Source organism: Snodgrassella gandavensis, assembly GCF_914768025.1.
GTDB lineage: Bacteria > Pseudomonadota > Gammaproteobacteria > Burkholderiales > Neisseriaceae > Snodgrassella > Snodgrassella gandavensis.
This window is the reverse complement of sequence record NZ_CAJZCE010000003.1, coordinates 1-57,671: the sequence shown is the minus strand read 5'-3', so window position 1 is coordinate 57,671 and position 57,671 is coordinate 1. Positions and strand designations below refer to the sequence as shown.

The 57,671-nt window shown below is 42.5% G+C and carries 52 protein-coding genes (1 of these 52 running past the window's edge); 21 read left to right on the top strand and 31 right to left on the bottom strand.

All coding sequences use genetic code 11. From position 1 onward, the window contains the following. On the bottom strand, positions 1-1,277 hold the 5' portion of the coding sequence (gene glnA, locus MJ764_RS03465) for a type I glutamate--ammonia ligase (RefSeq protein ID WP_239324657.1). The gene continues 142 nt to the left of window position 1, outside the view; only the first 1,277 of its 1,419 coding nucleotides appear in the window; its start codon is at positions 1,275-1,277; its stop codon lies off the left edge, out of view. Positions 1,278-1,591: 314 nt separating this feature from the next. Then, positions 1,592-3,064: an MFS transporter gene (locus tag MJ764_RS03460; protein ID WP_239324656.1), complete on the bottom strand. Its 1,473-nt coding sequence runs from the start codon at positions 3,062-3,064 to the stop codon at positions 1,592-1,594. A gap of 534 nt (positions 3,065-3,598) precedes the next feature. On the opposite strand from MJ764_RS03460, the gene aroE reads away from it, so the two are divergent. Both aroE and mtgA read left to right on the top strand, forming a co-directional pair. After that, the gene (gene aroE, locus MJ764_RS03455) at positions 3,599-4,402 is read left to right on the top strand and encodes a shikimate dehydrogenase (protein ID WP_239324654.1); all 804 of its coding nucleotides are present in this window, start codon (positions 3,599-3,601) and stop codon (positions 4,400-4,402) included. Then, the gene (gene mtgA, locus MJ764_RS03450) at positions 4,399-5,094 is read left to right on the top strand and encodes a monofunctional biosynthetic peptidoglycan transglycosylase (protein ID WP_239324653.1); all 696 of its coding nucleotides are present in this window, start codon (positions 4,399-4,401) and stop codon (positions 5,092-5,094) included. The genes aroE and mtgA overlap by 4 nt, the downstream gene beginning before the upstream one ends. Before the next feature lie 34 nt (positions 5,095-5,128). Here the strand turns inward: mtgA and MJ764_RS03445 are convergent, their stop codons facing one another. After that, on the bottom strand, positions 5,129-5,395 hold the full coding sequence (locus tag MJ764_RS03445; protein ID WP_239324652.1) for a chaperone modulator CbpM: 267 nt from the start codon (positions 5,393-5,395) through the stop codon (positions 5,129-5,131). A 15-nt stretch (positions 5,396-5,410) separates the two neighbouring features. Further along, positions 5,411-6,379, bottom strand: coding sequence for a DnaJ C-terminal domain-containing protein (locus MJ764_RS03440; RefSeq protein WP_239324650.1), 969 nt, complete (start codon positions 6,377-6,379; stop codon positions 5,411-5,413). Positions 6,380-7,289: 910 nt separating this feature from the next. On the opposite strand from MJ764_RS03440, the gene aceE reads away from it, so the two are divergent. From aceE to panS, 6 genes are all read left to right on the top strand, one after another. Beyond that, positions 7,290-9,998 (top strand): pyruvate dehydrogenase (acetyl-transferring), homodimeric type, encoded by a 2,709-nt coding sequence (gene aceE / locus MJ764_RS03435; protein WP_420853918.1) that lies wholly within the window; start codon positions 7,290-7,292, stop codon positions 9,996-9,998. A 108-nt stretch (positions 9,999-10,106) separates the two neighbouring features. Further along, positions 10,107-11,741, top strand: a complete 1,635-nt coding sequence (gene aceF, locus MJ764_RS03430) for a dihydrolipoyllysine-residue acetyltransferase (protein WP_239324648.1) — start codon at positions 10,107-10,109, stop codon at positions 11,739-11,741. A 111-nt stretch (positions 11,742-11,852) separates the two neighbouring features. Beyond that, entirely contained in the window at positions 11,853-13,607 is a 1,755-nt protein-coding gene (gene lpdA, locus MJ764_RS03425) for a dihydrolipoyl dehydrogenase (RefSeq protein ID WP_239324647.1), read from the top strand. Positions 13,608-13,879: 272 nt separating this feature from the next. After that, positions 13,880-14,998 (top strand): AI-2E family transporter, encoded by a 1,119-nt coding sequence (locus MJ764_RS03420; RefSeq protein ID WP_420853922.1) that lies wholly within the window; start codon positions 13,880-13,882, stop codon positions 14,996-14,998. Positions 14,999-15,127: 129 nt separating this feature from the next. Beyond that, positions 15,128-15,394 carry a 30S ribosomal protein S20 gene (gene rpsT / locus MJ764_RS03415; protein WP_025330392.1) on the top strand — a complete coding sequence of 89 codons (267 nt, stop codon included), beginning with the start codon at positions 15,128-15,130 and terminating at the stop codon, positions 15,392-15,394. Between the two features lie 32 nt (positions 15,395-15,426). Further along, positions 15,427-16,380, top strand: a complete 954-nt coding sequence (gene panS / locus MJ764_RS03410; RefSeq protein WP_239324638.1) for a ketopantoate/pantoate/pantothenate transporter PanS — start codon at positions 15,427-15,429, stop codon at positions 16,378-16,380. A 138-nt stretch (positions 16,381-16,518) separates the two neighbouring features. Here panS and recX read toward each other — a convergent pair whose 3' ends face one another. The 4 genes from recX to MJ764_RS03390 all read right to left on the bottom strand — a co-directional run bounded on the left by recX (position 16,519) and on the right by MJ764_RS03390 (position 20,225). Then, entirely contained in the window at positions 16,519-16,995 is a 477-nt protein-coding gene (gene recX, locus MJ764_RS03405; RefSeq protein WP_239324636.1) for a recombination regulator RecX, read from the bottom strand. Further along, positions 16,992-17,699, bottom strand: a complete 708-nt coding sequence (locus MJ764_RS03400; protein ID WP_239324634.1) for a phosphoglycolate phosphatase — start codon at positions 17,697-17,699, stop codon at positions 16,992-16,994. The genes recX and MJ764_RS03400 overlap by 4 nt, the downstream gene beginning before the upstream one ends. A 149-nt stretch (positions 17,700-17,848) precedes the next feature. Continuing rightward, positions 17,849-18,925, bottom strand: coding sequence for an aldose epimerase family protein (locus MJ764_RS03395; protein WP_239324632.1), 1,077 nt, complete (start codon positions 18,923-18,925; stop codon positions 17,849-17,851). Then, the gene (locus tag MJ764_RS03390; RefSeq protein ID WP_239324630.1) at positions 18,912-20,225 is read right to left on the bottom strand and encodes a replication-associated recombination protein A; all 1,314 of its coding nucleotides are present in this window, start codon (positions 20,223-20,225) and stop codon (positions 18,912-18,914) included. Before MJ764_RS03390 ends, MJ764_RS03395 begins: the two co-directional genes overlap by 14 nt. Positions 20,226-20,779: 554 nt before the next feature. Here MJ764_RS03390 and thrC point away from each other — a divergent pair. Beyond that, positions 20,780-22,192 carry a threonine synthase gene (gene thrC, locus MJ764_RS03385; protein WP_239324628.1) on the top strand — a complete coding sequence of 471 codons (1,413 nt, stop codon included), beginning with the start codon at positions 20,780-20,782 and terminating at the stop codon, positions 22,190-22,192. A gap of 85 nt (positions 22,193-22,277) precedes the next feature. Here thrC and MJ764_RS03380 read toward each other — a convergent pair whose 3' ends face one another. Both MJ764_RS03380 and MJ764_RS03375 read right to left on the bottom strand, forming a co-directional pair. Next, a complete protein-coding gene (locus tag MJ764_RS03380; protein WP_239324626.1) occupies positions 22,278-23,780 on the bottom strand; it encodes a cation:proton antiporter in 1,503 nt (500 codons plus the stop codon). 108 nt (positions 23,781-23,888) lie between these two features. After that, on the bottom strand, positions 23,889-24,827 hold the full coding sequence (locus MJ764_RS03375; RefSeq protein ID WP_239324624.1) for a Dyp-type peroxidase: 939 nt from the start codon (positions 24,825-24,827) through the stop codon (positions 23,889-23,891). Between the two features lie 336 nt (positions 24,828-25,163). Between MJ764_RS03375 and MJ764_RS03370 the strand changes: the two genes are divergently transcribed. Then, on the top strand, positions 25,164-26,903 hold the full coding sequence (locus MJ764_RS03370; protein ID WP_239324622.1) for a cation:proton antiporter domain-containing protein: 1,740 nt from the start codon (positions 25,164-25,166) through the stop codon (positions 26,901-26,903). 194 nt (positions 26,904-27,097) lie between these two features. Here the strand turns inward: MJ764_RS03370 and MJ764_RS03365 are convergent, their stop codons facing one another. The 12 genes from MJ764_RS03365 to MJ764_RS03310 all read right to left on the bottom strand — a co-directional run bounded on the left by MJ764_RS03365 (position 27,098) and on the right by MJ764_RS03310 (position 40,779). Continuing rightward, positions 27,098-28,483 carry an MFS transporter gene (locus MJ764_RS03365; RefSeq protein ID WP_239324618.1) on the bottom strand — a complete coding sequence of 462 codons (1,386 nt, stop codon included), beginning with the start codon at positions 28,481-28,483 and terminating at the stop codon, positions 27,098-27,100. 95 nt (positions 28,484-28,578) lie between these two features. Then, positions 28,579-29,469, bottom strand: a complete 891-nt coding sequence (gene cyoE, locus MJ764_RS03360) for a heme o synthase (RefSeq protein ID WP_239324616.1) — start codon at positions 29,467-29,469, stop codon at positions 28,579-28,581. Positions 29,470-29,478: 9 nt separating this feature from the next. Continuing rightward, positions 29,479-29,811 (bottom strand): cytochrome o ubiquinol oxidase subunit IV, encoded by a 333-nt coding sequence (gene cyoD / locus MJ764_RS03355; RefSeq protein ID WP_239324614.1) that lies wholly within the window; start codon positions 29,809-29,811, stop codon positions 29,479-29,481. Further along, positions 29,808-30,419: a cytochrome o ubiquinol oxidase subunit III gene (gene cyoC, locus MJ764_RS03350; protein WP_239324612.1), complete on the bottom strand. Its 612-nt coding sequence runs from the start codon at positions 30,417-30,419 to the stop codon at positions 29,808-29,810. Before cyoC ends, cyoD begins: the two co-directional genes overlap by 4 nt. Continuing rightward, positions 30,419-32,404: a cytochrome o ubiquinol oxidase subunit I gene (gene cyoB, locus MJ764_RS03345; protein ID WP_239324611.1), complete on the bottom strand. Its 1,986-nt coding sequence runs from the start codon at positions 32,402-32,404 to the stop codon at positions 30,419-30,421. Before cyoB ends, cyoC begins: the two co-directional genes overlap by 1 nt. 19 nt (positions 32,405-32,423) lie before the next feature. Then, the gene (cyoA, locus tag MJ764_RS03340; RefSeq protein ID WP_239324917.1) at positions 32,424-33,278 is read right to left on the bottom strand and encodes a ubiquinol oxidase subunit II; all 855 of its coding nucleotides are present in this window, start codon (positions 33,276-33,278) and stop codon (positions 32,424-32,426) included. A gap of 1,332 nt (positions 33,279-34,610) precedes the next feature. Beyond that, complete coding sequence (locus MJ764_RS03335; protein ID WP_239324609.1) at positions 34,611-35,975, bottom strand: MFS transporter; 1,365 nt, start codon at positions 35,973-35,975, stop codon at positions 34,611-34,613. A gap of 84 nt (positions 35,976-36,059) precedes the next feature. After that, the gene (gene hemB, locus MJ764_RS03330; RefSeq protein ID WP_239324607.1) at positions 36,060-37,061 is read right to left on the bottom strand and encodes a porphobilinogen synthase; all 1,002 of its coding nucleotides are present in this window, start codon (positions 37,059-37,061) and stop codon (positions 36,060-36,062) included. A gap of 310 nt (positions 37,062-37,371) precedes the next feature. After that, positions 37,372-37,971 carry a LysE/ArgO family amino acid transporter gene (locus MJ764_RS03325; RefSeq protein WP_239324599.1) on the bottom strand — a complete coding sequence of 200 codons (600 nt, stop codon included), beginning with the start codon at positions 37,969-37,971 and terminating at the stop codon, positions 37,372-37,374. Positions 37,972-38,123: 152 nt separating this feature from the next. After that, the gene (locus MJ764_RS03320; protein ID WP_420853917.1) at positions 38,124-38,882 is read right to left on the bottom strand and encodes an endonuclease/exonuclease/phosphatase family protein; all 759 of its coding nucleotides are present in this window, start codon (positions 38,880-38,882) and stop codon (positions 38,124-38,126) included. Positions 38,883-38,903: 21 nt separating this feature from the next. After that, the gene (gene nudB / locus MJ764_RS03315; protein WP_239324597.1) at positions 38,904-39,386 is read right to left on the bottom strand and encodes a dihydroneopterin triphosphate diphosphatase; all 483 of its coding nucleotides are present in this window, start codon (positions 39,384-39,386) and stop codon (positions 38,904-38,906) included. Continuing rightward, positions 39,337-40,779 carry a mechanosensitive ion channel family protein gene (locus MJ764_RS03310; RefSeq protein WP_239324595.1) on the bottom strand — a complete coding sequence of 481 codons (1,443 nt, stop codon included), beginning with the start codon at positions 40,777-40,779 and terminating at the stop codon, positions 39,337-39,339. Before MJ764_RS03310 ends, nudB begins: the two co-directional genes overlap by 50 nt. A 338-nt stretch (positions 40,780-41,117) precedes the next feature. Between MJ764_RS03310 and rpsF the strand changes: the two genes are divergently transcribed. The 9 genes from rpsF (at position 41,118) to MJ764_RS03265 (ending at position 50,729) form a co-directional block, all read left to right on the top strand. Continuing rightward, positions 41,118-41,498 carry a 30S ribosomal protein S6 gene (gene rpsF / locus MJ764_RS03305; protein ID WP_239324593.1) on the top strand — a complete coding sequence of 127 codons (381 nt, stop codon included), beginning with the start codon at positions 41,118-41,120 and terminating at the stop codon, positions 41,496-41,498. Between the two features lie 19 nt (positions 41,499-41,517). Continuing rightward, positions 41,518-41,814 carry a primosomal replication protein N gene (gene priB, locus MJ764_RS03300; RefSeq protein WP_239324591.1) on the top strand — a complete coding sequence of 99 codons (297 nt, stop codon included), beginning with the start codon at positions 41,518-41,520 and terminating at the stop codon, positions 41,812-41,814. A 5-nt stretch (positions 41,815-41,819) separates the two neighbouring features. Beyond that, a complete protein-coding gene (rpsR, locus tag MJ764_RS03295) occupies positions 41,820-42,050 on the top strand; it encodes a 30S ribosomal protein S18 (RefSeq protein ID WP_025330416.1) in 231 nt (76 codons plus the stop codon). Positions 42,051-42,065: 15 nt separating this feature from the next. Then, complete coding sequence (rplI, locus tag MJ764_RS03290) at positions 42,066-42,521, top strand: 50S ribosomal protein L9 (RefSeq protein WP_239324589.1); 456 nt, start codon at positions 42,066-42,068, stop codon at positions 42,519-42,521. 119 nt (positions 42,522-42,640) lie between these two features. After that, positions 42,641-43,717 (top strand): lytic murein transglycosylase B, encoded by a 1,077-nt coding sequence (mltB, locus tag MJ764_RS03285; protein ID WP_239324587.1) that lies wholly within the window; start codon positions 42,641-42,643, stop codon positions 43,715-43,717. Positions 43,718-44,294: 577 nt separating this feature from the next. Further along, positions 44,295-46,277, top strand: coding sequence for a DNA polymerase III subunit gamma/tau (gene dnaX / locus MJ764_RS03280; RefSeq protein ID WP_239324585.1), 1,983 nt, complete (start codon positions 44,295-44,297; stop codon positions 46,275-46,277). Positions 46,278-46,332: 55 nt separating this feature from the next. Then, positions 46,333-46,674, top strand: coding sequence for a YbaB/EbfC family nucleoid-associated protein (locus tag MJ764_RS03275; RefSeq protein ID WP_239324583.1), 342 nt, complete (start codon positions 46,333-46,335; stop codon positions 46,672-46,674). A 254-nt stretch (positions 46,675-46,928) separates the two neighbouring features. Then, a complete protein-coding gene (recR, locus tag MJ764_RS03270) occupies positions 46,929-47,534 on the top strand; it encodes a recombination mediator RecR (protein ID WP_239324581.1) in 606 nt (201 codons plus the stop codon). 1,299 nt (positions 47,535-48,833) lie between these two features. Next, entirely contained in the window at positions 48,834-50,729 is a 1,896-nt protein-coding gene (locus MJ764_RS03265) for an ATP-binding protein (protein ID WP_239324579.1), read from the top strand. Between the two features lie 40 nt (positions 50,730-50,769). Here the strand turns inward: MJ764_RS03265 and MJ764_RS03260 are convergent, their stop codons facing one another. Beyond that, positions 50,770-51,222 carry a hypothetical protein gene (locus MJ764_RS03260; protein ID WP_239324578.1) on the bottom strand — a complete coding sequence of 151 codons (453 nt, stop codon included), beginning with the start codon at positions 51,220-51,222 and terminating at the stop codon, positions 50,770-50,772. A gap of 21 nt (positions 51,223-51,243) precedes the next feature. Here MJ764_RS03260 and MJ764_RS11420 point away from each other — a divergent pair, with 21 nt between their 5' ends. Next, the gene (locus tag MJ764_RS11420) at positions 51,244-51,366 is read left to right on the top strand and encodes a hypothetical protein (protein ID WP_275415233.1); all 123 of its coding nucleotides are present in this window, start codon (positions 51,244-51,246) and stop codon (positions 51,364-51,366) included. A 189-nt stretch (positions 51,367-51,555) separates the two neighbouring features. On the opposite strand, the gene MJ764_RS03255 is transcribed toward MJ764_RS11420, so the two are convergent. From MJ764_RS03255 to MJ764_RS03245, 3 genes are all read right to left on the bottom strand, one after another. Next, entirely contained in the window at positions 51,556-52,077 is a 522-nt protein-coding gene (locus MJ764_RS03255) for a hypothetical protein (RefSeq protein WP_239324576.1), read from the bottom strand. Next, positions 52,077-52,235 (bottom strand): hypothetical protein, encoded by a 159-nt coding sequence (locus tag MJ764_RS03250; protein WP_239324574.1) that lies wholly within the window; start codon positions 52,233-52,235, stop codon positions 52,077-52,079. Before MJ764_RS03250 ends, MJ764_RS03255 begins: the two co-directional genes overlap by 1 nt. Positions 52,236-52,388: 153 nt before the next feature. Further along, positions 52,389-53,618 carry a VENN motif pre-toxin domain-containing protein gene (locus MJ764_RS03245; protein WP_239324572.1) on the bottom strand — a complete coding sequence of 410 codons (1,230 nt, stop codon included), beginning with the start codon at positions 53,616-53,618 and terminating at the stop codon, positions 52,389-52,391. Here MJ764_RS03245 and MJ764_RS03240 point away from each other — a divergent pair. Beyond that, positions 53,589-53,834 (top strand): hypothetical protein, encoded by a 246-nt coding sequence (locus MJ764_RS03240; protein ID WP_239324570.1) that lies wholly within the window; start codon positions 53,589-53,591, stop codon positions 53,832-53,834. The two genes, MJ764_RS03245 and MJ764_RS03240, sit on opposite strands and share 30 nt — an antisense overlap. Positions 53,835-53,878: 44 nt before the next feature. Here the strand turns inward: MJ764_RS03240 and MJ764_RS03235 are convergent, their stop codons facing one another. The 5 genes from MJ764_RS03235 to MJ764_RS03215 all read right to left on the bottom strand — a co-directional run. Then, positions 53,879-54,331, bottom strand: coding sequence for a hypothetical protein (locus MJ764_RS03235; RefSeq protein ID WP_239324568.1), 453 nt, complete (start codon positions 54,329-54,331; stop codon positions 53,879-53,881). Next, a complete protein-coding gene (locus MJ764_RS03230) occupies positions 54,331-55,386 on the bottom strand; it encodes a VENN motif pre-toxin domain-containing protein (protein ID WP_275415242.1) in 1,056 nt (351 codons plus the stop codon). Before MJ764_RS03230 ends, MJ764_RS03235 begins: the two co-directional genes overlap by 1 nt. Positions 55,387-55,491: 105 nt before the next feature. Beyond that, complete coding sequence (locus MJ764_RS03225; RefSeq protein ID WP_239324564.1) at positions 55,492-56,175, bottom strand: hypothetical protein; 684 nt, start codon at positions 56,173-56,175, stop codon at positions 55,492-55,494. Positions 56,176-56,573: 398 nt separating this feature from the next. Then, on the bottom strand, positions 56,574-57,044 hold the full coding sequence (locus MJ764_RS03220; RefSeq protein WP_174829293.1) for a hypothetical protein: 471 nt from the start codon (positions 57,042-57,044) through the stop codon (positions 56,574-56,576). An 8-nt stretch (positions 57,045-57,052) separates the two neighbouring features. Further along, the coding region (locus MJ764_RS03215) for a hypothetical protein (RefSeq protein ID WP_239324562.1) at positions 57,053-57,671 on the bottom strand (619 nt) is incomplete at its 5' end.

The window sequence follows — 57,671 nt, the reverse complement described above, 5'->3', positions numbered from 1 at the left end:
TTCAGGGCTTCCAGTGCTTCCTCCAGAGATGCGCACACGGTTGGTACTAATGCATCTTCTTCTGGTGGCAGGTCGTACAGGTTTTTGTCGGATGGATCACCCGGATGAATTTTGTTCTGAATACCATCTAGGCCGGCCATTAACAATGCGGCGAAAGCCAGATAAGGGTTGGCGGTAGGGTCTGGGAAGCGTGCTTCGATGCGGCGTGCTTTGGCGCTGGCTACATACGGAATGCGAATTGAAGCTGAACGGTTTTTGGCAGAGTAGGCCAGTTTGGTAGGTGCTTCAAAATGCGGTACCAGACGTTTGTAAGAGTTGGTTGACGGATTGGTTAATGCATTCAGTGCTTTGGCATGTTTGATGATGCCACCGATGTAATACAATGCTAAGTCAGACAGGCCGGCATAGCCATCGCCGGAAAACAGGTTTTGACCATCTTTCCAGATAGACTGATGCACGTGCATACCGGAACCATTGTCACCAAGAATCGGTTTCGGCATAAAGGTAGCGGTTTTGCCAAAGTTGTGCGCTACATTCTGAATCACGTATTTCATGTCCTGTGTCCAGTCTGCGCGACGAACCAAGGTGTTGAAACGGGTGCCGATTTCCATCTGGCCGGCAGTAGCCACTTCATGATGATGTACTTCAACCGGAATACCAATGGCTTCTAAAGTCTGGGTGCAGGCTGAACGTAAATCCTGACCGGAATCAACTGGCGCAACCGGGAAGTAGCCACCTTTAACGCCCGGACGGTGGCCGGTATTCTGACCGTCATAAGATTCGCCACTAGACCATGCTGCTTCTTCAGAATGAATTTTGTAACGGGTGCCGCTCATGTCGGTTTGCCATTCTACGCCGTCAAACACGAAAAATTCTGGTTCTGGACCAAAGAAGGCGGTGTCACCGATGCCGGTGGATTTGAGATAAGCTTCGGCACGCTTGGCGATGGAGCGAGGGTCGCGATCGTAACCCTGCCCATTGGCTGGGTCGATGACATCACAGGTTAAAACTACGGTAGTGTCATCGTAAAAAGGATCAATAAATGCTGTAGACGCATCTGGTTTCAGGGTCATATCAGAAGCCTGAATCCCTTTCCAGCCACCGATGGATGAACCATCAAAAGCCTGTCCATTTTCAAACCATTCTTCAGGGTCTTCCAGCACAATTCGGGCTGGTACGGATACATGCTGCTGTTTGCCTTTTGTATCGGTAAAACGCAAATCTATGAATTTGGCTTCGTTTTCTTCAATCAGGTTAACTACATCTTTTACTGACATTTCAGGGCTCCCATTAAGGTCTGGAGAGTAGGGTACTCTCTTTAAGTTAGCTTGATTCTGCCACAATCGCTTTGTAAAAAAAATGTACTGATGTAAAAAAAGGCCGGTTTTAGGATGGTTTTTAAATTAATTTATTTAAAAACATCTTGTTATGAATATTTATTCCAGTTTATATCAGATTTTGTGAACTATTAACTGATGTGATTAGGAGGAGGGCTATTTGTCCGGTTTCAAGCAGATATGGAAAACAGTAGGTATAGTTGAGTTTCATAGTTTGTTGATGGTTTTATTGTATGGCGGTTTTATGATGATACTTATAACAATTGTTTGAAATCGCTGGTGGTATAGGATTGTTGTTCTTTTTTTGCCTGTAGGGCGGTGAGTAATGCCTGATAACGGCTGCGAGTCAGAGGATAGCCAATGGCAAAAAGTGCGGCCAGCAATCCTGCTAGTGCATGAATCCAAGTATTCAGCTCCAGAATAGCGTGCAAAGCTTGTGGTGGCTGAGTCATGGCTTGCTGCCCGCTAGAAGAAATATAGCCATGTTTGTCTATATAAAGACCGATAAACCAGATGGACAGTGCACTACCGAATTTTTGTAGAAACGACATTAAGGCAGTAATGGCACCTTCCCGCCGTTTGCTATTGATAAAATCATCCAGTTCACATATGTCGTACATCATTGAATAATAAACCGTCCAGAAATAGCTGTTGCCAAGCTGTAGTAAGATTAAATAGATAAGCAGCATGTTTCTGTTGGGAAAACCGCAAAAATAAAATAGCCCTGTGCCTATGGAGCTGATGAGCATGGACAGATAATAGACATTTTTCTTATCAAATTTTTGGGCGGTGTAATTCACTATTGGCAGCCAAGCCAGAGCCAGCAGGCTAAAAATCAGAAAACTGATTGCAGCGTCCTGTTCACTGTAAGCCATATTGTTCAGGAATAAATAATAAAGTGCGCCGGTACTAAGGGCGTAGGCTGCTGACCAGAAAAAAACCGAAGCACCAAGAAATTTGCTGGATGAAAGGCGAGCAATTTCAAACATATTGTTGAAAACTTCACCGATAAAAGCCAGAGGATGATATGTGCTATCTGTATTTGATTGTCTTTCACGGGCAGGCAGTTCATAACCCTGGGTAAGATACCAGCAGGCGAGGCCGCTGATCAGGGTTAGGATGGCAAATATCAGGCTGACTCCAAACCAGCTAGTGCTCACGCTACAACCAGCGTTCACCATCCCTTTAACAATCAGTGGCGGAGCGGAAGATGAAACAAGTACCGCCAGATTAAGGGCATAGCCAGCCCATACCCGCAGAGAAGTACGTTCATCAAAGTCGTTAGTCATTTCCGCGCCGAGGGTGTAGAAAGGAATCACGTAGATTTTGTAAGCAGACCAGAACAGAATGGCGATTATGGTGAAATATACCGTTTTTTGATTCACACTGAAGGTTGAAATATCTGTATATAAAAGGAGCATTAACAGGGTGTATGGCAGGATAGCAGCGAGCATTAATGGTCTGCGTCGTCCTCTGTGCGAGCTGATGGTATCTGAAAACTGACCCACCAGGGGATCTGCAACTGCATCCCAGATAACGGCAATCAGGATAATTGTGCCAGCCTGTCCGGCGGGGATGTTGGCAACGTTTGTTAGGAAAAACAGATAAAAGACATAAAAGAGATTATAGGCCAGTGAGTCTGCCATCTGCCCAATGGCGTAGCCCAGTTTAACGTGGAGTGGTAATTTATTTGATGCTTGAAGAACGACAATCTGGCGAGTATGCATGATTCATCCCGGATAAATACTGTATCAATTGCTTTGCACTATGCTGGCGCAAAACCTATAAATTGAGGGTTTAGATGCTGGCTAGTTATCAGGTTATTTTTTTGAACTAGCAGGTTGATTAAAGCCAGCGAATTGATAAGTAGTTATGTGTTTACCTAGATGTAATCAGGCTGTATTTTGGTGTTGATGGATAATGAAAATGTAAAATAGTAAGTAATTTATGGATAATATAGCAAATTTAGGTTAAATATAAAGAAATTTTTTGATTGTTGCTAAATTGGCTACTTTACGGGATAACTATCAGCAGATACGTCTTGCAGGGTGCTGTTAGATAAAGGATAAAACTATGGCCGATACGCTAGTTTGTGCTTAATCGATATATCAAAATAATTGATATTTTGTGGTGGTGCCGGTTTTTATATGCTGAAGAGGAGGCAATAAATTGCTTTCTGAATCTGGTTGCCATTTTGCTATTCGTGCGCGTAGTCTGGATAATAGTAATAATTATTTACATAGCAGGGGGAGGAAAAGGGTATGTTTGCCGTGTTTGGAAATCCGATAGCGCATAGCCGTTCTCCACAAATACATCAGGCTTTTGCGGTTCAGGAAGGACGTAAATTAATCTACGAACGGCGTCTGGTTTCACTTGATGATTTTGCAAAAACTGCGCGCGAATTTTTTGCTACAGGCGGCACGGGAGCGAATGTGACTGTGCCTTTCAAACATGAGGCTTTCAGGCTGGCTGATGTGTTAACTGCGCGGGCAGAGGCTGCAAAAGCGGTCAATACGCTGTTCTGGCGCGACGGGCATTTGCTGGGGGACAATACTGACGGTATCGGGCTGGTGCGGGCAATTGAAGAGTTACTGTCCTTTTCATTGCATAACAAGCATATATTATTGCTGGGTGCGGGTGGAGCAGCCCGTGGCGTGATTCTGCCACTTTTGCAGCAACAGCCAGCGTCATTGATGATTGCCAACCGCTCTGTAGATAAAGCACAGATATTGGCGCAGGAGCATGCGGTGAACTGGTGTGAGTTAACTCAGATTGAGCCGCATTATGATGTGATAATTAATGCAACCTCTGGCAGTTTACATGGGCTGGAGTTACCTGTGCCGTCAATTGTACTGGCTCGGGCACAACTGGTATACGATATGATGTATGCGCAAAAGCTGACTCCTTTTTTGCTTCAGGCACAGGCGGCCGGATGTACAAAGCTGGCTGATGGTCTCGGTATGCTGGTCGCTCAGGCGGCAGCTTCGTATGAGTTATGGCATGGGTTCAGGCCGGATATTCGGGCGGTAAGCAGACAGATACGCGAGGAAATGGAGCAGTCATGAGCCTAGTGCGCAATTTGTTAATCATGCTGGTGACGATATTTTTGCTGTTTAATGCTTATGTGTATGGCAGTCTGTTAACTTATCGTGCTGTAGCGCCACACCGCACTATGTTTATGCTATTGCGCATGCATGAGCTGGCCACGACCCATCCAGATACCCAACTAAATTATCAGTGGGTAGCTTATAATCGGATTTCGCCCAATCTGAAAAAGGCTCTGATTGCTTCGGAAGATGCCCGCTTTGCCGAGCATGACGGCTTCGACTGGAATGGCATTCGCACGGCAATTAAAAAAAATCAGCATCAGGGCAGGATAAAGGCAGGTGGTTCAACTATTAGCCAGCAATTGGCCAAAAATCTGTTCTTGTCTGAAAGCCGCCATTACTGGCGCAAGGCTGAAGAGGCGGTGATTACGTCTTTGCTTGAGGCTACGACCAATAAGGACCGGATTTTTGCTTTATATCTGAATGTAATTGAATGGGGCTATGGAGTATTCGGGGCAGAGGCTGCAAGTGAAACGATATATGGGCGTACGGCGATGCAACTGTCCGCGCAACAGGCGGCGAAACTGGCTGTTCGTGTGCCCAGACCGCTTTATTATATCGACCATCCGCATGATCAGGAAATCCACCGTAAAGCCAATGTGATTTTACGGCGGATGGGTTCAGCGCAATTGCCGGATAACGACCGGTAATGGCGCAGGATATTTGATAATAATTTAAGCTGGACTAGCTGCGTCGGCGCAGGTCTTCCACTTCGTCGAGTAGTTGCAAAATAAGGGCTGTTGCACTGGCACTGGCATCGAAATCACGATGGATGCGCCATGCACGGCGGGCTATAGCCATGTGGTAGCCGGTATAACGTGTCAATTGTGGTTCCTGTTCAACGGGAATAACGCTTTCGGCAATCAAACTTAATATCCAGTTACTTTGATTGTCGCAGGCGCGAACCAGATCATCAAAGCTTAATTCTACATCTTGTTGGTTGTTATTCATTTTGCGCTCCTGCTATCAAACGTGGTTCTGGGGCTGAAAAGCGGCATAATGTGAGGCTAGTGCCTGCCATGCGGCACGATCGGCTTCGGTACTGGTTTGTGGCAGCACAATATTAATCAGCAGATATAAGTCGCCGGCTTCTTTTGCTGGTATTCCTTTACCTTTCAGGCGCATTTTCTGACCGTTATGACTATTGGCTGGAATATTCACGCTTAACGCTCCGGCTGGGGTGGTGATATCGGTTTTGCCGCCCAGAGCTGCTGTCCATGGTGCAACATTGATGCGCTGGTAAACATCTTTGCGATTCTGGACATACAGAGTTTCTTCATTACGGAAGCTGATTTTCAGGTATAAATCCCCGGGGACACCGCCGTTAAAACCCGGTAGTCCCTGACCACCAAGCCGAATCTGCTGTCCTTCGGTAATGCCTGCAGGAATTTTTACATTCAGGGTTTTGCGCTCGTATGTCATTTGCCCATGAGCAGTTAATGTGGGCATATCCAGTGACAGGTTGCGCAGAGCACCCTGATAGGCGGCGGCAATATCAATCACCAGCTCGGCATGCTGGTCTTCCCCGCGCAGCGGGTCGGTTCGATTCTGCTGAAAGCCATGCCGGCCACTGCTGCCAAAAGCAGAAAACAGGTCATCAAAGCGAAAATCTCCGCTACCAAAAGCTCCGTTCTGTCCAAAATGGCTTGGATCAAAGTCGTATTGCTGATAGCCATAGCCACCACGGTCGCCAGTATTTTGCTGGTTGCCATGCCGGAAAGGGTTAGCCAGCATATCATCGTACTCTGCGCGTTTCTCTTTATTGTGCAGGGTTTCATAGGCGATGTTGATTTCGCTGGTTTTGGCGACGGCATCGGGGGCTTTGCTGACATCCGGATGATATTTACGTACCAGTTTGCGATAGGCTTTTTTTATATCGTCATCACTGGCTTTACGGTCTACACCCAGAATTTCATAATAGTTGCGTTCAGCCATGTTTTATCCTTTGCGGAAATTTCTTTAAATTTTCAAATAACTTATTGTATTTAAATTGGGGGCATACGGCTAAAGTTTAAAGGGGATGTGCTGTGCCGGTGGCGAATGAATCATGTAATTTTGGTTGCTGTCTTTTAATTTTTGTTAATATATAACTGAATTTATTTTGCCAAGAATTATCGAAGGCTGTTTAGCACTCCTGTGCACAATGTGGCAGGCTAAACAGATAGAGTACAGCATTAGGTTTTGGTCTAACCGAAAGCAGATGTATAAATTTTAGTTAAATAAATCAGGATGATTTGAAAATTATACCCTATTATTGGTTAAGAATTTGCAGATTAAGCTTGTATGGTTAAAAAAATACAAATTATTTTATTGGAATTATGCTATTTGTAATTATATGGCGAGAAAGCCTGATTAGTCATAGTTATAATATCTGTATGGAGAATGTTTTTTTACAGTTAGCACATGTGAATCATTGTATTGAAATGCAGAGTAGATTTTTTTTCTTGAAAAATTACAATCAATAATAGTTTATGTTAATGATAATTATGTATTATTACGGCTTTGACTATTTATATTTACTTTTTTTTTATCTAATTACCGAATTTTGGCCTAAAAAGGTCTATTAAGCCACTGATATATATTAATTTGTGATGATTTGTTTGTTTGCTTTAAATCAGAAAATTGGTGTAAAAAGACATTGCTGTTTACGCATTACACTGGTACGATTTAGGCGAAAATACAGTATGTTGCACCACAATAATATATGCTTTTGTTGAATTAAGATTATGCAGATTTATTGTAAGTTGTTTGAATTTATATGTATTTCTTCTAATCAATTTGGTAAAGCAATTGGTTAAAAAAGGAAATAATAGATGAAATAGCAACAACATAAAGTGTTTTGTTCATGACTCAATCCCATATGAAAGAGGATATTGCTATGTCTGCTGACTTCCATGATCAAGATATCGATCCGATTGAAACCCAGGAATGGTTGGACTCGCTCAGTTCGGTGCTGAAAGAAGAGGGACCTGAGCGCGCTCATTATTTGATGGAAAACCTGGTGCGCTATATTCGCCGCCGAGGTATTTATATGCCGTTCAGTGCTACTACAGCCTATCTGAATACTATTCCTGTTGGTAAAGAAAAGAAATCACCGGGTAATCATGAATTAGAACATCGCATTCGTTCACTGGTGCGCTGGAATGCAGCAGCACTGGTGTTAAATGCAAGCAAGAAGAATCTTGAGCTGGGTGGTCATATTGCCAGCTTTCAGTCTTGCGCCACTTTATACGATGTTGGTTTTAATCATTTCTGGCACGGTAAAACAGACAGTCAGGAAGGCGATCTGGTATTCTTTCAGGGGCATAGTGCACCTGGTTTCTATGCCCGTGCCTTTGTTGAAGGCCGCCTGACCGAAGAACAGATGCGTAATTTCCGTCAGGAAGTTGATGGTAATGGTCTGTCTTCCTATCCTCATCCGTGGCTGATGCCTGATTTCTGGCAGTTTCCAACGGTATCCATGGGTTTGGGACCAATACAGGGTATTTATCAGGCACGTTTGCTGAAATATCTGGAATCCCGTGGTCTGGCCAAAACTCAGGGTCGTAAGGTATGGGTGTTCTGTGGCGATGGCGAAATGGACGAACCGGAAAGTCAGGGTGCTATTGCGCTGGCTGCACGTGATGGTCTGGACAACCTGATTTTTGTCGTGAACTGTAATTTACAGCGTCTGGACGGTCCGGTACGTGGTAACGGCAAAATCATTCAGGAACTGGAAGGTAACTTCCGTGGCGCAGGCTGGAATGTACTGAAAGTGATCTGGGGTAGCAAATGGGATGCCCTGCTGGCACAGGACAAGGATAATCTGCTGAAAAAACGTATGGAAGAATGTGTTGATGGCGATTATCAGATGTATAAATCACAAAATGGTGCCTATGTACGTGAACACTTCTTCAATACGCCTGAACTGAAAGCCATGGTGGCAAATATGTCAGACGATGAAATCTGGTCACTAAACCGTGGTGGTCATGATCCGCACAAGGTGTACGCGGCTTACCACGAAGCAGTGAATAATCCAGATGGCCGTCCGACAGTAATTCTGGCTAAAACTATTAAAGGCTATGGTATGGGCGCTTCCGGTGAAGCCCAGAATACTGCCCATCAGGCCAAGAAAATGGACATGAAATCTTTGAAACAGTTCCGTGATCGTTTCCAGATTCCGGTAACTGATGAAGAGATGGAGCATACTCTGCCGTTCTTCCGTCTGCCTGAAGACAGTGAAGAAATGAAATATATGAAAGAGCGTCGTGCTCAGCTTGGTGGCTTCCTGCCATATCGTCATCCAGATTCCGAACAGTTGACAGTTCCAGCGCTAAGTGAGTTTGCTCCGCAGTTGCAGGACAGTGGTGACCGTGAGTTCTCTACCACAATGGCGTTTGTACGTATTCTGAGTACGCTGCTGAAAGATAAAAATATCGGTAAACGTGTGGTACCGATTGTGCCGGATGAAAGCCGCACTTTTGGGATGGAAGGCTTGTTCCGCCAGTATGGTATCTGGAATCCGAAAGGCCAGATTTATACGCCTCAGGATCATGACCAGCTAATGTTCTATAAAGAATCAAAAAATGGTCAGATTTTCCAAGAAGGTATTAACGAACCGGGTGCCATGAGCTCGTGGATTGCTGCAGCTACTAGCTATTCCAATAATGATTATCCATTGATTCCGTTCTATATTTACTATTCAATGTTTGGTTTCCAGCGTATTGGCGATCTGGCTTGGGCTGCTGGTGATCAGCGAGCCCGCGGCTTTATGCTGGGTGGCACCTCTGGCCGTACGACACTGAATGGTGAAGGTTTGCAGCATCAGGACGGCCATAGCCATATTCAGGCCGAGCTGATTCCAAACTGTATTTCTTATGACCCGTCTTTCTCTTATGAAGTGGCTGTGATTATTCAGCACGGTATGCACCGTATGTATGTAGAGCGCGAGGATGTGTTCTATTACATTACCTTGATGAACCAGAATTACAAACATCCGGCCTTGCCGCAGCGTGAAGGTATCGAGCAACAGATTCTGAAAGGGATGTATCTGTTGCAGGAGGGAACTGGCGGCAAGCTGAAAGTACAGCTGATGGGTTGTGGTGTGATTTTGCAGGAAGTGATTGCTGCTGCAGAATTGCTGAAGCAGGATTTTGATGTAGATGCGAATATCTGGAGTGTAACTTCATTTAACGAACTGTATCGTGATGGTATTAATATCGAACGCTACAACCGTCTGCATCCGACTGATACGCAGAAAGTGTCTTATGTGACTGAGCTGTTGTCTGGTCACGAAGGCCCGGTTGTGGCTTCAACTGATTATGTACGCCACTTTGCTGACCGTATCCGTGCCTATGTACCACAGGATATATTTACTGTGCTGGGTACTGATGGCTTTGGTCGCAGTGATTCTCGTGACAATTTGCGTGAGTTCTTTGAAATCAACCGTTACCACGTGGCGGTGGCTGCCCTGAATGGCCTGGCTGATGAAGGTAAGATCAGCAAACAGGTGGTACAGGATGCCATCAATAAATATGGTATCAAGGCTGATGTAGAACCGAGCTGGACACGCTAATGAACCGACTGCCTGAATGCATATGGCTTTCAGGCAGGCTTTGTTGGCTGTAAAAGCTAACGATTGTCGGACGCAGGCGTAAGCCTGCTGTCACCAAAGGACATAATGATGAGTCAGATTGTAGAAATAAAAGTGCCAGATATCGGTAATTATACTGGTGTCGATGTTATTGATGTGGCGGTCAAGGTTGGCGATAGCATTGCGGTAGATGATACCCTGATTACGCTCGAAACCGATAAAGCCACTATGGATGTACCCGCTGACCATGCTGGTGTGGTTAAAGAAGTACTGGTTAAGGTGGGTGATAAAGTTTCTGAAGGCAGTGTAATTGTAAAAGTGGAAGCGGCCAATGCTGCAACTGCTCCTTCAGCAGCAACTGATGCACCAGCCAAGGCAGCTACCACTGAAACAACTAGCGCAGCTGCACAGGCTGTTGCTGTGAATGTGCCTGATATTGGTAACTTCTCAAATGTAGATGTGATTGAGGTGGACATTAAAGTCGGTGATGAAGTGGCAGTTGATCAGACACTGGTTACACTTGAAACCGATAAAGCCACCATGGATGTACCGTCTACAGTTGCCGGCAAGGTAACTGCGGTACATGTGAAAGTGGGGGACAAGGTTTCTGAAGGCAGTGCCTTGATTGAAGTGGCTGCAGCATCTGCCAGTGCTGATGCGGCTGTACCAGCAACGCCGGCACAAAAAGAAGCTGCAGAAATTAAAAAACAGGTGGCCGCAACTCCTACGGCTGAAAACAATGATTTGCGTGCCGAAATTAAGAGCCAAATTCCACAGGCCTTTGGTAGCTCTGATATTGATGAAAAAGGTTTTGCGAAAGCACATGCCAGCCCGTCTGTACGCAAACTGGCTCGTGAACTGGGTGTAGACCTGGGACGGGTAACTGGCAGTGGCCGTAAAGGACGTATTACACCGGTAGACCTGCGTAGCTTTGTTAAAGCTGTGATGCAGAAAGTTGAACAGGGTAGTGCAGGTGCTTCTCTTGGCGGTGGACTGGATTTATTGCCGTGGCCAAAAGTAGATTTCAGCAAATTTGGTGAAATCGAAGTTAAAGAGCTGTCACGTATCAAGAAAATATCCGGTCAAAATCTGGCGCGTAACTGGGTAATGATTCCTCATGTTACTTTGCATGAAGATGCAGACATGACTGATCTGGAGGCATTCCGCAAGCAGTTGAACAAAGAATGGGAACGTGCCGGTATTAAAGTATCTCCCTTGGCTTTCATTATCTTGGCTTGCGTGAAAGCTTTACAGGAATTTCCAGAATTCAACTCTTCGCTCGATGGCGATAACCTGATTCTGAAAAAATACATCCATATTGGCTTTGCTGCGGATACGCCGAATGGTTTAGTGGTGCCGGTTATCAAGAATGCCGACCAGAAAGGCCTGAAGGAAATCACGCAGGAACTGGCCGACATGAGTAAACGTGCTCGTGAAGGCAAGCTCAAACCACAGGAAATGCAGGGCGCCTCCTTTACCATTTCCTCTCTGGGCGGCATTGGTGGCACTGGCTTTACGCCGATTGTTAATGCACCGGAAGTGGCTATTCTGGGGGTGTGCAAATCCCAGATTAAACCGAGTTGGAATGGTAAGGAATTTGAACCACGCTTACAATGCCCGCTGTCATTGTCTTTTGATCACCGTGTGATTGATGGTGCAGCTGGTATGCGTTTTCTAGTATTCATCAGCCAGTTACTGGCTGATTTCCGCCGCGTATCTCTGTAAGTCTTTAATTAGAGGCTGCCTGAAAACAATTGGGTTTCTGGCAGCCTACATGCATGAAATACAGGTAAATTCTGTTGTGTTAATTGCAACAGCTAGGCAAAAGGTTAGACCATGAGCTTAATTGAATTAAAAGTACCGGATATTGGCAATTATCAGAATGTCGATATTATTGCGGTAGAAATCAAACCGGGCGATACCGTTGCGGTAGATGATACGCTGATTACGCTAGAAACTGACAAGGCTACTATGGATGTACCGGCAGAGACTGCTGGGGTGGTGAAGGAAGTTAAGGTTAAAGTTGGTGATAAAATTTCTGAAGGTGGTGTGATTGCGGTGATAGAAGCTGCGGCCAAAGCAGAAACAGCAGCAGCTTCTGCGGCGGAAAGTGCACCAGTAGCCGCACCGCAGGCCGCCAGTTACAGTGGCAGCAGTGATGCTGAATATGATGTAGTTGTGCTCGGTGGTGGTCCAGGTGGCTATTCTGCTGCTTTTGCAGCAGCCGATGAAGGATTGAAAGTTGCCATTGTAGAACGCTATGCTACTTTGGGTGGCGTGTGTCTGAATGTGGGCTGTATCCCTTCTAAAGCTTTGCTGCACAATGCAGCGGTAATTGATGAAGTTAAAGAACTTAAAGCCAATGGTATCGAATATCCGGCACCGAAAATCGATATTGATCAGTTGCGCAGCTACAAGGAAAAAGTTGTAGCCAGAATGACTGGTGGGCTGGCTGGCATGGCTAAAACCCGTAAAGTGGATATTATTCGTGGTAATGGCTGCTATATCGATCCACATCATATTGAGGTCAAACTGACTTCAGGTGAAGGCAGGGCAGAAACAGGTGAAACGACAACACTGGCTTTCAAGAATAGCATTATTGCTGCTGGTAGCCGTGTGGTTAATTTGCCGTTTATTCCTGAAGACCCACGCATTGTTGATTCAACTGGCGCACTGGCACTGAAATTTGTGCCTGAAAAAATGCTGATTATCGGTGGTGGTATCATCGGTCTGGAAATGGGTACCGTGTACAGCACACTGGGCGCACGTCTGGATGTTGTCGAAATGATGGATGGTCTGATGCAGGGTGCTGACCGAGATATGGTTAGAATCTGGCAGAAGAAAAACGAACATCGCTTCGATAATATTATGCTGAATACCAAAACCACGGCTGTTGAAGCCAGAGAAGATGGTATTTATGTCACGTTTGAAGGAGCCAAGGCACCGACTGAACCACAGCGATATGATTTAGTACTGGTAGCTGCTGGTCGTGCCCCTAACGGTAAATTGATCGGTGCTGAAAATGCCGGTGTAGCTGTAACTGATCGTGGCTTTATTAATGTTGACAAGCAAATGCGTACCAATGTGCCACATATTTTTGCTATTGGTGATATTGTCGGTCAGCCGATGTTGGCGCATAAAGCAGTGCATGAAGCTCATGTGGCCGCAGAAAACTGTGCCGGCCATCAGGCTTACTTTGATGCGCGAGTGATTCCGGGTGTGGCTTACACCAATCCGGAGGTAGCATGGGTAGGCATGACTGAGGATCAGGCCAAAAAAGAAGGTGTAAAAATCACCAAAGCAGTGTTCCCATGGGCAGCTTCCGGTCGCGCTGTAGCTAATGGTTGCAGTGAGGGTGCTACTAAGCTGATTTTTGATGCAGACAGTGGCTTGATTATCGGTGGCGCGATTGTTGGCCCGAGTGCCGGCGATATGATTGGTGAAATCTGTCTGGCCATCGAAATGGGCTGTGATGCAGACGATATCGGCCGCACAATTCATCCGCATCCGACACTGGGCGAATCCATAGGCATGGCTGCTGAAGTGGCGATGGGTACTTGTACTGATTTACCGCCACAACGCAAAAAATAAGCAGTAAATGCTTATATTGCAGGCTGTTCGAATATTCTCGAACAGCTTTTTTATTATCTGGAAATATTCTGTTGTTAAAAGATAGCTTTTGCTTACTTAATCTTAATTACATATACAAATAATATATAAATTTAACTATGAAGTTGCATTTGGTCATTCCAGTACGGTATTTATTCAGTTATTATCTGAAATAATGTCTAGCTAAATCACTGTTAGCAGGTTGTTGTAAGCTTAAATTTTTATTAATGAGTCTGAGTACAAGTTTAATGAATATCAACAGCAAGAAGCATTCTAATATCACCCCGTGGATTATTGGTGGACTGATACTATTAGCCGCCATCAGCCTGTTTATCGGGCTAAAACCAATTCTGATGCCCTTTGCAGCGGCTGGAGTGTTGGCTTACATTTTGAATCCGCTGGTAGAAAAATTGCATCGTCTGAAAATTTCCCGTTCGGTAGCTGCCATGCTAGTCATGTTGCTCGGGCTGAGCGTGATTGTGATTCTGTTGCTGATTGTTGTGCCGATGCTGATTAATCTGTTCGATAGTATTTATGCTAAATTACCCGATTTTCTCAACTGGGTTCATCATAAGCTTGTTCCTTGGTTGAATCAGACTTTTCATATACGCATTCGCTGGGATGTGGATTATATGTCCAGATATGTAGGGCAATGGATTCAAACTCATAATGCCAGCATTAAGGATGCTGCATCGAAAGTATTGCCTATGGTGTGGCAGCATGGCAGTGGCATGGTAGAATGGATTACCAATCTGCTGTTATTGCCTTTTTTACTATATTATTTTCTGCTGGACTGGAATCGCTGGACAGCAGGTATCCGCCATTTGATTCCTCGCCGTGCTTTACCTACTTACAATCGCATAGCTACCAATATGGACACAGTACTGGGTGCCTTCCTGCGTGGTGAATTGCTGGTTATGGTGATCATGGGAATGGTTTATGGGCTAGGACTGGCACTGGTGGGGCTGGAATCCGGATTTGCGATTGGTATGGTTGCCGGTTTGCTGGTATTTGTGCCTTATCTGGGGGCTTTTACTGGTCTGCTACTGGCAACACTGGCGGCATTATTGCAGTTTGATGGCTGGACGGGATTATTAATGGTGTGGGGCGTTTTTGCAGTAGGTCAGTTTCTGGAAAGCTTCTTTGTTACCCCAAAAATTGTGGGTGACCGGATTGGCTTGTCGCCATTCTGGGTGATTTTTTCGTTAATGGCATTTGGGCAGTTACTTGGTTTTGTTGGCATGTTGCTGGCACTGCCACTGGCGGCTGTGTGTCTGGTACTGATTCAGGAAGGAACACAGGTATACTGGCGCAGTGATTACTTTCGCCAATTGCCGGAAAATGCCATCATTAAAGATGAAAAAACGGACTAAGACAAGCAATCTTAATTACTTGTCTGTATAGATTGTCAGCTAAAAAACAACAAGGGCACTTGCTTTTATGCTGCGAAGTCATTAAAATTCTGCGTTTCATGATTTGTATATGTATGTTAGGAGATATTGATGGCCAATAGTGCACAATCTCGTAAGCGCGCTCGTCAGGCACTGAAACAACGTGCTCACAACGCCAGCTTGCGTACCGCTTTTCGCACTGCGGTTAAAAAAGTATTGAAAGCCGTTGAAGCAGGTGATAAAGCTGCTGCTCAGGTTACTTACAGCGAAAGCGTTAAAGTGATTGATCGCATTGCTGATAAAGGTGTTTTTCATAAAAACAAAGCAGCACGTCATAAAAGCCGTTTGGCTGCCAAAATCAAGGCTATGGCTGCCTAAGCTGATTTCTATCATCGCATGAGACGATTCTCGTGATTGCCATTATTACAAGGCTGTTCCCATTGTGGGCAGCCTTATGTTCTATTTTTGCCTATCGTAATCCTGCCGTTTTTATTCCGTTAAAACCTTATATTTCTGAAATGTTAATGCTGGTGATGTTATCCATGGGCATGACACTGAAAATAGAGGATTTTACTCGAGTACTGAAACGGCCGGCTCCTATAGCGGCCGGTATTGGTTTGCATTACCTGATCATGCCGCTGGCAGCATGGCTGATTGCCAAGATGCTGAATATGTCGCCAGAATTACAGGCAGGCATGGTGCTGGTAGGGTGTGTGGCCAGTGGTACTGCTTCCAATGTCATGGTGTTTTTATCCAAGGGTGATGTAGCACTATCGGTAACTATTAGTGCTTTGTCTACTGTAGTGGGTATCTTTGCCACGCCATTATTAGCAAAGATGTATATTGCTGCATCTATTGCTGTACCAGTTATGAATATGCTGAAGGAAATTTTCCTGATTGTGGCTTTACCTATCGCTTTTGGGGTAACCATTAATTATTTTGCACCGCAACTGGTAAAAAAAGTTGTACCTTCACTACCATTGATTACCATGTGCTTGATTATCATCGTATTGTCTACTGTAGTATCACTGAGTAGTGATAAAATCGGCATTGAAACAGCCATTGTTGTCATTGGGGTGATTCTGCATAATGCTTTGGGACTGATTGGCGGTTACTGGGGTGGCCGTTTGTTTGGTTTCGATAAATCCATCTGTCGTACTCTGGCATTGGAAGTAGGTATGCAGAACTCTGGTTTGGCCGCTGTATTGGGTTCCAACTTCTTTGGACCGATGGCAGCCTTGCCCGGTGCAATATTTTCATTGTGGCATAATATTTCCGGTTCGTTTCTGGCTAGCTACTGGTCTGGTAAGCCCACAGGCACCAGTAACGATCATCTGAAACGTGAAGATGTTAGTTTGCATTGAGGTTTGGCATTGATAAAAAAAGCCCGGTTATTTAACTGGGCTTTTTTTAGGTAATGATTTGCTGAATCGAGGATGCATGGCTGGCTGATTCATCATGGTCATACATGAAATCTGATGTATCTTGTATTGGTTGCGTTGCTATTGCCAGTATTCATCTTCATCAGGTAGGGAAGTATCTGCCCATGCCTGCTTAATTGCAGCATGAATAATATCCATACTAAAACCACGATAGGCAAGAAAATGCATGTATTTGTGTTTTTCTTTCAAATCAGCCGGTGGCTTACGATATTTTTTCTGCAATACAGTCACAGCATTACTTATCTGTTCATCTTTGTCTGGTAAATAGTCTGCAATCAACTCAGCATCAACCCCTTTTTGTTTCAGGCTTTGCTGTAAACGCAGATTGCCATGCATCCGGCTTTTGCTGTTGATATAGGTTTCAGCATAACGTGCATCTGATTGCCAGTGCCGCTGTTCCAGTTCATCTAGTAAGGCTTCCAGATCATCGCCCTCGTCAACATGGGGACGTAGTTTACGTGCCAGTTCGGCACGACTGATTTCCTGCCGTGCCAGTATGGTGATGGCACGGGCGCGTAAACTGATTTTTTGCTTCATGCACGGATATCGCTGTCACCATGATGACGCATACCATCATCAATCTGTGGCAGGTTATCGATAATAATGTCTGGTTTGGTTTGGGTATTTTGTGCTAGCTGTCCCATGTCGGCATAGCCCCAAGTTACTCCACAGCTTAATGCACCGGCAGCCTTGGCAGCCAGAATATCATTGGCTGAGTCGCCCACCATCAATAAATTCTCGATTGGCACGCCTAATACTTCTGCCGTGTGTAATAAAGGCATGGGGGAGGGCTTCTTTTCGGCCAGTGTATCACCGCCCACAATCAGGCTGAACGCATCGGCTAGACCGAGCTGGCACAATAGTTCCACGGCCAGAATTTCATTTTTATTAGTGATTACCGCTAAAGGTAAGCCCCGGGCACGGAACAGTGCCAGCGCAGTTTCTACTTCTGGATACGGGCGGGTATGAACGCTTAAATGAGTACGATAATAAGCGATAAAGGCAGTAAAGCCCTGCGTCCAGCTTGTTTCATCTACCTGACCATCTTTACTGCCGCTGAGTGCACGGTGTACCAGACTGGACAGACCATCACCTACGTAGGTGGTCAATTCAGCAGCGGGCAGCGGCGATAAGTTTAGCTCAGCACGCATATGATTGGCAGCAGCACATAAATCGGCAATTGAATCGACCAGAGTGCCATCCAGATCGAATGCAATGGCATGAATATCATTCCATTTCATGATAGGCAGTATTGATTGAGTAAAAGAAGTCTCTATTTTATCACGTCCATACCGTAGGTATGGCTGCCTGCGACTGTACATTTACTCTGTTTGGCCATCGTTTTTGCTTTGCATTTGAAACTGGTGGGCATAAATAGCTAGTGCCTGCTTTAGCCATTAACTATAAGGGGCTGGATAGGATCGCGGCTAAATATGTAGGTGATATGCTGTTTAAATGTAGTATCAGCACGCAGAATATTATTCGGGAATGCAGGCTGGTTAGGAGCATCTGTATAGCCTTGTGGCTCAAAACAGATAGCAGCAAATGGCCGGAGTGATTTACGCTTGGGTAGCTGCTGTTCGTGCAGGTGCTGGGCATTATAAACCACCACCACTGGCGCATCGGTTTTAACCGCCATGGACAGGCCGGTATCTGGTGCGCTTATGCGTGCAATGATGCTGTTAGCTGAATGCGGTGGTAATACATAGGCTGTATCAATAATGCTGTTGGCGATTGGACGGGCAGAATGAAAATCAAGTGCAGCCGATGCTTTGGTGATGGCACCGGTTGGCATCATGTTGTTATCGGTAACGATAATTTCCTGTGGTAACAGCCATAGTTGATGCTCGCTGACGGTATTTTCATGCAAAGCCAGATTAAAATAACTGTGCTGGGTAAGATTGATAAAGGTATCCCGGTCTGATTGGGCGCTAAAATCAACATTTAATTCATTGTTTGCGGTCAGGGTATAACATACCTGTACATTCAGGTTGCCGGGGTAGCCTTCTTCGCCATCGGCACTGAATAATTGCAGGGTGACAGAAGCTGCATGTTCATCTGCGTGGGTGGTACTGACTGTCCACCATTTCTGGTCAAAGCCGGTATAGCCACCGTGCATATGATGTTCACCCAGATTGGGTGTGAGCTGGATAAGTTCCTGATTAAGTGGTGCATGGGCGTGGCTGATACGGCCGGCATGGCGGCCGATTACCGCACCTAGATGCGGGTTGCTGCTACGATAGCTGCTGCTGGCATAGTCTTCAGCACTATCAAAGCCCAAAACACACTCAACCAGCTTATTGTCCCTGTCTGGCATCACAATCGAAGTAATAATGGCACCAAAGTCCATAATCGATACCTGCATACCATCACTGTTTGCCAGTGTCCACAGGGTAGCGCTTTCACCATCTATCAAGCCGAATGGTTGCGTGTCAATGGTACACAATGATTGTTCATTTTGTTTCATTCTGTCCGGCCTCTTCATCAAGATTATGTAAAAAAGCCAGTTTTTCCGCGATTTTAATTTCCAGTCCGCGTGTTACTGGCTGATAGAATGCTGGTTCATCCATATTTTCCGGCATATAAGTTTCACCAGCCGCATAAGCATGCGGTTCATCATGAGCATAACGGTATTCACGACCGTAACCCAGTTCTTTCATCAGTTTGGTAGGTGCGTTGCGTAAATGTACCGGTACTTCACTGGACGGATGTTTTTTGACAAATGCACGCGCCTCATTATAAGCCACATAACCTGCATTACTTTTGGCAGCGCAGGCCAGATACAACACTGCCTGTGCCAGAGCCAGTTCACCTTCAGGGCTGCCAAGCCGTTCATAGGTTAGGGCTGCATCATTGGCTATCTGCATCGCCCGCGGATCAGCCAGACCTATATCTTCCCAAGCCATGCGGATAATCCGCCGTGCCAGATAACGCGGGTCTGCACCTCCATCCAGCATACGGCTAAACCAGTATAGGGCAGCATTGGGGTGAGAACCACGCACAGATTTATGTAATGCTGAAATCTGTTCGTAAAAGCTGTCACCACCTTTATCAAAACGGCGTAACTGAGTACCCAGACTATTGGCTGTTAAGGCCGCACTGATTTCAGTCTGTTGCTGTGCCTGCGCAGTATGAATCAGTTGCTCGAGTAAGTTGAGAAAGCGTCGGCCGTCGCCATCGGCACTGTTGAGGATTAATGTTTGCGCATCGGTAGCAATGGTAAAAGATTTGAATTCAGGCAGGCTGAAAACTTTTTGCTGTAGCTGTTGCAGTTCTTCGATGCTGAGTGAATGGAGGGTGTAAACCTGCGATCGGCTCAAAAGTGCCGGATTAACTTCAAAAGAGGGATTTTCTGTCGTGGCACCAATAAAGGTAAACACGCCGTTTTCTACATAGGGTAAAAATGCATCCTGCTGTGATTTATTAAAGCGGTGTACTTCATCTACAAACAGGATGGTACGCTGGCCATGCTGTAAAGCTAGCTGGGCTTTTTCCACGGCTAAGCGGATTTCTTTTACCCCAGAGAAAACTGCAGACAGTGGGATAAACTGGGCATTAAAGCTTTGTGCCAGAATGCGAGCCAGTGTGGTTTTGCCTACTCCCGGTGGTCCCCAAAGCAGCATGGAATGCAGATGTCCGGTTTCTACAGCAACCCGTAATGGTTTAGCTGTACCAATCAGGTGCTGCTGGCCAATTACTTCATCCAGATTCTGCGGACGTAGCTGTTCCGCCAGTGGGGGTAAAGGTTTCTGATTAAATAAATCCATGTCGTGTCATTCAGTACACGGTAGTTCGTGTAATATATTGTACCTGATTGTATGAGTTTTGCTCGGTATATAACTGTTGCACTATGTGTATAATTGCCATGACTACATGATATATAAAAAGGACAGTTGTATTTTAGTCTGATTTTAATCCAAATGAAAAAAAGTCAACGAATAAAGTATTGTTTTGATTATTTTTTGTATTGGTGGCTATAGGGGTTAACATTAGATATGGCCAAAAATCAGAAGATAGGCTGGTTTCTGGCATTGCCGGATATGTGATTGATCGGGAGTGTTAGTGCCAGTTAAGTAAGCCGCCGTGTATCCGTGGCTTAGGAACAATTGACCTGTCACTAGAGCGTAAGCAATATTGTAGCTGTGTTGCGAAACGCACCAAACGCAAGCTCAATATCAAAGAAGTTGCAAAATGGTTGATCCTCAGGCTCGCCAGCAAAGGGTAGCTGGATTTTTTGCATCTCAGGCTGGAGTATGCAGCTTAAAAATGCAGCGTTATTAACTTGGTCCAGATATGATTGGATAATCATACAGGAGAAATAATGAAATACATTAGTACCAGAGGGCAGACAGCACCAAAAAGCTTCAGTCAGGCATTAATGGCCGGTCTAGCTGATGATGGCGGTTTGTTGTTGCCACAAAACTATCCGCATGTAGATGCAATTACCCTGCATGACTGGCGCTCATTAAGTTATGCCGAGCTGGCCATGCAGATTATCAGTCTGTTTGCTACCGATATTCCCAAAGCAGATTTGCAGGCAATCATTAATAAAACCTATACCACAGAAGTGTTTGGTAATAATGAAATCACACCGCTGAGAACATTACATGATGGTATCTGCATTGAAGCACTTTCGAATGGGCCAACACTGGCATTTAAAGACATGGCCATGCAGTTGCTGGGTAATCTGTTTGAATACGTGCTGGAGCGTGAAAACCGTTATCTGAATATTATTGGTGCTACCAGTGGCGATACCGGTTCTGCTGCTGAATATGCTTTGCGTGGCAAGGAACGGGTAAATGTATTCATGTTATCGCCATTTGGCAAAATGAGCGATTTTCAGCGTGCGCAGATGTATAGTTTGCAGGATAGGAATGTCTTCAATATTGCCATTAAGGGCATGTTTGACGATTGTCAGGATATTGTGAAAGCATTGCAAAATGATCATGCATTCAAAGCTCATTATCACCTGAGTACAGTTAACTCCATCAATTGGGGAAGGATTGTGGCTCAGGTAGTGTATTACTTTAAAGGCTATTTTGCCGCTACAAGTACTAATGAGCAGAAAGTATCATTTTGTGTACCCAGTGGTAATTTTGGCAATGTACTGGCCGGACACATAGCCCGCAGTATGGGCTTGCCTGTTCATCGTCTGCTTGTGGCTACTAATGAAAACGACGTATTGAACGAATTTTTTAATACCGGCCATTATCGTCCTCGAGATGCTGCACATACCTTTGTTACTTCCAGCCCATCGATGGATATTTCCAAGGCATCCAATTTTGAACGCTTTGTTTATGACTTGCTCGACCATGATGGTGCACAGGTTCAGCAGCTATGGCAGCAGGTTGCTACAGGCAGCGGATTTGATTTAAGCCATCTGCTGGATAAAATTCAGCATCAGTATGGCTTTGCTGCTGGTAAAAGTACCCATGCTGACCGCCTGCAAACCATTGCTCAAGTGTATGCACAAGATGGGGAACTGATTGATCCGCATACAGCAGATGGGGTAAAGGTGGCGCGACAGTTGCGCGAAGCCGGCGAAATCATTATTTGTCTGGAAACTGCGCAGGCCGCCAAATTTGCCCAAACTATTCATGAGGCAGTCGGGGATGGCGTGGTGATTCCACGCCCTGATAATCTGGCCGGACTAGAGGATTTACCGCAACATGTTACCGTGATGGAGAATGATACTGCTGCGGTTAAACAGTTCGTAGAAGCTCAGTTGGGGTAAGTAAACCAGCCAATCGGAATTTGTTTTTGCAATTGTGCATCATAAAAAAGGCCAGCATGTTTATGCTGGCCTTTACTGGTTTCATTTAGAAATTATCTGGATTTTCCAGTTTATCTACTTTCTGTTTTAACTCTTCTGGAGTCAGTGCAATTTCCTCACTCGGATCAGCGGCCGCTGTAGCCACAGCTATCGGATTATATACGGAAATGTACTCTGAACCATCGGAGCGCTCTTCAATGGTATACATAACACCACTGCGGTTAAAGCGGTGACATTGGCGCTGATACCAGCCACGAAAACCGGATTTCGGCTCATTTGGATTGTGATAAAACGCATTGAGCACTTCGGGCAAACCAAGACCACACACTACTCCGGAAAGCAGTACACAGATAAAGGTGTATCCAACCAGAATATCACTGTATTTGGCCAGTGCCGGCATATTGGCTACAGCCAGAATCAGAGCTAGTGAAATACCACCGCGTACACCGCCCCATGACAAAATGGTTAGGCTGCCATGATAGCTTTTCTTATAGACTTTCGGAAACAGCATAAATGCCAATATGTTGCCAATGAAACGGCTCAGATGAAGCAGTACGAACGCCACAATACCGCCGATAACCAGCGTTTTGCTCATATCAACAATAAAGAGTTCCAGACCAATCAGGGTAAACAAAAACGAATTGATGATACCCTCTACCGCATGCCAGAAATTATTAACGTCATCAATTTCTTTCTTCTGTAATACTTCCTGCCATTTGTTACCGACAATCAGGCCGCCTACTACACAGGCAATCGGGCCGGATGCATGAGCAAAATAAGCCACTAGATACGAACCGGAAGCCAGCAGTGCTGTTGCCAGAATCAGTGACTCATTTTCATGTTTGCCATGTAAGAGACGCAGCGCACCAATACCGAAAATAAACCCGATAATCACCGCAACAATGATTTCATAGAAAAAATTCTCAACCACACCAACCGGTGAAACATGCTGTCCGTTAATCAGGGTAAGAATGGTCATGAATACCACGATACACATGGCATCATTGAATAATGATTCACCCTCCAGCTTTACCATTAAGTGGCGAGGCGTGCGCACTGAGCTTAATACGCCCTTAATGCCGATAGGGTCTGTGGCACCAAGAGCCGAACCCAGCAGCAACAATACCAGCAAGGGCACATGATCGCCAACCAGAAACTGGAACGCATAAAGCAGACTGCCAAAGAGTGCTGAACATAACAGCAAGCCCAATGTAGCCAGAATCAGAATCTGGCGCCAGTAGCGTTTTAAATCAGAAATTCTGAATTTGAGGGCTGAGGAGGTAAGGATAAAACAGATTACGCCGTTTACCAGAAAATCATAAAAGTTAATATGGCTAACAGCGGCTTTTAACGCCATGATATCCACATGAATAAAATGATTACGCCCGAACAGATTCATACCCCATTGCAGGGAAAATACCAGAATCGCGGAAACAATTGGCACACCAATGGCCTGAGGCATGTCAAATAAACGTTTATTTAAAAGCGTGGTGACAATAGACAGCGAGAAGATAACCGTAATTGCCTGTAAAAAAAGTACACTACCCATCCAAACAGTTTTCCTTTATTGAAGTGTTGTAATAAATCATGGTTAATTCGAATCTGGCGCAGTTTTATAGCAAGTTTCCCTTGAATAGAAACATGCAATAGTAGTAACTCACGAATCAAATTCATCCAGTAAATCCGATGCCGGAATAAAATACAGGCTGCCGCTTACCGGGGTACTGAAATCCAGCAGGCGGTCTACATGCCCTTCAGCATTACCAGTAAACATATGTTGCAGCATTTGGCGTGTTACCGCAAAAGAACGTGCATAACCGATAAAAAACGTGCCATACTCGTTTTTCGATGGATGAGCAAATGCAACATTGGCGCGAACAATTTTCAGCTCATTGCCTTCAGCATCATAAGCTTTGCTTACATTGTTATGTGCTGTTTGCGGTTTTTCCTCATCAGACAGTTCAATATCATTGAAACGGCGACGGCCAATGACTTTTTCCTGCTCTTCCACTGATAATTGTCGCCACGCCTGCATATTATGCAGATATTTCTGGGTAAAGGCATAGCTGCCATTGCGGAACAATGGGTCTTCATCACCTACCAGTGCGTAATCAGTTTTAGTTGTGTCTTCTGGATTTTCCGTACCATCAACAAAACCAATGATGGCACGTCCATCAAGATAACGAAAGCCACTTACTTCATCAATAGAATAAGTAGCGTCTGCCAGCAACTCGTGAATCATTGCAGCCATTTCATAACAGATATCCTGACGATCTGCGCGAATATGAAAAAACAAATCACCTGATGTGGCTACGGCTGTATGTCTGTCACCTTTGATAGCAGTAAAAGGCACCAATTCTTTTGGCTTTGGTTTTCCCGGGCGTAATTTATCCCATGCATCCGAACCAATTCCCATTAATGCATTGAAGTTTTCATCGTGAAAACGGCCATGCATACTGCGTACTAAAGCTGAGAATCCGGTGATGAATTCAAGCACTCTGGCAATGGCTATATCATTATCCTGTAGGCCAAGGATAATAAATAATGCGCTTTTACCCGGATAGGCTACAACCGGCGGTATTCTGTCTATTGTCATTAATAAATACTTTCCTAAACCAATATTATAGTGAAATTAACAAGCGTTATTAAGTACAAAACAGGCATAAAATTAAATATTGTTAACCATGTTCCGGAAAAAACCGCAATATAACCTTTTTCAGTCTGACTGATTAACTCAGGTAACAAATCTGGCCATCTTAGCTACCCTTTTCAGCAATGCAGTAAATAAATAGAGCTATTTAAGCATAAGATATGAAAAATCTAGATAAGAAACGACAATTATAACCTAAAATCTTATAAAAGCTTTTATTTGTTGGGATTTTTTCGCTAGTATAGATTATTTACTATTACTAACTATTACTCTGGGAAAGCAATGCATCACTCATTTCCACTGGTTGAAACCATCGTTGGTGGTTTATTTTTTGCCTTTGTACTTGGCTATATCGCGCATAAGCTGCGAATGCCTCCACTCGTCGGTTATCTGCTGGCGGGCATAATCGTTGGTCCTTATACCAAAGGCTTTACCGCAGATATGCACTTGTCACAGCAGTTGGCTGAGCTGGGTGTGATTCTGCTGATGTTCGGAGTGGGGCTGCATTTTTCTATCCGTGATTTACTGGCTGTAAAACGTGTGGCCATACCGGGTGCGCTGATTCAGATAACACTGGCTACCTTGCTGGGCTGGCTACTGGCCTGGCTGGCCGGCTGGCGTACCGGTGCTGGTGTGGTGTTTGGGCTGGCACTATCATGTGCTTCTACCGTTGTGCTGATAGCAGCTTTGCAACGCTGGCATCTGGGCGATTCTTCTCAGGGACGAATTGCTACCGGCTGGCTGATTGTTGAAGACATAGCCATGGTATTTGTGCTGGTGATGATTCCAGCACTGGCACCGGTTCTATCCGGGCAGGGCAGTGTTTCAGGTGCTAATCTGCTTTACTTGCTTGGCAAAACCAGCGTCCAGATTGTCGCCTTTGTCCTAGTGATGCTGTTTCTCGGACGTAGATTGATTCCATGGTCTTTACAGCGGGTGGTTGGCACCGGTAGTCCTGAGCTTTTCCGGCTGGCCGTGATTGCCGTTGCTTTGGGCTGTGCCATACTGGCAAATTATCTTTTTGGCGTATCTTTTGCACTGGGCGCTTTTTTTGCTGGCGCCATTATTAGTGAAACCAGCATGAACCATACTGCTGAAGATGCTTCCAGTGGCTTGCGCGAATTTTTTACCGTACTGTTTTTTGTTTCAGTAGGCATGCTGTTTGACCCCAGTATTATTATTCGAGAACCATTATTGCTATTGGCAACCCTGCTGGTGGTAGTAATAGGCAAAAGCCTGGGGGCATTTCTGATTGTGCGCGTATTCGGATATCCGCCACAAACTGCACTGACAATCGCAGTGGCATTGGCACAGATTGGTGAATTTTCCTTTATGATTGCCAGTCTGGGGGCGGTATACAACATCCTGCCACCATTGGCCAGTGACCTGATTCTGGGCAGTGCCCTGATTTCAATTATCTGTAATCCATTTTTATTTGTCTGGCTGAATCGTTATGTGAAAAAACAGTTCCAGCAGGAAACAATAGTAACAGCCAGTGTGCCTGATAGCGGCATGTTGTCAGATAAGCCCCATGCAAAAGTGGCGGCACCAATTAAACCAGTATCGATTTATTTTATTGATGAAGACATGGCAGTGGCTCCTCCTGTAAGCAATCATACAGTACTTGTCGGTGCTGGTCCGGTTGGTCAGGAGGTAATCAGGCATTTGCAGGCACAGAATGAAACCGTGTATGTACAGGAAAACCGTCTTGAGGTAGTCACCCAATTGCGTGCACGCCAGATACCCGTAGCCTATGGGCACGCATTATCAGATGGTATGCTGGATGCAGTATTTGTGGCTCAGGCCAAAAACCTAATTATTACCATCCAGAATAAAACCGAGGTAGAGTCGATTATCAAAGCGGCGCTGGCGCTCAATCCGCAGCTACAAATAGTAACTTTCAGCAGATATGAACAAGACAAACAGTTATTTATTCAGGCAGGTGCAACTAAGGTCGTCGACAGCCAGATTGTATTAGCCAATGAAATCATGCATGCATTCGGACAGGCATCAATCACTTAGCACTGGATTAATATAGGCAAAAAAACGGAAATTATGCAGGCAGATTTTGCTTAGTATAAAATTTCACCAGATTTGAGTATAAATTGCGATAAGGTTAGCAGGTAAATCTGAGAGTTTTTTTGCAACTTGTTCTGTAGCACTCAATAGACAGGCATAGGCTGGTAATATTAATGATTACTGGCTTATGCCTGTTTTTATTTATTTGTAATAGTGCTGATAAACATTTCCAGTTGTTTACGGCTAGTGATTTTACTGTCAATTTTGATATAGATACTGTGCTCTTCTGGCACAAGCAAAACCTGATGTACTCCAGCCATTTGCATTAATTGCTGCTGGGCATTATTGGGCAAAGTTTGTTTACTATCCAGAGTTAAGCGCAGGCTGGCTAAATAGGGCGGTTCCCGCATGGTAAAACTAAGCAACAGCCATGCAAGAGTCAACCCAATACCGAATAAGAATACCGTATGCGCACCAGTATGTGCTGCCAGCCAGCCGCCAGTTGTGCCACCACAGGCTACGCCCAGAAACTGACCCGTAGCATAAATACCCATTGCCGTGCCTTTATAACCTGCTGGTGCTTCTTTACTTACCCATGAGGGCAGGAGTGCTTCCATCAGATTAAAAGCAATAAAGAACAATAAAACACCTACAACCAATGGCCAGAAGGAAGTATCAGCCAGCCACAATATAGCTTCAGCAATAAGCAGCACGGCAACGCAAAAGATAAAAACCCGCCGCATTTTTCGTTTGCTTTCAGCATAAATAATTGGTGGCAGAACAGTAATGAAAGCAATCAGCATCGTATACAGATAAATCTGCCAGTGACTGGCCGCTGGAAAGCCTGAGAGCTCCAATTGTACCGGTAAAGCTACAAAAGTTGACATCAGCAGGAAGTGCATACAAAAAATACCGATGTTCAGCTTAAATAGCGAATGATTACGCAACACGGTACCAAAGCTGCCACGTACCATACCTGAGTCACGATTAAGAATATGAACACTGCTGTCAGGAACAAAAAATAGAGTAAGCACAATAGCGGCCAGTGCCAGTGCTGCAATTACCCAGAACAAACCATGTAAACCTATCGCATGTGTGATTATTGGCCCGCATACCATAGCAATCGCAAAAGTGATGCCGAAGCTGATACCAATAAAAGCCATGGCTTTGGTACGATTCTGTTCACGGGTCAGGTCGGATAGCAAAGCCATTACTGCTGCCGCAATGGCGCCACTGCCCTGTAAAGCACGTCCCAGAATTATTCCCCATATGGAGGTGGTTAAAGCAGCAATGATACTGCCCAGAGTAAAAATCAATAAGCCACCAACAATTAAAGGCTTGCGGCCAAAACGGTCAGACCACAAGCCAAATGGAATCTGTAAGATTGCCTGCATCAGACCATAAATTCCGATTGCCAGCCCAATCAGGCTTTCACTGGCGTCCTGTAACGTCATGCCATAGGTAGTCAGAACAGGCAATACCATAAACATACCCAGCATGCGCAGTGAAAAAACTGCCCCTAGCCCCCAGGTAGCACGCCTTTCGGCAAAATTCATTTGCGTATCATTGTTCTTGGAATTCATTTTGAATACAGCTTAAAAGAAAAACCTGCCTATTGTAAAAGAAACAAAGGCAGGTTGGGTGGTTTGCGTATTGTTATATATTTATGTTTACGGTATCAGCCAGCCAGACTTAATACAGTTGGTGACGCCGGGGTCATAAAGTCTACCGACATCATTATGCTTAAAGTAGTGATAGCAATAATCGAAAACACAAACAGTTTGCGTGCCCATATACGGTCATTATTCTGGGCTTTATAACCAGATAATGCCATGCATAGCCACCACATGCTGACAGCCGCAGCCACTATCAGATATTTGTATCCGGCGTAGCCTCCGATAGACAGCATCAATGTTGCAAACATAAAGGCAATGATATAAAAAGTGATATGGTGTTTTGCTACTGCAATGCCTTTTACAACCGGTAAAACCGGAATATTAGCGGCCTGATAATCCTTAAAACGATAAATCGCAATTGCATAGGAATGTGGCATCTGCCAGAGACTGAAAATCGCCAGCAGAATAAGTGCACCCGCATCAAAATTATTGCTTACAGCACAATAACCGATAACCGGTGGTGCGGCACCTGATAGACTGCCGATTAATGTTCCGTAAACGGAATGCCGTTTCATATAGAGACTGTAAATCCCTACATAAACCACAAAGCCCATAACGGATAACCACATGGCCAGCGGATTTGCGCCAAAGTAAAGTATAGCAAATCCGGCAATACCCAATATCGTAGCCAGAGCAAAGGTAACACGCGCAGAGGCCAGTCCTCGTGCCAGTACACGATTCTTGGTACGTTCCATTTTCGGATCAATATCGCGGTCAATCAGGTTATTAAACGCACAGCCAGAGGCCACAACCAAAGACACGCCCAGCAGGGTAAGAATAAGCAGGTAGCCGTTTATGCTGCCTTTGGCAGCCAGCAAAAACCCGCCGACAACCGAAATAAGGTTGCCGACGATAATACCTGGTTTTGTTACTTGCAGGTATGGCTTAATCATGAACTGCCTTTAACCTGACACCATGTTTGCATTGAGGCTCCACATAATCCAGATGGAAAGGCCTACCAACAATACAATCACAATCACGGTGAAGATAAATGAAATCAGATTCCAGCGCTCTTCAGGATTACTGCCCAGATGGAGAAAACATACCAGCTGAACCAGAAGCTGCAAAACAGCAGTAATTACAATCACAGCAAACAGAGTTGTTTTATCTGCAGATTGATTCATTACCATCAGAAACGGAATCAGGGTTAATACCACCGACAGGATAAAACCAATGATGTAGTTTTTAGCACTGCCATGTTGTGGGATATGGTCTTGATGGTTTGAATGACTCATAACGCTACCCCCATCAGATATACAATTGAGAACACGCAAATCCACACGATGTCCAGAAAGTGCCAGAACAGGCTCAGGCAGTTGATACGCATGCGGTTAACACTGGTTAAGCCACGTGAAGCTACCTGAATCATCATCACAGCCATCCAGATCAAACCGGCAGTAACGTGCAGACCATGGGTACCCACAAGTGCAAAGAAGCCAGAGAGGTAGCCACTTATGTTAGGCCCTTTATTTTCGGCAATTAGTTGATGGAATTCATGTAATTCCATCCCGATAAAGCAAGCGCCCAACACAAAGGTAATAATCAGCCATAATAAAACCTGACTCTGCTTATTGCGGTTCATTGCCAGCACGGCAAAACCGTAGGTAATGGAACTCAATAAAAGAGCAAAAGTTTCCTCTAGCACAAAAACCAGATCGAAAATGTCCTTGCCGCTTGGACCACCTGCCGTGCCCGGCAGGAGCACGATATAGGTGGCAAACAGACAGGAGAACAAAATCAAGTCACTCATCAGGTAAATCCAGAACCCGAATACCTTCAGTGAACCGTTGTCGTGGTGAGCGTGTTCAGGCGTCTTACCGTGAATCAAGGTTTCAGTTGACATTATTTCAGTCCTGCTTTAGTTAATTCATCAAAACGTTTGCTTTCAATAGCTTCAATTTCAGCAACCGGAACATAGTAGTCCACGTCCGTATCAAAGCTTTTGGCAATGAGACTAATAATCATCCCAGCGAAGCCAACGATAGCCATCCACCAGATATGCCAGATCATGGCAAAACCGAAAATCAGCGAGAATACCCCGATAACCAAACCGGCAGCAGTGTTTTTCGGCATATGAATTTCTTCATATTTAGCTGGTTTTTTGTAAGCAATACCTTTTTCTTTTTCGTCCCAGAATGCATCACGGCTTTCAACCTGTGGCTGCACGGCGAAGTTGTAGAAAGGTACTGGAGAAGAAGTAGACCATTCCAGTGTACGACCGTCCCATGGGTCACCAGTAACATCAAGGTTTTCCTTGCGATGCAGACAGGAAACAACAACCTGAATCACCATGCAGACCACACCCAGAGCAATAAAGGCAGCACCAGCAGCGGCTACACACAGTAAATTATGGAAAGCCGGATCAATATGCTGGCTCAGACGACGGGTCATACCCATAAAGCCCAGTGCATATAATGGCATGAATGCTACAAAGAAGCCGATAAACCAGCACCAGAAAGCGCGTTTACCCCATTTTTCATTCAGCTTGAAGCCAAATGCTTTCGGGAACCAGTAATTAAGCGCAGCAAACAGACCAAACACCACACCACCGATAATGGTGTTATGGAAGTGGGCAACTAAGAATAAACTGCCATGCAGTACGAAGTCAGCTCCCGGTACGGCCAACAGCACGCCGGTCATACCACCTACGGAGAAGGTGATAATAAAGCCTACAGTCCACAGCATTGGTACATGGAAAGAAATGCGGCCCTCATACATGGTAAACAGCCAGTTGAAGATTTTCACCCCAGTAGGGATGGAAATAATCATAGTGGCGATACCGAAGAACGCGTTGACATTAGCACCTGAACCCATGGTAAAGAAGTGGTGCAACCACACGATAAATGACAGGATGGTAATGCACACAGTTGCCCATACCATAGAGGTATAACCAAACATAGTTTTGCGTGAGAAAGTAGCAGTAACTTCTGAATACACACCAAATATCGGCAGTATCAGAATATACACTTCCGGGTGACCCCATGCCCAAATCAGGTTGATGTACATCATCATGTTACCGCCCAATTCATTGGTAAAGAAGTGGGTACCGAGGTAACGGTCTAATGTCAGCATGGCTACAGATGCAGTCAAAATCGGGAAAGAAGTCAGAATCAGGATGTTACTGCAGAAAGATGCCCAGCAGAAAATAGGCATTTTCATCATGGTCATGCCAGGAGCACGCATTTTCAGGGTGGTAGCGATAAAGTTAACTGCGCTAACTGTTGTCCCGATCCCTGATATCTGTAAGCTCCAGATCCAGTAATCCACCCCTACACCCGGGCTGAATTCAAGGCCAGACAAAGGTGGATAGGCCAGCCAGCCAGTCTGGGCAAATTCACCCAGTCCCAGAGAAAGGTTAACCAGTACCACACTAACAGCAGTAAACCAGAAACCCAGATTATTCAGGAATGGGTAAGCCACATCACGCGCACCTAGCTGTAGCGGAATGACAAAGTTCATCAAGCCGATAACAAAAGGCATCGCCACAAAGAAAATCATGATTACACCGTGGGCGGTGAAAATCTGATCATAGTGATGAGGCGGCAAAAAGCCGTCACTGGTACCAGAAGAGGCAAGTACCTGCTGGCCACGCATCATAACCGCATCGGCAAAACCACGTACCAACATCACTATTGCGACGATGATATACATGATACCGATACGTTTATGGTCAACTGTGGTAATCCATTCTTTCCACAGATAGCCCCATTTATGAAAATACGTAATTGCACCTACCAGCGCCAAGCCAATGACGATGATAGCTGTAATCGTTACCATGACAATAGGTTCATGGAACGGTATCGCATCTAAAGATAATTTTCCGAACATTGTTTATTTCCTCGCAAGCTTACTCAGCACTGCTGGCAGCACTGGCCTGTAGAGCAGCAGGCATATTGTGATTGGCAAATTTAGCAATCACATTGCCGTACAAACTCGGATTTGCGCTGGAGAAATATTCCACTTTGTGGAATTCACTTGGCGCAGCCAGTTTGTTGAATGAAGCCATGTCATTAAGTGTATTGGGTGACTGTTTCACCTTATCCACCCACTGATTGAAGCTGGCTTCGTCCGGTGTAGCAATGGCAGTAAATTTCATGCCAGAGAAACCGGCACCGCTGTAGCTTGATGAAATACCCTTGTATTCACCGGCTGTATCAGCAATCAGATGAAGCTTGGTTTGCATACCGGCCATAGCGTAAATCTGGCTGCCCAGCTGGGGAATGAAGAATGAGTTCATCACTGTATTGGAAGTGATTTTGAATTCTACCGGGGTATCTTTCGGGAAAGCAATTTCATTAACTGTGGCAATGCCCTGTTCCGGGTAGATAAACAGCCATTTCCAGTCTAATGAAATTACTTCAATGACCACCGGTTTTTTATCACTTTCCAGCGGACGGTAAGGATCCAGAGAGTGAGTGGTTTTCCATGTGATTGTCCCTAGGATGAGAATAATCAGGATAGGAATACCCCAAACTATGGCCTCGAGTTTATTGGAATGCGCCCATTTCGGTGAGTATTTGGCATTACTACCCTCTTTATATTTCAGAGAGAATAGAATTGCCATGATAATCACCGGAATAACGACTATCAACATCAAGCCTATGGCTGTCAGTATCAGCGAGCGTTCTTCCTGACCTATATGGCCTTTAGGGTTTAGCAGAGCAGCATCACAGCCGCTTAAAAAAAGCGAACCGATCAGCATTGTCAATACTATCCCTGAGAGCTTACTTAATTTCATGTAACGACCTCAACATTACGGGAAACACGATTAACGTTTGTAAAAAACGGGAGTAGCTATTTTAAGACAATGTTGCGAAACTGTATATTGCCTAAAGCTATATATTATCTAAGGTATAGCAAACAAAACAAATTACTCTTTATTTCGTAAATGGCATTCAATATATAAATCAGTTATTTATTTCGTAATAGTAGGAGGGTGTTAGGTATGGTGAGAATATGGATAGTTATTAAATTAATATATTAATACAATTATTAACCTATAATTATTGTAATTAGATTACATTTCTGTTGTAGCAAAATCAGCTTTTTATTAAAAATAAATATTTGATGTAAAATGAAAAAAAATTATTTATTTTTGAGATGTAAAAAATGGCCATCACTATATTTACACTGCTTGTTTACTTATCCCTAATGAGAATTTTAATCTGAATCAAATTATCATTAATTTAGAAATAAATTATTGCTTTAAAAAATATTTTAAATATGCCTGTAAAAGTTAATGCAGCTAGTTTTATCTTTTATGTGTTTGTTTTAAATGTGGAATTGTAAAAAAATACTTGAGAATTTGGCAATTGGTGATGTGTTGCAAATATATCTATGCCACTCAGCCAGTAACTACTTTTGCTGATGAAAGTGCACAATGAAAGCAGACTACAAGCTTAGGATTAGACAATTATTTTATTATATTTTTTAAGTCTACTTTTCATACACAGCAATAGCCTTACCAGTGTAAAGCAGTTGTCATGCCATATTAGCGGTAAGTAATGAAAAAATCGGTTTTAATTGTAATAACGCAAAGTGTAGAGTCAGATAATTCAATCATTGTGTAAAGACTTAATACAAAGGATATAGGTATATTAAGCCTGTTTTGGCACCTATTGGCATAAAAATAAAGAAACGCAGGACAGGTGGGCGTTAATTTCAATATATGATTGCATCCGCCCTTAAGCCAGCCAGTATGAGAACTGACCGTTTTGCTGGTGTAGCTAAATGCAACCATAGCTCTACACTATTTTAAATTCACAACTTAGTTGTCTTGTCACGGGATAATCTTCTTAGTTGATGCTTTATCATACTGCTAAGAATGTCTGCAAGAAAAGTATACCGTTACACTGTATAAGTGGTTTAGAAAATTAGTTTAAACAGAAAAAATACCTTATTCAAGTTGAAACCTGCGTCAGCGGTTGAGACTCTTTAATAGTACATTCAATTGTTCAACACTGAATAAGTGGCTTAGCAGTATCGCTGAATAAGCGAAAAAAAACGGAAGTCACATGTTCCGTTTTTTTGTATACTAAATCCTTGTATTCACTCGGCCAAAGAAAATATAGACAATAACCGCTAGAAAACCAAAAGCCAGAGACAAAAAAAACATTGCCTGATAAGCGCAGTTTATTGAAATTATTTGATGTTGAGTGAGGTTGATTAATATTCCTGATAATACGCCTCCAAATGCACCACCAATTTGCTGTGTAACACGCGTGATAGCGCTCGTGTCCTTAATTTGATTTTTATCACAGAACTCAAATGGAGAAGAGAGAACAGCAATCGTGGCGACGCCTAATCCGGAACCTCGAACAGTAAAACCGATAATTTCAAAGGCGTTGCCACCTACTTGAATTATTAATATACTTATTGCTGATATTATTAATCCTACACCAATAATTAGAAATGAATTTATCTCACTTAGCGATTCATAAATAAATTTTCTAGCCAACCAAGCACCTACACCTTGTAGAGCTAGCAACATACCAATATATGTAATAGATATATTATCATTTATTGCTTGTATTAAGGGAAAAAAAATCATGAAACCAAAAAAGATAAGTGACGTCAGAAATCCCATAATTATTGCAAACGAATATTGAATACAACTAAATGAACTTAAATCGATCAGTTTACTGTCTGACTTGTTATTAATAATAAGCGAAACCATCATCAAACCAATACCTAAAACTAGCATAATAATATTAAAAATATCAAAAAAATGCCCAGAAGTGATATTTTTAATAGAGATGAAAAATATTATTAAAGCAATTAAAAATGTCATTAATACATAAATATTCATATTGTATTTAGACGTTTTATTATCAGGCATTGTCGTCCTGCCAAATAAAAAAGCCATAAGTACTAAAGGTATGTTGATAAAAAAAGCTATTCTCCAATTTAACTGTTCTGATATGATTGCTCCAAAAATTGGCCCTAGTGCAGGGGCAAAGACTGACGGAATAGCAATCAATGCCATAACCGGCTTTAGTCTTTCCTTACCAAAATAAGTTGCTATTGTAGATTGGGTAATAGGAATTAAAATTCCTGCACCAAAACCCTGTAGACATCTATACAAGATTAAAGAAACCAGGTTATATGAAAATCCAACTAATATAGAACCAACAAGAAAGACAAAAATTGAGCATACCCATGCTTTCTTGAGTCCAAAATTTTCATGTACATAAGGTGATAGTAATATGCCAGCTGCGCAAGCAAGCATATATATGGTAACAGCCCATTGCATATAAGCATAAGAGGTATTAATGTCATTCGAAATTGAGGGTAAAATAACATTAACAATACTGCTATCTAATAATGGCAATATACTAGATAGTGTCATAGCAAACACTAACTTTCTTTCTGAGGCTGTCAGGTCAATCGATTGCTTCATATTAAATTCTTTCCAGAATATATTGAGTTGTGCCTCGTGTATATATTCCACCGAACGTTGATGGTGTAATTTCTTTATATGGTTCTATTGGCGTAGCCGCTGTGCTGCATCCAGTGCAAAGTAGGTGAGAATACCATCGGCACCGGCACGTTTAAATGCCAGCAGACTTTCCAGAATTACCTTATCTGCATCGAGCCAGCCATTCTGAATAGCCGCCTGTAACATTGCATATTCACCTGACACCTGATAAGCATAAGTTGGCACTGCAAATTCATCTTTCACCCGCCTGATTACATCCAGATAAGGCATACCCGGTTTAATCATTACCATATCCGCACCTTCAGCAATATCCAGTGCTACTTCATGCAGTGCTTCATTGCTGTTTGCAGGATCCATCTGATAAGTATATTTATTACCTTTGCCCAGATTACCGGCACTGCCTACCGCACTGCGAAATGGCCCATAGAACGCGGAGGCATATTTGGCCGCATAAGACATTATCCGCGTATGAATAAAACCATTTTCTTCCAGTGCTTCACGAATAGCCCCAATACGGCCATCCATCATATCGCTTGGGGAAAGAATATCGGCACCGGCGTCTGCGTGTGACAGTGACTGTTTAATAATAGCTTCAATGGTTTCATCATTCTGAATATAACCATTTTCGTCTGGTAAGCCATCCTGGCCATGAGTGGTATATGGATCCAGAGCCTGATCAGCCATCACCCCCAGTTCTGGAAAGCGCGATTTTAAGGCACGGATAGCTTTCTGAATAATGCCATTTTCATCCCATGCGGCGCGTCCGTCTGCGGTTTTGCTGTCTGGATTGGGTACGCCGAACAAATCAAGTACCGGTATGCCAAGCTCCAGTGCCCGTTCACCTACCTTTAATAGTTCATCAATTGATAAACGTTCGACTCCCGGCATACACGCAACGGGTATACGGCCAGTTTCCTCGTGTACAAATACAGGCAAAATAAAATCATTGGCTGTTAATATGGTTTCACGCATCATGCGGCGTGAGAAATCATCATGCCGCATACGACGCATACGTGTATTAGGCATGATTCGCGGAGGAAAATTCATAATAACTATCCTGATATTTTTTGGAATAGAATACAGCCAACTGAATAAATTAGCTGGAAACCATGGCCAATAAGGCTTTGTGAGTTTTGGCTTATTATTCTAAACCTTTTTAAGCAGTAGTACTAATTAATGTGCTGGAATATATTTTTGTTTCAGTTGCTTCTGTTCTAGATTATCTTGTTTTGATGAATGTGCTGTTCAGGTGATATTTGCATAAAATTTATCTGCATAGATACAAACAATTTTTAGTTTTATCAAGCCAGAAAGCAGGCACAGTATGAGAAGCTGGTTAACTGATTGTTTTTTAATCTCACATAGATATTAAGCCATAGCCTATACTCCACATGATAATTCCTATAATAAAATCTAATATTTTCCAGGAAATATTTTTATTAAATAGTGGAGATAAATATTTCGCGCCATAGCCTAAAGAAAAGAAAAATAGCCATGATGCAAGCATCACTCCGATTGCGAATGAATAGAGATTTTTCTGGAAAGACACAGATATCGAACCCACTAAAATAACAGTATCCAGATATACATGTGGGTTTAACCACGTCAGTGTCAGGCAAACACCGAGGACACTCATCAATGAACTTTTATCAATTTGACTTGGCTTCAGCGCTGACTTTTGTATCAATGCAGAATAAAAATTGCGCGCGCCATAAATAAAGAGAAATGCAGAACCTAAATACCTTGAGTAGACAATAATATCAGGATAGCTTTTAAGTACTTTTGAAAATCCTGTTACGCCTAGATAAATCAGAATAGTATCTGACAGTGAGCAAATCAGGCATACCCAGAAAACATATTGCCGTTTTAAGCCTTGCTTTAAGACAAAAGCATTTTGGGCACCGATAGCCAAAATTAAGGAAAAACCAAGTCCTAATCCAGATAGTAAGGCAGACATTTATTTTTTATCCAATTATATTTTTGGGTAAACAGAGTAATTGTGCGTCAATATTGCTTCTCCTGATTTTTTCTTTATTTGTAGTTAACACAATAGATTTTAATATATTGGCTGATTTGGACTATAGCTTGCTGATACTAAAATTGATTTGGTTACTTTGTTGTATTTTCGGGGGCAATGATTGCATATAAAGGCAGATGGTCAGAAAGTTTTTGCCATGGCAGGCCGCTTAAAGGTTTGGCTTCGAGTACATTTAAATGGCGGGTAAAAATTCTGTCCAGACTCAGAATGGGCAGGCGTGCCGGAAAGGTTTTTGGCGCATTGCGGTAAGTACAGAATGCGTCATACATATTTAACTTCAAACCCAGATTGTCATGTGAGCGCTGGCGCCAGTCGTTAAAGTCACCAGCCAGAATCAATGGATTTGCCGGATCAATTTCGCTTTGAATGTAGTCGGAAATGGTTTGATACTGTTTGATGCGGTCTGGTTCGCGCAGATTAAGATGAGCGCACAGACATACTAAAGGCCGCGACCATTGAGGCAGCTTGATTTCGCAGTGCAAAAGGCCGCGCTGTTCCATATTATTTACACTGATATCCAGATTGTGACAGGTAACAATAGGATGACGGCTTAAGATAGCATTGCCGTGATCACGATATTTATAACGTGCATTACGTCCATAACTAACGTGATAGTCTAGCTGTTCGCTGAGAATCTGGTAATGCGGTTGTCGGGGAAAATCCGGCATATTTTCTGCCCGCTTACTGTTGTATCCCTGTACTTCCTGCAAAAACAGGATATCCGGAGCAAGTTGCTGTAAAGCAGAGGCCATTTGGGAAAGCTGTACTTTCTGATTGAGTGCAGACATGCCTTTATGAATATTGTAGGTGGCAATGGTGATGGGGTTCATGAAAATGGCCGGTGAATTAAATTACCAGTGTTGTGGTAATTGCAATAGTGCAGCACGGTTGGAAGGGGAAAATACTTGCTCAATTGCCTGTTCAAGAGAACACCACACATAACGCAAATGCTCTCTTGGTGCCAAATGAACAGCGGTATCTACGCCAATACATAGAGAAAAAACATGTTCGGTGTTGTGAGTAACGCCGGGAGCATAGCGATGACGCCAGTGCGGATAAATTTCAAATATGCTCGACTGATGCCAGTTATTAATAGTATTACTGTGAATGCCGGTTTCTTCGGCCAATTCACGTATTGCAGTCTGTTCCAGAGTTTCACCCGGCTCCTGACTACCTGTTACGGATTGCCAGTAGCCGGGTTTATCCGCGCGTTCCAGTAACAATATCTGCTGGTTGTTGTTGTAAATAACAACCAGTACAGATATTGGCTGTTTGTACTGTTTACTATTGCTCATGATGCGTTTGTTGTCCAGATCGGTAGGAAGACGAAACATTTAATTCAGTGGGTAATGGCTCCGGATAGGCGGGTTTTGCTTCTGCATTATTTACCGGTTTGGGCATTGTGTCATAGATAATTGGGTCTCCTGCATCATTCAGAATGCGTATTTCCTGCTTTGGAAAGGAAAATTCAATGCCAACTTCTTTAAAACGATTCCAGATTTCCATCAAAATGGCTGAATTGATGCTCATAAAACCGTTTTCCGGATCATGAATCCAGTAATTGACATACAGGTTAATGCCAGAATCAGAAAAACCGGTAACAAAGCTGTTAGGTTTGGGGTCATCACACACACGCGCCTGTTTGGCTGCCGCTTCCTTCAATATTTCCAGTGCCAGAGGCAGATTGGTATTGTAGGCTACCTGCATAGTTAGGTTGGTAGACATGATTTTACTGGAATAAGAATCATTGATAACAGTATTGGAAACAAAAGTATCATTCGGAATCAGTGCTTCAGAACCATCACTACTGCGCAATACCACAAAACGTGCGGTTATTTTGGTGACATAACCGGTGAAGTTGTTAATATTCAGCCTGTCTCCCGGGCGCACAGAATGATCGGCCAGAATAATAAAGCCAGATACATAGTTGCTGGCAATTTTCTGTAAACCCAGCCCGAGACCAACGCCCAGAGCACCACCGAATACCGAAAGAATAGTCAGATTAATGCCAACCATGGGTAGGGCAATCAGTACAGCAATGACTACCAGCAGGGTTTTAATAATTTTCACCAGTACATAACGCAGATTGACGTCAAGTTTTTCTGCTTTGAGAATACGTTGTTCAGTGATGCGCGATAGCCACATGGCGATAATGATGGCAATTCCGACAATAATGCTGCCAGTAATAACCGTATAGAGGCTCAAACTGGTTGAACCTACAGGCAGTGCCAGTGACTTCAGCAGGCGAATGATAAAGGTATCCAGACTGGTGAGCCATAGTACGAAGCATACCCACAGGAAAGTGGATAGTGAACGTTCATAGTAGTCATTAAACAAGTTATTGGGAATTGCGTTGTGCAATATGGCCATGATGATGCGAATCATCAGCAACCAGCGCGCAGCAAATACAGTGATCTGTAACCACAATACTGATTCACCTGTACTGTCTCGCCAGACAACGATGGCAATGATAGTACTGATAAACAGTAATATCGGCCATAACAGGCGTGAAAACAGATGATGCAGCATTGGAAATTGAATGCTTTTCTGCTGCTGGGTATGTCTGGATACAACTGACAAGATTTTCAGGCTAAGCCAGTAAGTGCCAAGCATAATCATAACCGCACATGCCAGCTCTAGCCAGCCGGAAGTGGTTTTCAAGCTATGGACAATCAGTCGTGCCAGAAATTCTTTGCGGGCAAACATGGAGTCAAAATAGTTGTTCATGGTGAGGCAAAGAAGAATTTGAAATTAGCCTTAATGTTAGGCGTTTTAATAGAACCCTGTAAACTGTCGCTATTAAATTTAGCAATGGTTAGCGATTGGTAAGGTAGTTTTAACCAGATGTGCCTATCTGCCATATTAGAGAATGATACTTTTGTGCTTAGCGACTAACATAAAATTATTTATAAAACCAGTTGTTTAGTGTTATTTAAGGGAATAAAACTGATACTATGGGCTATTATTTGATTCTGAATGCAAAGATGCTTATAATAGCTGGTTTTCCAACCTTGCCCTTTGCACTTTCGCATGGTAAAGGGATCGATTAGCCACAAGGAGTACACATGCGTCATTATGAAATCGTGTTCATTGTCCATCCGGATCAAAGCGAACAGGTCGGTGCCATGGTTGAGCGTTACAAAACCATGATTACCGAAGCCAACGGTAAAATTCACCGTCTGGAAGACTGGGGTCGCCGCCAGTTGGCTTACCCAATCAACAAAATTCACAAAGCACACTATGTGCTGATGAATGTTGAAACTACACCTGAAGTGATTGACGAAATTGAAACTGCGTTCCGCTTTAATGATGCCGTATTGCGTCATCTGACTGTGAAAATGGACGCAGCGGTAACTGAAGCTTCTCCGATGATGAAAGACGAGAAGTCCAAGAATCTGTTAGCAGGTAACAGCACTGAAGCTGCTTCAGAAGAAGCTGAAGCCTGATTAATTTATTGAGGCTGGTTTGCTGAATCAATTATGCCTGTGTGCACAGATTAAAAGTCTGGACGATTTACGCTATACCCCCGCCGGATTGCCGGTATTGACCATGTGGCTTACACATGAATCATGGCAGATGGAGCTGCAACAGCGGTATCTGGCGAAAGTGGAAATCCAGGCGAAAGCACTGGGTGATTTGGCTAAAAACTGGCTGTATCAGCCGGGAACTATGGTGGAAATCAGTGGGTTTCTCAGCCAGAAAGGTATTTACCACTCCCGTCCGGTACTGCATATCCAACAAATTCGTGAATATAAAGGTTAAACGACATGGCTCGTCAATCATTCAAACGTAGAAAATTTTGCCGCTTTACTGCGGAAGGTATCAAACAGGTTGACTACAAAGCAGTTGATTTGTTAAAGGACTTTATTACTGAAAATGGTAAGATCATTCCGGCGCGTATCACCGGAACCAAAGCACATTATCAGCGTCAGCTGTCTACCGCGGTAAAACGTGCCCGTTTTCTGGCTTTGCTGCCTTACACCGATCAACATAAATAATAAGGAAGATTTATTATGCAAATTATTTTGTTAGAAAAAGTCGGTGGCCTGGGTAATCTGGGTGATCTGGTTAATGTAAAAAATGGCTATGCGCGTAACTTCCTGATCCCTCAGGGTAAAGCGCAGCGTGCTAATGCTGCTAATCTGGCTGCATTTGAAGAAAAACGTGCTGAATATGAAGCACATCAGGCTGCTGTGCTGGCTGATGCTGAAGCACGTAAACTGAAACTGGATGGTCAGAAGATCAGTGTTGCCCAAAAAGCTGGTGTGGATGGCCGTCTATTTGGTTCCGTAACTACCCACGATATTGCAGAAGCCATTAAAGCTGCGCTTGGTGTGGAAGTAGTTAAAGCCAATGTACGTTTGCCTAATGGCCCGCTGAAAGCCATTGGCGAATATGAAGTCGAAGTGGCTTTGCACAGCGATGCTGTTGCGGCTATTATGGTCACTGTTGTGGCTGCTGCTGAATAAGTAAACTGACCACACATCAGGAAAGTGTAAGCTGTCTGGGTTATTCCAGACAGCTTTTTTGTTATTAATGGTAAGAATAGTTTAAAATGTGCATTAAGCATATGCTAGGAACCAGAATAATGAAATTAGTTCGGATTATAAGTGCAGCTTTATTGCTGGCTGCCTGTCAAAGCACACAGCCTGTACAGGAGAAGCCGGTTCAGGCTGTTGCGACAGCAAATGTGGCTTCGTCTGCGGATGAAAAGATATTTGCTTTGACCGATAGTGGATTAGATTTACTGGGTCGTAGTGATGTTAACCGTTTTATCGATAATGAGGTCAGGCGTGGACATTACAGCCGGGCGCAGTTAGAGAATTTCTTTCGGCAAGTGCACTACAGGCCAAGTATTATCCGTGGAATGGATAAGCCAGGTACTTCGTTACCGTGGTATACATTTGTACAGAATAATGCCAGTAATATTCGCATCAGTGCTGGAAATGTTTTCTGGCGGAATAATACAGAGGTAATTCAGGCGGTAGCAAAACACTATGATGTTGCACCGCAATTGCTGATAGCAATAGTGGGTATTGAAACCAATTATGGTGCTACGATGGGGTCGTATCGTGTAGCAGATGCGCTGACTACACTAGGCTATCATTACCCGCGCCGGGCAGAATATTTTCAGCGTGAGCTAGCAGAGTTTCTGCAACTGGCCTATGAAGAAAAGCAGGACCCATTCAGCTTTAAAGGCAGTTTTGCCGGCGCCATGGGAATGCCGCAGTTTATGCCCTCCAGTTTTCGTCAATATGCTGTAGACTGGGATGGCGATGGTCGTAGGGATATCTGGCGCAATTCTGGCGATACACTGGCTTCAGTAGCCAATTATATGAAACAGCACGGCTGGCAGTCTGGTGCGCCGATTGCCGTACCGGTAGCGATGCAGTCGACACCACAGTTACAGCAAATTATTGATGAACCCACTGGGCTGAAGTATACCGCCGGGCAGTTGCGTCAGCTGGGGGTGGTCATTCCGGCGCAGATTGGGAATCAGGAAAAAGGTGTTTTATATCGTCTGGAAAAATCTCCCGGTGAATATGATTACTGGTTTGGCCTGAATAATTTTTATACTATCTGGCAATATAATCACAGCCGGCATTATGTAGCCGCAGTTCGCCAGATTGCTAATAATCTGGCCGATGCGAATGTAAATTTATAAATTTAATCTATTGTTGAATCACCAGCCACCTGCCATGACGGGTGGCTTTTTATTGCAGCAGATTGCACAGACAGTCTGGATGATTGAAAGAGGGTAGGCAGGATGGTATCAAGACGAAACCTATCCATACAGTATATGATGTGTACTACCGGAATTGCGATTAGTTGGTTGCAGATTAAACAGGCCGTGTTAGCCAGTGTAGGGCTGTGGTGGTGTACTCTATTGTTTTCCTTGCTAAGTAGTAATGTGTAGTGCTTAAAGAGCAGTTTCCTGTTATTCAGACTGTTTGGTTTAATAGTAAATATTAACTGAACAACTATTTTGAAACAGGCACAAGCTTGCGACAACAATGGCTAAAGGCGTTTTGCTGATTCAGGTTGAATTTTATCTTTCAATCCTTATTAATAAAGCCTGTTTGGGATTGTTTCTTCTGCTTTGCAACGCTTCATTCATGTCTTTTATCCTAACCATTGACACCGGTTTTTGGTTACAATGTGGTGCTTGTTTGGAATTTTTGCCGGACAAAGTTTAAATTAATGTATTTGAATTTTACTGTGACTGGCAGTTGTGGATGGTTATGACTTATCAAGTATTAGCTCGTAAATGGCGACCGAAAAAGTTTGCCGATTTAGTGGGTCAGGAGCATGTGGTCAAGGCATTGATAAATGCGCTTGATAAGGGGCGTTTACATCATGCTTATATGCTCACAGGAACGCGAGGGGTAGGTAAAACCACAATTGCCCGTATTTTGGCCAAGAGCCTGAACTGTTTGCATGCTGAACATGGTGAACCGTGCAATCAGTGTGATACTTGCCGTCAGATTGATGCCGGCCGATTTGTAGATGTGCTAGAAATCGATGCAGCCTCCAATACCGGAATTGATAACATCCGCGAGGTGCTGGAAAACGCACAATATGCGCCAACGATGGGGCGTTACAAAGTCTATATCATCGACGAAGTGCATATGTTGTCGAAAAGTGCGTTTAATGCCATGCTTAAAACGCTGGAAGAGCCACCAGAGCATGTTAAATTCATTTTAGCGACAACAGACCCGCAAAAAGTGCCGATTACGGTTTTAAGCCGCTGTCTTCAGTTTGTACTGCGTAATCTGAATAGCACCCAAGTACATGACCATCTGGTTTATGTATTGCAGCAAGAGCAGATTGCTTATGAAGACGCCGCACTGCTGCTGTTAGGCCGTGCTGCTGCCGGTTCAATGCGCGATGCACTTAGCCTGCTTGATCAGGCGATTGCCATTGGTTCAGGCAAGGTCGCTGAGTCTGATGTACGCAATATGATTGGTGCAGTGGATAAAAGCTATCTGTATGCATTACTGGAGGCTCTGGCAGCACGTGATGGACAGGCTTTATTATCCAAAGCTGAGGAGATGGCCAGTTGTGCGGTGGGTTTTGACAGTGCATTAACTGAGATGGCATTGTTATTGCAACGTTTAACTATATTGCAATCCGTACCCACCGCAATTGGCAAAGATGAACCCGAATATACAGCTTTAACTCGCTTTGCCAGTCTGTTTTCCGGTGAACAGATTCAACTGTATTATCAATGTGCCTTACGCGGTAAAGCTGATTTACCTTTGGCTCCAGATGAAAAAGCCGGTTTTGTGATGACACTGCTGCGGATGCTGGCCTTTGCACCACTGGCAGCAATGAATACGCAGCGCCTGCATGGACAGATTGACGGAACACAATTGCAAAATGCGCCGGTGGCAAATCATCAGGCAGCAGCGACACCTCCTGTTATCGAGCAAGCTGAGCCTGCTTCGACTTCAGTACCACAGTCTGCGGCAGTAGTACCTCAAACAGATACAGCACCAGCACCGGCAGAATTGGAAACAGTTAGTGAACCAATACCGGCTGTAGCTGTTAGTACCACACCAGAAAATGTATCGCCATCAATCATGCACTCTTCCCAGTCAGCTGTGGCCGATGATGAACCTCCGCCACCATGGGAAAATAGTGCGGAAAATATTCCCTATGCATATAATAGCAGTTTTGTTGTACCGGAATTGATGGATACAAAAGAAACGGACGAGCATAAGCAGGTATCAGCTAAACAGCATGATGAGCATACTGATACCTTGATACTAGCACAGACTGATGCAACAGAAATAACCACGGCAAAGGATAATTTCCCACCGCTAACAGCAGAGAACTGGCCGGAAATTTTAACTTTGCTAGCGCACCGGCTGGGGGCTGTACAGTTGTTTAGCCAACATACAGCAATTGCTAATTATGATGAAAATAGTGGCGATTTAACTATTGCGCTGGCAGAGCAGGGGGAGCCGACAGCCAATCGCGAGTTGCTGACTCGGCTAGCAGAAACCTTGTCTGAAGTTTATGGCTGCCCGATTCAGTTGCATACCAGTAGCTGGCAGGAGCAGAGTGCGCTAGAGACACCGCAAATGCGCCAGCAGCGATTACATGCTGAACAACAGCAACAGGCTCAATCTATACTGGAGGCGCAGCCCGCAGTACAGATGCTGATGGAAACATTTAATGCAAACTGGGTGCCAGAAAGCTTACGTCTGGATAAAGAATAATTGCAATATTTTGTTTAATTTTTTCCCTTTAAATTTGAAGTATAAGGAAGCTATCATGTTTGGAAAAGCAGGTTTAGGTGGTTTGATGAAGCAGGCGCAGCAAATGCAGGAACGCATGAAAAAGGCGCAGGCAGAATTGGCTAATGTAGAAGTGGAAGGTGAATCTGGTGCCGGAATGGTTAAGGTAACCATGAACTGTCATTATGGGGTGAAACGCATTCATATTGATGACAGCCTGTTAGCAGATGCTGCTGATGACAAAGAGATGCTGGAAGATTTGATTGCTGCTGCTGTGAATGATGCTGTGCGTAAAGCAGAAGCAACTTCCTCCGAAAGGATGGGACAATTTACTCAGGGTATGAATCTGCCGGCAGGCATGGGTGACTTTTTTAAATAATTCACTGTAATAGGAGAATAGTCCTCTAAAGATTATTCTCCTCAGAAATGAAGCAGTGCTATTTCCCAATAGTTAATTCTTACTGCGAGCACAGCAGGCCAGTTTAGAAATTGGCTATCATAAATAAATTTCTGTTAACAACTAGAGCTAAATTTCTGGTTGCAATAATAAAGTAAATTTTTATGTTATTAATTACACTTATTGCCGGTTTGTCAAAATATTGAATCAGCAGCCGATTTATTAATGAGTAACAGATGAGCCCTAAATCAACTGATGCATTGAGTCGTTTAACAAACGCATTAAAGGTGTTGCCGAATGTTGGCCCCAAAACAGCGCAGCGCATGGCCTATGAATTATTACAGCATAAACGTGCCGGTGCTGAAGAATTGGTAGCCGCTATTCAGGCGGCCTTATTGCAGGTACACCATTGCCGTTTGTGTAACACTTTTTGTGAAAGTGAATTGTGTGATATCTGTGCCAACGAGCAGCGCGACCCTAAAAGGCTAATGATTGTGCATATGCCGGTGGATGTGGCTAGTATGGAGGCTGCCAACTGCCATGATGGCCTGTATTTTGTGCTAATGGGGCAGGTTAGTCCAGCGCAGGGAGCGGATTTAAAAGCGATTGCTCTGGATAAGCTGATTACTCGCCTACAGGAACATGAAGTAGATGAAGTCATCATTGCTACCAGTTTCACCGCAGACGGCAATGCAACAGCTTATATTCTGTCTCAGTTGCTAGCGGATTTCCCGGCCAAAATCACTCGACTGGCGCACGGTATGCCTCTAGGCGGCGAGCTGGAATATGTAGATGCCGGTACCTTAGCGCAAGCAGTATATGAGCGGCGCAATATTAAATAAATTTCATCTGCATTAAGCCAAATTAAGCAATCGCTATCCTAAATTTATTTCATTCTGATAGAGGGCAGAAATTTGGAATGGCAACACATATTCAGACAACAAAATTAAGGGGTGGGTGTTTGTTAAATTCTACGAGAGGCAAATAGCATAACTAAAGAATGTAACCTTCTGTGATTTTACCAATAAGCATAAATTGCAAAGACTTGTTGTTATTCTTGGATTATCATGAATTTCCTCCTTTAATAAATTCTGTTCTAATGCTTTCAAAAAGTGTTTATGCTAATACATTATTATATGCCAATGCTTTATTCAAAGAGGGTTAAATATTAAATGTATTGAAATATTTATCTAGTAACTGATTATTAAAATCTTTCCTCTATTGAAGTGAAATAGATTTAATGATGAATAGTGGTTACTTAATATAGTTTAATGTCGACATTACTAAATTGCTGTTAATGTTAGCCAACACTATAACCGGCAATCTGTCAATTAGATAAATTCAGTAACATACATAAATAATTCCAGTAATGGTTAACACGAATATGGGTTAAATCTGCCATTTAATATACACATTAAATTAATGTTTTCAATGATAGCGATTCCATTACCTGGGCAATGTAACGACGAGAAGCGTAGATGTCCACTTATTGCAAGGCAAAAGAATTCGCCTAGTCTTATATGATTGATAGCTGCGATTAAAAAGTCAATATCGTATCGACATAATATATGACCGATTCCTGCTTAGTTGTTTTGCGCTGATAATAGGCATGATGCTTTGATATCGCTAAGTAACGATATAATGCCAGGTCTTTTGTGATACAAGTAGTTCAGTTTCTTCTAGACTGCAATTATCTTCTGTCTTAAATGAATAGCTTTTCCTTGATTGACTTATCCTGTGCTCAAAAACAGATGATCCTAAATCATAGTTTGATACCAATCCTTTTTAGTGTTAAGTTTATTTCATGTAACTACCTCCTAAAATTTTTATGATTTAGGATAGCTTTCTCTTTGATGAGAACTAGTCGTTCAGTTTAACATTTGATGAGTTGTGGTAGTTTTTCATTAATACTTCAAATATCGAGCAGGACAGATTAGTTAAGTTTTAAGAAGAAGCAAAAAAGCACTATTGCAGATTAAATATGTAGCAAATATAAATAAAAAAATATTAAAAATTTCGCCATTTAGCGTAAGTAAATACACATGAAAAATCTAAAATTTTGGAATTAAATTAAAAATACTAATTATACTTATATGATAGCATACCTGTACGATTATGAGGTAAAATAATATGAAAGTTATATGACTACATCTGTTACTAATGAAACCATTGATCTTATGAAAACAAATATCAAAAGAATGTTGTCTCATTTTTATAAAAACGTTACAGTCAATGATGTTTTAAAAGAAGCAGTAATGAACTGTATTCAGGCTAATGCAACGGAAATTGGTATTGATCTACAATATGAATACCATACTAATATCGATAGCAGTAATTCGAATCTAGGTAATTTAAGTAAAATTATTATTACCGACAATGGTGAAGGTCTAACTACCAAAAATATTAATGCTTTTTTTGAGTTGGCAACAGAGAATAAAAAAAATATAGGGGGTAAAGGCATCGGTCGTTTTTCATTTTTGAAAATAGCGGATAGGGTTAGTATTGATAGTATATCAAACGAGGGAGAACATGTTTCTTTCGATTTTTCGTATAATGCCAGTCAGGAAAATGTAATTAGAACGAAATCCTCTAAAAAAGATACATATACCAAAATATTTTTTAGCAACTTAAATTTAAAACACCCGAAGACACAGGCTCAATCATGCGTGAATTTTTTGAAAGAAAAATTTAATTTAATGCTTTTTTTAAAACAAAAGGAAACACAGAAAACTATCAATATCAGAGTATTTGTTAATGGTAAACCATTTGGTGAAATAATAAGTAGTTTTAATATTCATTGCTTAGCTCAAGCAAATCTTAAAATGAATGATTGTAAATTTACCGTTTATACCTTTTTGGATTATAAAAAAACAGGTATAGAAATATTTTATTGTGCCAATAATCTGACCGTTAAGTCATTTTCATTCTCGGGTAATTTTAACAAGCAGTATATTTTTGCTATAACATCTGATTATTTTGACCAAAAAAGCAACCTTGAAAGAACTCAATTTAATTTTGGTTCAGAAGATGAATTAGATCAGTTTGATATGTTGAGTCCCAAACCAGGCAAGAATTTTGAAGAGATGCTTAAAAATTACTGCTTTAATATTGTTCGTGAACATGAACCCGAATTATTAAAAGAAAATAAAGCTAGATTAGATAATCTAAGCGCGCTGTATGGTTACATTGATTTTAGTAATGTTCAATTAGACAATATTTCATTTGATGAAGCGAGTATTCTCAAAGCTTATCGAGATAAAATAAATCAAGAAGAAGACAATTTAATTAATTTGCTTGCAAATAAAAATGCCACTCTTGATGAAATCGCTGAAAAAGTTTCAGAACAGAATAAGCATGAACTGGCAAAATATATTTTTCATAGAAATTTGATTGTCAAACGTGGGTTGGAATTAAAGAGTCTATATGAGAATGAGAATATATTACATGAGTTATTTTTTCCTCAAAAATTATCAGTCAACTGTGATCATGAAGTGAATAAACCGCATTTGTATCATAATAACATCTGGCTTTTAGATGATAAGTTTATGACTTATGCTTACATTGCTTCTGATGTGACAATCAAAAGAATAATTGAAGAAATTGATGGTGTCCATTCCAGTTGTCAATCTGTAAAACGTCCTGATTTATTTCTTTTATATAATAAACCAGAAGAAAGTACAGAATATAAAGATGTGGTATTGATTGAATTGAAAAAAGGAAATATTGATTATACAGAGCAATTTAAAGCAATTGATCAGGTTGCCAGATATAAAAGGGCTACGGAAAAAGTACTGCAAAATATAAATAGTTTCTATTGTTATGTCATCTGTGACTTTGATGGAAATGATGAAAATATTGAAAGCGCAATGAAAGATAGGCACTTTACTAAAGTATTTAGTAATAAAGGATGTATATATTACGGATATTTAGATGGTTCAAAAGTACATTTAATCTTTGTTTCATTAAGCAGTATATTTTCTGATGCAGAAGCGAGAAATGAAACATTTTTAAAGATATTAAAGGGTGAATGTGATTGATAGCATTAGCACAATGGTGAATTAATCGGCAAAGCCGTTATCAATGCCAATCCTGAACAGCAGCTACCAGTTGGGCGGCTTGGTTTTGGTTGTCGCCATGGCCAAATTGTTTGCCGATTAATTCTGCGGCATAGGGTGCGAGGGCGTTGGTGGCTGCTTGCAGGTTGGTCTGGCCGCCAAGGATGCCGGTCACGGCACTGGTGACGGCGTTCAGGGCACGGCTCTTGCCGCCGCCGATACCCCATGATTGGGCTTGTTCGTCTGCTGTGCGGTAGTCTTTGCTGGTCTCTCTGAGTACCAGTTGTTTTTTGTCTTCGCTGAGCTGGTTGTAATCCTGCCATAGCTCAGGGTTGTTGGTTTGTAGTTCCTGCTCGGCTTTTTCTCGTGCCTGTTGCCGCTCCTGATTGGCTTTTCTGGCCATGTCGGCGCTAAGGGTGCGCACGCTGTTGGCGATGGTGGCGGTGGCATCAGCTACTGCCTGTTGTTTGTCCATGATCTGTTGCAGATCCGGCAGTTGGCTGACTTTGCTGTGGGCGCTGTCGATGTCGCTGTGGATGCCCAGTTCTTCTACGCTGGTCTGTTTGCCGTTGATGGTAATCTGCCCCGGGCTGATGGTGGGATGGTAACCTCATCCTAGATTTTGTATATTTGCCGTTTAATGATACTAACAATTAATTTTGTTATCTGTAAAAGCAAAATACACAAAATTTAGGATAGGGTTGACCGTTGTAGTTAAAATAACGGTAACGGAGATTAACTGATTAAATACGTTAAGGCTACCATTATTTATAGCTTAGATTCTCGATAGACTCATGTTTATCTACTATTATGATAAAAGCATTTTGCTATAAAATAATTTAAGGGACTCGTTAATAGAGTAAGTGTTAGAATTTACTCTTAAATTTAATAAATCTTTAATTTTAACTCTATCCTCTTTAGTTTCCTTGAATAAACCATGGGTATCGTTCAAATAATCAATTCCCGAAATTTGTGCTACCGCAATGAGAATTGATAACTGAACTATAAATAAAAAACTTTTATTGTCAAAGTGAATTTCAGTAATACTAAACTCATAAATTTCTTTATCACTATGATATCTCCAATATTCATCAAGCATGTATAAAATATATCCGCCTTCTCCAAGCAACATATTTTCTGTAAATCGATATATTTCATTATTAGGCTCAATTATTTTTACCTCCTCCCCTTTAGAATTTTGAATAGAAATATTTAAAGACTGTTTTGATTCACCTAATAAAAAATTAAATATTTTCTGAGCATGTAAAGATAAAAGATATACTTCTATTTTCATAGGTTTAGTTAAGAAGGCACTTAAAGATAAGCTCATTACCATTCCTTTGGTTTACTATTTATAACTGATTTTGGGTTTATAGTTACAAAACCATCTTTAGTTTTAACTATAACTTGATTAATAACCCCTTGTTGTAATGCATTTCCACTTAAAGGTCCATTTTGGGCGAATTTAATTAATTGTTCACTAGACATATTTTTTGCGTCTACATACATAGTTGCATTTAATATATTAAACTCTTTACCGGTTTTATTTGCCTTACTAACATCTTGTAATATTGATAATGGATTTGAAGATGTAATCTCCTTTAAGCTTACGGGGACTTTTTTTCCTGAAGCAGCTGTATATCAACCATCAATAACAGGATAATCTGAGGATGTTATGGCTTTACCATTTAGCTTACTACCTACAGTAAGTTTTGGCACTCCTTCAAATCCTCCACCAAATTCATCAATTATTCTTTGAGCCTGTTTTATTTCGTGGGGTTTCAAATCATTTACTACAACTGCCCCTTTCCCAGCCTTAGCAGAACCTTTACCTACCTCTTTACCTATTTGCTCAATCTCTTCCGCATACTTCCCGCCAATCTTACTCGTCGACTTTATCGCTGAGGCAGGTAAATTACTTACTGTAACTGCACCTGTTGCCAGTCCGGCAAGTACATCCGTGGATTCTACTGCTATCACTGTACATCCCGCCGGATTTACCCTACATGCTGAATATATCGCTGCTATCGCTTCTGGTGCTACGTATCCGGCTCCTACTACTGCATAACCTCCTCCTACTGTAGCTATTGTTATTGCTGAGTTCATCATCCTGATTTGGTGAGCCAATTTCATGGCTTCGCGGTGTTTTGGATCCTTGGACAACATTGCAGCTGATGCTGGTGATATCAGCTGGATTAAATCTACATTATTCTCCACTGCATTCTGCCCAACTACCCCGGCTATCTGCGCATTAACCAGTGAACCGCCCGTTAGCCCGCCTGATACGGTGGCCACCGCTGATGATAGGTCTCTGATGCTGGCTTTGACGCTTTCCGGTAAGCGGTTCGGGTCTATCTCGCCGGTTCTCGGGTCTATGGCTTCGGGGTATTGATCTTTGGGTAGTTGTTTAATCAGGTATTGCGCTGCCAGCTCGGCTGCACTGGCGCCTACGGCTCCGGCGGCGGCATTACCGCCGTTTACGCTGGCACTGATGGCGCCCAGTAGGGCATGCGCTACCAGTTGGGCGGCCTGGTTCTGGTTGTCGCCATGGCCAAATTGTTTGCCGATTAATTCTGCGGCATAGGGAGCGAGGGCGTTGGTGGCTGCTTGCAGGCTGGTCTGGCCGCCGAGGATGCCGGTGACGGCACTGGTGACGGCGTTCAGGGCACGGCTCTTGCCGCCGCCGATACCCCATGATTGTGCCTGCTCGTCTGCTGTGCGGTAGTCTTTGCTGGTTTCTCTTAGTACCAGTTGTTTTTTGTCTTCGCTTAGCTGATTGTAATCCTGCCACAGCTCAGGGTTGTTGGTTTGTAGTTCCTGCTCGGCTTTTTCTCGTGCCTGTTGGCGCTCCTGGTTGGCTTTTCTGGCCATGTCGGCGCTAAGGGTGCGCACGCTGTTGGCGATGGTGGCGGTGGCATCAGCTACTGCCTATTGTTTGTCCATGATCTGTTGCAGATCAGGCAGTTGGTTGACTTTGCTGTGGGCGCTGTCGATGTCGCTGTGGATGCCCAGTTCTTCTACGCTGGTCTGTTTGCCGTTGATGGTGATCTGCCCCGGGCTGATGGTGGCATGGGAATCCCTTCCTAGATTTTATATATTGTGTAGTCAAATAGGATGGGATTTATTTTTCATTATTCACGTATTGAGTAAAGAGCTTTTACATATTTGTCAACAAAAGGTTTTAACTCATTAACGGGATAAGCTTCTTTTTGCTGTACTAAATAAGCATCATCATAAATTATTCTGGCGTTAAGTGCTTTAGCTAATATATAAGCTATTAAAATAGAGAATTTTAACTTACTCTCACCTCGAGTTTTTATACCCACCATAATGGGAAAATCCATATCTTTTTCTTCTCTAAATTCAGGTTCAAAATAATTAAAAGTTATCCAACAAAAATATCCATACTGATGGTCTTGTATACTTATAAATTTATCTGACAGTTCAAGCCCTTTTTTTGCAGATAATCCTACCGTCACTTGCTTAGTAGATATTGAATGTTCCTCAAAGCCTTCTACTATTATTTCCAATAAATCTTCAAAAGATGGCGTTTTTTGAATCGGAAACATAATTTCATTAGCCATTATTTGTTCCTACTTTTAATAATTGAACCATTTGTAACATTTAACCACCCATCTTGAGTCTTTATATGAATATTCTTCACAGTACCTTCTTTTGTTATATTTGATACTGGCGAACCTGGCTTAAAATGATCAATCATTTCTTTCATGCTTACTCCTGTTTTAGAAGCATCTATATACAAGTCTCCTTTATAACCAGCCTTACTCATATCCTTTGCCCCATCCACAATATTTCGCCTTACAGCGTGAATACTCTTACCTTGCACTTCCTTTAACTGAACAGGAATACCGTCTAACCATCCATCAATTCCTTGAAAATTTGCTTTTTCTGCACCTTTAAAAGTACCACCTTTATATTTTACTATATCTAACGCTTGTTGATATTCATGATCCTCTAGTGCATTCCTTATTACACTACCTTTTTTAGCTGATGGTAAGGCTGGTATTGAACTACTCGTCTCTTTCACAATCTCCTTTTTGGCAGCATTGGCAACCTTGGTTATCGCCTTTTCAGTTACCTTTATTCCTGCTTTCGCCGCACCTCCAACTCCCGTTGCCAGAGCAGCCATATCCAGTAGTAATTTGCCAGTTTCTATACCCGCTTTATATGAACCACCAGCACCAGCTCTTTGATATTCTTCTTCCAGCTTATTTAATCTGTTTATGTACGATTCTTTTACCGCATCACTTACATTTCCCAGAATGTTGCCGCTGGTGAACAGTCCTTTCAAAGCCTCATAGGTTTCTCCTGGGTTTGTTGTCATGTGAACCAGTTCTTTTACTGCATCATATGTTTCTGCTGGCAGGCCGACGACGATACCTGCGGTAAAGCTGGCTTGCTGTGCTGCACTAATAGCAGCCCATTGAGTCTTGACTTTGGCAGTGCACCCTATATTTGTGCACTGCTTCAGCTCTTTCTGTTCCTGAGCCGCTTGTGCATCACTAAGGTAATTATTCTCCACTGCATTCTGCCCAGCCACTCCGGCTATCTGCGCATTAACCAGTGAACCGCCCGTTAGCCCGCCTGATACGGTGGCTACTGCTGACGATAGGTCAATGTTTTACAGATTTTCATACTCGACAAAAGCTACATCTATTCTGCTGGTAAAATTTGGTTGCTACTTTCGGCTTATCTTCATTGTTGCATGTACTTAAAAATGGGATCACTGAAATGCAGGTAAGTCTTTCATTGTATCTGGTAACGGCACTAATTCAAGCATTTTATCTCGATTCAAACTAAATGCCTTAAAAAAATTTTTATCATCTGTAGGAGTCCTAAATATTACACTTTTACCTATTTCTGAATAACCATTAAATAATTGCCATTGATCACAAAACTGATTTTTATAATTAGGGACACATTTTTTAACACCAAACATATCTACCTCTTCCCATTTGCCTCTCCCACTTAATCCATGAGTCATTTCATCATTCCACGCACCTGAAATAAATTTCCCCGATTGGAATTTGAATAGGTAAAAGTCTTTATTATTTTGACTATCTTTTTGTTTAAAAAAAAAGGCTAAAGTATCTAAATCATAGTTTTTAAAAGTTAATATCATTATATTATTATGATTTGGTTGCATACTATATACTGTATCCAACTGCCCCATATCATCAAAAATATATTTTTTACTTTGATATATTAGTATATTATTTGCACGTTTTTTATCTGATTTCAATAAATAGTCATATCCTTTTTCAAGAGGATCAGTGCTAACTTTTATTTTTTTAATTAATACATTATTATTTTCCAAGTTGGCAATTAATTGTGGATGTAACCTTTCGGCATAAACAAAATTACATATAAATAAAAAAATTATTGTTATATTAATTGTTTTGACCATAAAGATATTCCTCACTTAAATTTAAATTCTGTTTTAAGAATTTTTGTCTGATATATATCAATATACATAATAAGCTGTCGGTTGTGATGTAGTAGCCGTTGTTGCCGGCAAAGAGGCCGGATTGTTGGTTGACGGCGTTAAAGCGGATGTTGACACCGCTCTGGCTTATGCAGTACTTAATTTCTATATAAAATTACCCAGCACTATAACTTAAAATATAGAACTGGGTAATTGACAATTACTCTAATTATTTTTTATGTACTGCGGTTTATCAAATTTTCAACCCATTCTTTAGCCTTTCCAGAACCAATTAGTATTTGAGCAGAAGTTTCCCATGCAATAAGAAAATCAAAATCCATATTCGTTATGTAATATTCAAATATTATTTATGATTTTAGTTAACATATGATTTCGTAAAGAGTGTCTGGAGGTCCCTGATATTCTTCAAAATCTGTATGAATTACTTCCCTCATTTCAGAGAAATTTATTTTTTTAATAGTTTCTATTTGGTTGCATTCGGTCATAGATACAACCATTTTTGATGCATTAGTAATTTTAATCATGTCAATCAATGTATCAATAAGTATATTTAGACGCTCTTTAGGATTAGCAGGAAATCCTATATCCGCTGTATCTGGATCATATTCATTATAATCTATTAAATAGGTAGCATTAACTGAATTAGAACCATCAGCAATATCAAATATAAATGCATATTGATTTGGAATTAAATCAGCAGGGTAGTTAAATAATTTATTTTTTTCTATTTTTTGAATCTTTAGAGAATTTGCTCCTATATAATTTTTCAGTTGACCTGCATAATCTTTATTTAGATCTGGTAACAAATACCCATATACATCATTTGACATAGTAATTCCTATTTCTTGTCTACAATCCACGGACCAACTGGCTTACCATTTGCATCTAATTTTCTATAAAAGTGCTTATCTACGTAACCCCTTTCATTATAGGTGATTTTATGTTCATGAGGAGGAACCTTCCCATTAGAGTCATATCCTAATTGACCATGAGTTTTTTGTTGCCCATAATCTTCACGTGAAAATGTTCTGCCTTTATCATCATAATAAGTAACACTTCTAGAACCATCAGCCCTCGATACTTCATAAATTGAGTTTGGCGTTGAGGTTTTTGGGGCTTTTCCTGACCGTACAATAGTATGTTCACCTGCTGCTTTATTAGTGGCTGGATTAACTATTGGTTTATTTTCATTGGCTTTTAAATTGGTTTTATCTATCAGCTCATTACCACTCTTATTTCCTTTCTCCGCACCTTCCACCTTACCTTTTCCACCGCTCTGTGTCGCCCCACGCGATTCGCTGGCTGTACTCAGATGCCCATCATTTTTTATTACCTGTCCATTTGCTGTTACAAGACTTCCGGCGTTATTGTTGTATCTATTTGTAATCGACTGTATTTCCTTAGCCGATAATGCCTTGCCTCGTCTTAGTGTAATTGCATTTATTACGGTATTTAAA

What these genes read in the sequence shown, in the direction of transcription:
- MJ764_RS03220 (WP_174829293.1), bottom strand. Translation starts at nt 57,044, where the DNA reads ATGTCAAATGATGTATATGGGTATTTGTTACCAGATCTAAATAAAGAT.
- MJ764_RS03225 (WP_239324564.1), bottom strand. Translation starts at nt 56,175, where the DNA reads ATGGTCAAAACAATTAATATAACAATAATTTTTTTATTTATATGTAAT.
- aceE (WP_420853918.1), top strand. Translation starts at nt 7,290, where the DNA reads ATGACTCAATCCCATATGAAAGAGGATATTGCTATGTCTGCTGACTTC.
- MJ764_RS03310 (WP_239324595.1), bottom strand. Translation starts at nt 40,779, where the DNA reads ATGAACAACTATTTTGACTCCATGTTTGCCCGCAAAGAATTTCTGGCA.
- MJ764_RS03445 (WP_239324652.1), bottom strand. Translation starts at nt 5,395, where the DNA reads ATGAATAACAACCAACAAGATGTAGAATTAAGCTTTGATGATCTGGTT.
- MJ764_RS03325 (WP_239324599.1), bottom strand. Translation starts at nt 37,971, where the DNA reads ATGTCTGCCTTACTATCTGGATTAGGACTTGGTTTTTCCTTAATTTTG.
- cyoE (WP_239324616.1), bottom strand. Translation starts at nt 29,469, where the DNA reads ATGATTAAGCCATACCTGCAAGTAACAAAACCAGGTATTATCGTCGGC.
- rpsF (WP_239324593.1), top strand. Translation starts at nt 41,118, where the DNA reads ATGCGTCATTATGAAATCGTGTTCATTGTCCATCCGGATCAAAGCGAA.
- dnaX (WP_239324585.1), top strand. Translation starts at nt 44,295, where the DNA reads ATGACTTATCAAGTATTAGCTCGTAAATGGCGACCGAAAAAGTTTGCC.
- MJ764_RS03265 (WP_239324579.1), top strand. Translation starts at nt 48,834, where the DNA reads ATGACTACATCTGTTACTAATGAAACCATTGATCTTATGAAAACAAAT.
- MJ764_RS03460 (WP_239324656.1), bottom strand. Translation starts at nt 3,064, where the DNA reads ATGCATACTCGCCAGATTGTCGTTCTTCAAGCATCAAATAAATTACCA.
- MJ764_RS03370 (WP_239324622.1), top strand. Translation starts at nt 25,164, where the DNA reads ATGCATCACTCATTTCCACTGGTTGAAACCATCGTTGGTGGTTTATTT.
- mtgA (WP_239324653.1), top strand. Translation starts at nt 4,399, where the DNA reads ATGAGCCTAGTGCGCAATTTGTTAATCATGCTGGTGACGATATTTTTG.
- MJ764_RS03400 (WP_239324634.1), bottom strand. Translation starts at nt 17,699, where the DNA reads ATGAAATGGAATGATATTCATGCCATTGCATTCGATCTGGATGGCACT.
- MJ764_RS03365 (WP_239324618.1), bottom strand. Translation starts at nt 28,483, where the DNA reads ATGAATTCCAAGAACAATGATACGCAAATGAATTTTGCCGAAAGGCGT.
- MJ764_RS03250 (WP_239324574.1), bottom strand. Translation starts at nt 52,235, where the DNA reads ATGTCTAGTGAACAATTAATTAAATTCGCCCAAAATGGACCTTTAAGT.
- cyoC (WP_239324612.1), bottom strand. Translation starts at nt 30,419, where the DNA reads ATGTCAACTGAAACCTTGATTCACGGTAAGACGCCTGAACACGCTCAC.
- MJ764_RS03440 (WP_239324650.1), bottom strand. Translation starts at nt 6,379, where the DNA reads ATGGCTGAACGCAACTATTATGAAATTCTGGGTGTAGACCGTAAAGCC.
- aceF (WP_239324648.1), top strand. Translation starts at nt 10,107, where the DNA reads ATGAGTCAGATTGTAGAAATAAAAGTGCCAGATATCGGTAATTATACT.
- aroE (WP_239324654.1), top strand. Translation starts at nt 3,599, where the DNA reads ATGTTTGCCGTGTTTGGAAATCCGATAGCGCATAGCCGTTCTCCACAA.
- recR (WP_239324581.1), top strand. Translation starts at nt 46,929, where the DNA reads ATGAGCCCTAAATCAACTGATGCATTGAGTCGTTTAACAAACGCATTA.
- MJ764_RS03380 (WP_239324626.1), bottom strand. Translation starts at nt 23,780, where the DNA reads ATGGGTAGTGTACTTTTTTTACAGGCAATTACGGTTATCTTCTCGCTG.
- rplI (WP_239324589.1), top strand. Translation starts at nt 42,066, where the DNA reads ATGCAAATTATTTTGTTAGAAAAAGTCGGTGGCCTGGGTAATCTGGGT.
- cyoB (WP_239324611.1), bottom strand. Translation starts at nt 32,404, where the DNA reads ATGTTCGGAAAATTATCTTTAGATGCGATACCGTTCCATGAACCTATT.
- nudB (WP_239324597.1), bottom strand. Translation starts at nt 39,386, where the DNA reads ATGTTTCGTCTTCCTACCGATCTGGACAACAAACGCATCATGAGCAAT.
- mltB (WP_239324587.1), top strand. Translation starts at nt 42,641, where the DNA reads ATGAAATTAGTTCGGATTATAAGTGCAGCTTTATTGCTGGCTGCCTGT.
- recX (WP_239324636.1), bottom strand. Translation starts at nt 16,995, where the DNA reads ATGAAGCAAAAAATCAGTTTACGCGCCCGTGCCATCACCATACTGGCA.
- rpsR (WP_025330416.1), top strand. Translation starts at nt 41,820, where the DNA reads ATGGCTCGTCAATCATTCAAACGTAGAAAATTTTGCCGCTTTACTGCG.
- MJ764_RS03255 (WP_239324576.1), bottom strand. Translation starts at nt 52,077, where the DNA reads ATGAGCTTATCTTTAAGTGCCTTCTTAACTAAACCTATGAAAATAGAA.
- MJ764_RS03390 (WP_239324630.1), bottom strand. Translation starts at nt 20,225, where the DNA reads ATGGATTTATTTAATCAGAAACCTTTACCCCCACTGGCGGAACAGCTA.
- rpsT (WP_025330392.1), top strand. Translation starts at nt 15,128, where the DNA reads ATGGCCAATAGTGCACAATCTCGTAAGCGCGCTCGTCAGGCACTGAAA.
- MJ764_RS03320 (WP_420853917.1), bottom strand. Translation starts at nt 38,882, where the DNA reads ATGAACCCCATCACCATTGCCACCTACAATATTCATAAAGGCATGTCT.
- MJ764_RS03235 (WP_239324568.1), bottom strand. Translation starts at nt 54,331, where the DNA reads ATGGCTAATGAAATTATGTTTCCGATTCAAAAAACGCCATCTTTTGAA.
- thrC (WP_239324628.1), top strand. Translation starts at nt 20,780, where the DNA reads ATGAAATACATTAGTACCAGAGGGCAGACAGCACCAAAAAGCTTCAGT.
- lpdA (WP_239324647.1), top strand. Translation starts at nt 11,853, where the DNA reads ATGAGCTTAATTGAATTAAAAGTACCGGATATTGGCAATTATCAGAAT.
- hemB (WP_239324607.1), bottom strand. Translation starts at nt 37,061, where the DNA reads ATGAATTTTCCTCCGCGAATCATGCCTAATACACGTATGCGTCGTATG.
- MJ764_RS03395 (WP_239324632.1), bottom strand. Translation starts at nt 18,925, where the DNA reads ATGAAACAAAATGAACAATCATTGTGTACCATTGACACGCAACCATTC.
- cyoA (WP_239324917.1), bottom strand. Translation starts at nt 33,278, where the DNA reads ATGCTGATCGGTTCGCTTTTTTTAAGCGGCTGTGATGCTGCTCTGCTA.
- MJ764_RS03260 (WP_239324578.1), bottom strand. Translation starts at nt 51,222, where the DNA reads ATGGACAAACAACAGGCAGTAGCTGATGCCACCGCCACCATCGCCAAC.
- MJ764_RS03275 (WP_239324583.1), top strand. Translation starts at nt 46,333, where the DNA reads ATGTTTGGAAAAGCAGGTTTAGGTGGTTTGATGAAGCAGGCGCAGCAA.
- MJ764_RS03245 (WP_239324572.1), bottom strand. Translation starts at nt 53,618, where the DNA reads ATGGCCAGAAAAGCCAACCAGGAGCGCCAACAGGCACGAGAAAAAGCC.
- MJ764_RS03335 (WP_239324609.1), bottom strand. Translation starts at nt 35,975, where the DNA reads ATGAAGCAATCGATTGACCTGACAGCCTCAGAAAGAAAGTTAGTGTTT.
- cyoD (WP_239324614.1), bottom strand. Translation starts at nt 29,811, where the DNA reads ATGAGTCATTCAAACCATCAAGACCATATCCCACAACATGGCAGTGCT.
- MJ764_RS03375 (WP_239324624.1), bottom strand. Translation starts at nt 24,827, where the DNA reads ATGACAATAGACAGAATACCGCCGGTTGTAGCCTATCCGGGTAAAAGC.